Source organism: Gordonia araii NBRC 100433 (assembly GCF_000241265.1).
Lineage (GTDB): Bacteria > Actinomycetota > Actinomycetes > Mycobacteriales > Mycobacteriaceae > Gordonia > Gordonia araii.
This window is the reverse complement of record NZ_BAEE01000006.1, coordinates 1-57671: the sequence shown is the minus strand read 5'-3', so window position 1 is coordinate 57671 and position 57671 is coordinate 1. Positions and strand designations below refer to the sequence as shown.

The window sequence follows — 57671 nt, the reverse complement described above, 5'->3', positions numbered from 1 at the left end:
CGACTGCCGCAGCGTGCGGAGTTGCCGCCGGCTGTGTTGCCGCGACCATGCTGACCGCCCCGACCGCATCGGCGACGGTCGTGTCGCGGGTGGGTCTGCCCTCCCCCGGTTCGTTCTCGAACTTCACCATCGGGTGCCGCTATGAGGCCCGGGTCAAGGTCAACGACGCCGCTACCGTCGTGCGGCTGGTCGAGAGCCGCGAGGGCAGCGGTCTGAAGACCGTCGTGGCCCGCACCATCCCCGCCGCCGACACCGCCGTTTTCGTGTGGACCCCGACGACCCCTGGTCGCCGGACCCTGCAGGCGGTGCAACCGACCCGCGGCCGTCTGGTCTACAGCCACCCGATCACCGTCACCGTCTCCCGCGGGATCACCGCCGCCGGATTCTGCTTCTCGGTCTGATGGGGGTGCCGATCTCCCAAACGCCATACATCGTCGTCGTCGGCAGCATGGTCTTCGATTTGTCCATTCAACTCGACCGCATGCCGGCGCCACATGAAACCGTGCTGGCCGATTCCGTCGCACTATCGTGTGGCGGCAAGGGGTTGTGCCAAGCACTCGCAATCAGTCGACTCGGCGGGGAATGCGCTGCCGTCGGACGAGTCGGTTCCGACTATTTTGGCGACGAGATACTTTCACTGTTGAGGGCTGACGGCGTGGACACCGCTTTCGTTCTGCGCGACCCGTCGGGAACCCATTTGGGTATCCCGATGATTACCGCCGACGGCGTGAACCAGATCATCGGCATCCCCCGGGCGAGCAACAGTCTGACCCCCGACGACATTGAGAAGGCCGAGGAGTACTTCAAGCGGGCTGACGCGCTCGTGGTGCAGAACGAGACGCCGCTCCCGACGATCGCTGCGGCAATCGATGCAGCGGAGCGACATGGCGCCATCGTTGTCTGGAACACTGCTCCGGCCCGCTACTCGCTGGCCGACACCGCCACCGTTGTCCGTCGCGCAGGACGGGCCTGGCTGACTCCGAATGAGACTGAAGCACACCAGTTGACCGGAATCGAAGTCGTCGACGCCGAGTCTGGCTTCGCCGCGGCCGACGCCATCCGTGCCGCAATTCCGTCGACCGGGGTCATCATCACCATGGGCGCCGAGGGCGCCATCGCCATCGACGAGGACGGGAAGCGCTACCGGCAACCGGCCTTCGCCGTGGAGTCGGTGGACCCCACCGCGGCCGGCGACACGTTCACCGGCGCGTTCACCACCGCGCTAACCCGTGGGGCGCCCCCGCCCCTCGCGCTGGAGTTTGCCGCTGCAGCTGGAGCTTTGTGTGTCACCGCACGAGGTGCCGCACCCAGCATCCCCACCAAAGCAGCGGTCGATGAGCTCTTGGCGCACGGCTAATCCTCGTTGAGTGATCCATGCTCGACGAGTGCGGCATGAGCAGTCGCAATCCTCGGGATCACCGCTCCTTCGGCGCCGCCGACATGGGCGCACGCAGTTCCCAGCGCGAGAGAAACCGAGTCCAACGCAGCGAATCGCGGATCCGATAACCCCACGCAGTAACCGGCCACAAATGCATCACCCGCCCCGACGACGACCACCGGAGAATCGACGGTGCACCACACCCGCTGCGGATCGTGGGGATCGACAGTGTCATATCGGGCCGCGCCACGCTCTCCGAGCGTCACCAGAGGCTCAGCCACCCCGGCAGCTTTCATGGCGCGGAGCGCCCGCAGGGGCACCCCCTCCGGGCCGGTGCCGTACGCCGCAGCGGCTTCGGACAGATTCGGTATTGCCGCGTGGAGGAGCCCCGTCTCCACCGCAGCAGTCAACGCACCACGCTGACTGTCGACGATGACTCGGGCGCCACACTCGTGCGCTCGACGGGCTACGACGGCATAGAGGTCCTGCGGTAGGGGTTCGGGAACGGCTCCGCTGAGAACCACCACATCGCCGTCCGCGATGCCCGCTATCAACGAGTCCACCAGTGCTTGCGCCTCGTGATCACTGGCGGCGATACGCGGGCCGACATTATGGCTTGCTATCCCTGGCCGGTCGGCGACGGTCAACGTGAGGTTGTTGCGGGTCGGCCCGTCGACCGGCACCGTTATCGGCTCGACTCCCGACGCGCGGATAAGGGAGTCGAACCGCACCTGATCGGCGGCGCCGACCAGCGAATATGCCACGCACTCGACCCCGAACGTCGCCGCAGTACGGGCGACGTTGACGCCCTTGCCCGCTGCGTCGGTGCGCCATGAGAGGACCTCCCCCACCTCACCGGCCCGGAGTCCGTCAACTCGCACGACATGGTCGAATCCAGGGCTAAGGGTAAGCGTGCGGATCGTCATTCGCGGACCTCGACGATCGTGCCGGCCAGCACCAGTTCATCCAGTGATTCCAGAGCTGCGGGGGGAAGCACGTTGGTGATGAGTGTGAAGCCCTCATCCCAATCACAAATCTTCACCGACAGGGTGATTCCCGCCTTCGACGAATCCGCCACCACATACGGGGCTTGAGAATTCTCCAGCACGAACCGCTTAAAGCCGAGTTCGCTGTCCGAACCCATCGTGATGCCAGAGTCCAACTCGAAGCCGTTGCCGCCGACGAATCCGATGTCGATCGGCTTGGCGCCCGTCCCCAACTCGTCGAGAAGCTCAGCACTCTCCCGCGCGACGTTGCCTCCCCAGGTCGTCGCATGCGTGTTGGGCCTGACAATCCCTCCGACAAGGTACAGCCGGACCAGTGCGCTTTCGTCTGACCAACCACTTTTGGACATGAACCCGCTCACCGCCTGCGCGCTCGTCAACGAGTTGGTGACGATCTGCACATCCTCTAAGTCGCCGGCCTCGACTCGTGCGAGCAAGTCCTCGATGAGCGGCAGAGTGGTCGACCCACCGTCGACTGCGACGACCATCCCCGATCCGACGAGCTTCGCCGCGTGTCGAGCGATCAACCCCTTGGCGACCTGGTTTCGCTCGCGCTTCACTGCGATGTTCTCTTCGATGACGAAGAGCCCCTCGTCGCTCTCGTTGAGCCCGGGGACGCATCCGGTGTGAATGGCGTCCTTGAGCAACGAGTCGAACTGGCGTTGCGTCAAGCCATCGAAGACACCCGGAGAAACCTCCAGCAGACGCGACAACAACTCCCGCTGCGGGATGGGCTTGGCCGGATTCGGCTGTTGACAGATGTAGTCCAACACCGCCACGCCGAAAGTGGTGAGCATGCGGCGCTGTTGTTCGGCCAATACCGAGAAGCTCACTTCCGAGCTCTGCGTCGGCACCGCTGCCGCCCTGGCGACGGTTGCCGGCTCGGTGCTCACGGTCGGTGCGGCGATGATCGGCCGGAGGACCGAGGCAGGATCGCGCAGCAAGCGATCACGCGGAGCTTCGATCCATTGCACCATGCTCGCGAAGTAGGACAACCCATCCGACAGCTTCACGTCCTCGGTCCGCAAGACGTAGAGGCGCTTCCCGTCGGCTGAAATCCGTTCCACCTCGCGCAGCACATGGGGCGACAGATTCGAATGGCTGCTGAGCACGAGTAATCCGACCTCGCTGTCGCGGAGCGCGCCGATGATCGCCTCCGGGTAGGACAACCCTGGCGGGACGTCACGTGGGGCGATCCACACCGTCTTGCCCTCAGACTCGAGGTAGGAGCAAACAAGATCGGCGATGTCGCGATCACGTGTCGAATACGAGATGAAGATTCGCCCCACCATCAGCACCGTCTCCGTTCCATCCATCGAGCTTAAGCCGGTTCCCCACCGGAACTGGCTCCCCGTGTCGTCGGCGTAGCTCCTCGACCCCCGGGCGGCACCGGGGGCCGACGACTCGGTGAGGTCCTATTTGTATGCGTCGCGGGCGGGTCCCCGTACCATAAATTCACCACCGCTCGCAGCCGGCGGTTCTCACCGAAGTTTCACCCAAACAGCGCATCGGGCATGTATCGTCCCTACACGCGAAGTCCTCGCCGCCGCCCACGCTAGCCTTCTGAGGTCCTCGCCAATCTGTCCCAGGAAAGCGGACCCGACGGGAAGCGGCGCACGGCTTCAGCTATGGGCGGAGCCCACCAAAAGTGACCCTCAGGGTGGTCGGCCACGAGCTCGAGGTACCGGCCGTATCCAATATTCCGGACCACCTCCGCTGCGTCTCCGCCGGTATCGAGGAGCGCTTCGGCGGCATGGAAGTAGACCAGGGGGAACAGCGGCCGGACGTTGCCGTGTCGCGCGATCTCGGTGGCCGCGGCGAAGAGTTCCGCCCGGCGCTGCGGTTCCGATTCATGGATGCCCACCAGATACAGGGCCAGCACGTCATCGCCGGCAGTCGCCCAACCCACCACGTCGGACACCTCCTCCAGATGCAGCTCCGCCAGGCGTACCGCCGCATCGAACTCTCCGACCACCTGCGCCGCCGCCGCGGCCAACGCCAGCACATGGCCGCGCCGGAGGATCAGCTGCTCTTCGGGCGGCACGTCGTTCCCGACCGGCCGCACCCGATCGACGCCGGCCAACAACGCACGCACGGTGTCGTCGTCCTCATAGGCGGCAGCCAGGAGTACGGCGGTCAGCAATCGGCGGCCACACCGATCCCCGGCGGCGAGTTGCTCTCCGGCGATCGCGCGCACCATCGCCGATTCGGACTCGGTGGGCGACGCACCGGGTCGAATGCAGGCGCTTGCCACCTCGATGTTCACCGCGTCCAGGGCACGGCGCATGAGGTCGAGGAACTGTTCCGGCCCGGCTTCGTCGGGCGCCACCCAGGTCGAGACACACAGCAGGGCAAGCTCGTCATCGAGGTCCAGCTCGCCGGATCGGAGTTCGGTCACCATCTGCCGGACCTCGGCGCAGGCCGGCAACGACTGGAGGCACGTTGCCGCCAACCCGTTGGCGCGCACGTCCGCGATCACCGCTTGCCCGACTTGCGGGAAGTCCGCGTCGAGCCATTCCCACATGGTCTGTCGGCTGTTCCCCCGCCGCCACGGCGCCCCCGGCTTGCCGTCGTGCGTCTTACCGTCGCGCGCGTCGTGCACCGCATCCCCGTAGGCCTGTACCGCGCACCGTGCGAGGACCTCGGTGGGCGGAGCCCCCATCAGCTCGTCCACCCGGCCCGCCTCGGCGAAGAGCGCACCGACGAAGCTCCTGGCGACGGCATGCCGCGCGGGGTCGTCGGTCGACAGCCTGACCGATTCACTGATCCACAACTCGGTCAGCGCCGCGTCCAGCTCTGCGGGCAGGTGGGCACCACGGGCCCACCTCTTGTACACGGCGGGGACCTGCGTCCCGAAGCGGGCGATTGCTGCCTCGGCCTCGGGCGACAACTCTGACTCGGTCAACCATCCTCCCGCGGTTCGAGGTACGAATCCCTGAGTCGCCGGACCTGCTCGGCGATCGCGTAACTCCGCAGCACCTGGACCGCGGGCTCGACGTCGACATCGGCCGGGAACACCGTGAACCCGGCCGCGCGCAACTCCCGGTGACGCCGGCGCAGCTCCTCGGCGACCCCCGGCGCCCGCGACGGGGCGATCCCGCGTTCGACGATCCGCTGCAGCCACGCCAGGAAGTCGTCCATCGCGCTCGGCGTCGGCGCAACCGTCTCGACGCGGGGCCCGGCCACGGCCGTGCTCCTTGTCCTCAAGGGCGGCTTGTCGAAGTAGAGGCAGTCCACCGGCGAGTCGGCACACGACAGATGCGGCCGGATCAGGCTGAGCGGCATCAGCGCCAGTCCCTCCTCGGAGCGGTCGACCCGCCCGACGACCAGCAGCTCCGGCTGCCACGCCACCGCCCGCAGCCGCGCCACCGCGTTCGCGGTGTACTCCGAATACCGCAGGCGAACGGCGACGTCGGCGCCGACGGAGTCGATTAACGGCCACTCGACCCGCTGGCGCACCTCGTCGAAGCGGGGTTCGCGCGCCGCGGTCGGGGCCAGCACCACCCAATCCCCCAGTTCGTCTCGGGGCTCGAGCAATCCGACCGGCTCCCCGGCATGGGCAAGGTCGGCCCACCGCCGGATCGGGGACAGCGCCGCGAACAGTTCCGCCGAGCTGGCCGGCTCGTGCTGGGCGAGGGTGTCATCGCCGCCGGAGAGACGCCCGTTCGGATTGCGCCGCGCCCGCGCGAGGTCGATCTCGGCCCCGGCCGCCCGGCTCGCCGACGCCAACCCCGGCCACACCGGCGCCGACGAATAGGCGGCCACCGGGTCGAAGCCCGGTGCGGTCGCGACCGGGCGGGTCAGCGTCGACGAGAGGAACCGGCCGTCCCCGCGCGACCAGAACAGGGTCGTCAGGCCCCGGTATCCCGACGCCGTCTGCCACGGATAGCTGCCCAGCCCGACCAGCGACAGCCGGGCGACCTTCTCGTAGCCGGTGCGCCCCACCCCGATGAGGTCGACCGGCGGCGGCGTCCCCACCGGCACCGCGTCCAGCGCACCGATCAGCGCCAGGGTCGACGCGAGGTCGGCGGCGACATGCGCCTCACCGGCACCGGCCGTGCGCGCGACGATGCGGCGCAGATGATCGGCGATGCGGCGCAACGCGGCCGCCAACCGGTAGTGCTCGGCAACCTGCGCCGAGATGGCCGCCGCCGAGCAGCGCTCCACGGTCGCCGCCGATGCGTGCGCGATACCGACGACGACGATCTCGGCCAACAACTTTGCCACGGCGCTGCGCATCTGTGCCCGCGCCTCGTGGCGGGCCAGTTCGGCGCGGGTCGACCCGGTGTCGTCATCCGCCGTCGGCACCGCCTCGGGCGCCGGTTGGACCCCGGTCCCCAACCAGAGGCAGGCGGCGATGAGGTGGCGGCAGACCCCGACGGCGGGGCAGTCGCACCGGGCCGTCTCCGGGCCACCGTCGTCGAACCGGACGTGCGCGCCGGCCACCGCGACGAGCAGCTCGGCGTCGTCGGCGACCACCACCGGATCGGCGGCCGCCAGATCCTTGCGGGCCCGCCGCACCAGCCCGGCGCTGGCGCGCGCCGCCCACGCCTCGTCGTCGAGGCGGGCACACCTGGCCGCAATCGCGGCTCTGTTGCTCATGACATGACCCCGACGAGCCAGTCGGCCAGGCCCCGCGGGTCGAGTGCGGCGATCTGCATCCCGGCTGCGGCCATCTGCTGGGCGGTCTGGCGGTCGTAGAACGGTTGGGTCTGGCCGGATTTCAATGTCAACGACGCCAGGCCCAGCAGGTGGACGCCGGCGTCGGCGAGTTCGCCGGTCACCTGCAGCAGGCGGTGCGGCGAGCCGCCCTCGCAGAAGTCCGACAGCAGCACCAGCACCGTGTTGCGGGGGTTGGTGACCAGGGTCGAGCAGTAGTGCAGTGCGCCGCCGATGTCGGTGCCGCCACCGAGCTGCGTCGACATCAAGACGTCGACGGGGTCGTCGGCGATCGGCGTGAGGTCGACGACCGCGGTGTCGAAGACCACCAGCTTGACCCGCACCGTCCCGAGCCCGGCGAAGATCCCCGCCATCACCGCACTGTGGATGACCGAGTCGGCCATGCTGCCACTCTGGTCGACGCACAGGATGACGTCCCACGCGATGTGGCGGCGGTGGCGTTCGAAGAAGCGCAACCGTTCGACGACGATCCGACCGGTCTGCGGGTCGTAGTTCTTCAGGTTGGCCGCGATGGTGCCGGCGACGTCGAAGTTCGCGGCGACCGGGATCGGGGAATGGGCGAAGCTGCGCTTGGGCCCGCTCATGGCGCGGCGCACCTCCGGTTCGAGCCGTGCACGCAGGTCGTCGACGACGGCGGCGATGAGCCGCCGCAGGTTCGACTCGAGTTCCGGCGGCATCGAGTGGCGCAGCCCCAGGAGCAGCGCGAGGAGTTCGGTGCTCGGCGAAAGCCGGTCGAGGAGTGCGGGATCGGTGAGCAGGTCGGTGAGGCCAAAGCGATCCAGCGCGTGCCCGGTGACGACGTCGCAGACCGACTGCGGGAACAGGTCGCGCACCTCGCCCAGCCAGACGACGGCGTGTGGTGCCGAGGCGCCGAGTCCGCTCGTCGGTTCGTCGCCGAGTTCGTCGGCATCGGCGTTGCTTTCGTCCTCGCCCGGTGCGACGTCGCGCCCGACGTAGGCGTGCCGGTACACGTAGTCCAAGGCTTCCCCGCGACGCCCTTCGACCGAACCGCCGGGCGCCTGCCCGAGTTGGTCGCGGGCGAAGCCGCCCAGCACGAGGCGCCACCGTTCGAGTTCGCTCACGGCACCCCCAGCCATCCGGAGAGTCCTTGCGCGGCAAGGAGTTCCGCCGCACGATCGGCTACCTCCCGATTTCCGCCGACTGGGCCCTCAATCCCGCCGACTGGGCCCTCATTCTCGCCGACTGGGCCCTCTTTCTCGCCGACTGGGCCCAACCGCCCCGCCACGACGGCCGCGACGCGATCGGTCTCCGCCGGGGTGAGCTCGGCCAGCGCCAATCGCAGGGCGGGAAGCGCCTCGAGGAACTGCGTCTCGGTCCACCCGTCCAGCAGTGCACCGACCACTTCGACGAGATGTGGCTCCTGCCAGGCGAATTCGCGCGCCGTACGCATCAACCCGGACAGGAACGGCAGCGCCTCGACGACCGGCACCGTTCCCGACAACGAGCCGCGCAGCGCGTCGGCGACATCCTCGGCCGTCGACTCCCCGGCGGTGTAGCGGATACCGGCTGCCGCGCCGCGGACCTCCGCGGACTCATGCGCCTGCGCGAACAACCGGACCACGGCGCCGAAGTCGTCCCGGTCGGCCTGTTGGTCGAGAACCCCCGACTCGCCCCCGCTTTCCGCGCTCAGCGCATCCCGCATCGCCAGCAGTGCGGTCACCATCTCGGTCGGCGATTCCGACGGCAGGAGTCGGCCCAGGTAGTCCGCGCGCCGGAACGCGATCCGTGCCAAGTCGTCGAGCCCGGGAAAGTCGCGGGCGTCCAACGGTTCCCGCGCACGGTGCAGCATCGCCAACTGGTGGCAGGCGGCGGCCGCAGCGCAGAACGACGGTTCGTCGGCGATGGCGGTCGTCGCCGCGGCGGCCAGCTCCTCGTCGAGGTCGCGCACCCCGATGACGCAGCTGCGGGCGATCAACGACACCGCCATGGCCGCACCCCGGCCCGCGTGTCCGGTGAAGTCGTCGACCGCTTCGGAAAAACACGCGGCCACCGCTTCGGGCAGCGTGCTCCCGTACCGGGACGCCTCGACCAGACCCGCCTCGGTACCCGGCGACCACCGATACGTCCAGCGCTCGTTGATCAGGTGCAACCCGGTCCCGACGACGAAATCCGGCCCGGCGACCAGCGAGGCGAACGGCACCTCCAACAGGGCCAACCCGTGGAGCAGCCGACTCGTCTGCCGGTGGGCCGGGCGGCGGTAGACGGCGAGCGACAGTTCCCGCGGCGCCGGATCGTCGACGACGAGGCGCGCCGCCGTCAGCCGCGCCAGTGCGTCGGCGACGAGGGGTGGGGTCGCGGTGCCCGGTGGTACCCGACCCACCTTGTCCCCGGTGAGGACGGCTTCGGCAACGGCGAGCGGCACCATGCCCTCGACGGCGATGTCGCCTTTCACAAAGGTCGACGCCACCGCATCGCGCACATCCCAGCGGGTCGGCCCGGGGCGCCCGCGCAGCGCCGCGAGGCGTTCCACGTGTTCGGCGGCGTCGACGACGGTCGGCATCGAGGCCGGCACGCCGCGCGCCCGCAACCGCTGCGCGACGTCGAGCAGGACCTCGCGCGCCGCACGGGACCGGTGGTCGGTGCACTTGCGCCTCCCCTCCTCCCAGGCCCGTTGGCGCCAGCCGGGCGACCGGATTCCCGACGCATAACCGTTCACCGAATCGACCTGCTCGAAGGTGAAGCGGATCAGCGCGGCCCGGCTCGACGGTGCCTTGATCACCGGTCGGGGCGGCGGGTCCTCGAGCAGGTCGGGCAGGGCGACGGCGTGGTACCCGCCGACGACGACCAGCACCGGCCCACGACCATCAGCCTCGGCGACGGCCTCCCGGATATGCCACGCCATCTCCGCTTCGCGGGCGTCGGTGCCGTCGCGCTTGTGCTCGCCGGGAGCGCTGTCGGCCCGCGCCAGCGCACAGTAGGCGGTCATGCGCGCGGAATGCTCGGCGGCATCGACGATGTCGGTCTCGAAGAGGTGGTCCCACAACTCATCGGTGTCGCGGCACCCCAACCGCTGCGCCATCGCGACCAGGGTTTCGCTGAACAGCAGCCGCCGCTCGTCCCACTGCATGTCCGACACGTCGTCGCGCTTGACCACGGCATGCTGTTCGGCGATGTCGAGGTCGATGAACGACGCCGGGATCCCGGCCGCGTGCGCCTCCCGCAGGGCCACGAGTTCGGGTGAGAAATCGCAGAAGGGGTAGTACGCACCCAGCCCTCGAAACCGCGCGGCGCCCCGGCCGGCGGACTCGGTGTAGGCATACACGGCGAGCGGCGCGCGGGTGCGGCTGTCGGTGAGCGCGTCGATCAGCGGGTTGAACGAGCGCGGCCCTTCGACGAGAACCGCTGCGGGACGGTACTTCTCGATCGCGAGATGCACGGCGCGAGCGCAGGCCGGGGAATGGTGGCGCACCCCGATGATGACCCGTTCGGCAGTGACCAGCCGCGCCGCCAATGCGCGGATGTCATTGGCGTTCAACGGCTCTGCCCGGACCGACGTCCCCCTCACCCCCGTGAGGAGCGGTGGCCGTCGAGTGCGGCCGCCCACGTCTTCGACTTCTTCGCCCGTCCGCGGACCACGATGTCGAAGTATTGGTCGAGCTTGGGCCCGTCCTCGGCGTTGTCCTTGAGGACGGTGCCGAGGAGCTGGCGCGCCACATGTGCCCCGGTCGCGACCCCGCCGTCGAAGTAGTGCGCGTCGAGCACGGCGGCATACCCGACCGCGACGGCCTCGGCGGCGGACATGACCGCCGCCGGCGCGGCCACCGCGGTGCCCTCGACCGTCGCCCCCGACCGCAGGTCGCTGAACACGTCGACGAGCAGTTCGACGACGTCGGGCGCGAGGCGCGCCTGCACGCCGGCCTCGTCGAGCAGGCCCGCGGTCTGGTCGGCGATGAGCCGGGCCTGCAGCGTGCGGTCGACCAGCGGGGCCACCGTCTCGAAGTTGAACCGCCGCTTGAGCGCGCTGGACAACTCGTTCACCCCGCGGTCGCGCAGGTTGGCGGTGGCGATGACGTTGAACCCCGGCCGCGCGCCGAGCACCGCATCGGCGTCGTCGCCGAGTTCGGGGATGTGCAGGGATTTGTCCGACAGCACGCCGATGAGTGAATCGGAGATCTCCGGCTGGATGCGCGTGATCTCCTCGATGCGGCAGATGCTCCCGGCCGCCATCGCCTGGTACAGCGGGCCCTGCACCAGGGCGCGCTCGCTTGGCCCCTCAGCGATGAGCAGCGCATAGTTCCAGGTGTAGGCGATCTTGTCCTCGGTGGTTCCGACGCTGCCCTGCACCACCCGCTGCGACGAACCGGAGATGGCCGCCGAAAGCAGTTCGGACAGCATCGATTTCGCGGTTCCCGGCTCCCCGACGAGGAGCAGGCCGCGTTGGCTCATCAGCGTGACGATGGCGCGCTCGACGAGCGGGTCGTCGCCGTAAAACTTGCGGCTGATCCCCAGTGCGGGATCGCCGACGATGAAGCCGCGCACGCTGCGCGGGCTCAGCCGCCAGCCCGACGGGCGGGCAGACCCCGCGTCGGCCTCGGCCAATCGCTTCAGTTCACCGGCGTAGGTCTGTTCGGCCGGGGCGCGCAGCACGCCTTGCGGATCGGTCATGCGTAGTCCACCTTGTCCTCCCAGTCCGGCTCGTAGGCGCCCAGTGCGGCGATGGCCGCGGCGTCGGCCACCGCGGCCGACAGGAGTGCCGACGGTACCGCGCCCAGGCGCATCGAGCCGCGTGAGTCGCGGAAAGTCACCTGTTTGAGCGCGACGGTGACGTCGTCCAACGGCTGTTGGGCGCCGGAGAATCCGATGGTCACGGTGATCCCCAGGATCGGGAAGGTGCGCTGGAAGTCGAAGACGACCCCGCCGTCGCCGGTTTCCCCGCGCTCGTACCCGCGCTTGGTGGCCGCGGACCGCAGGGCGAACATCCCCAGCAGGTGGCCGGTGAAGTCGTCGACGGATCGCGCTTGCGGATTGGGTGGGCGGTAGACCGGCGCGAACTGTCCGAACAACGGCTCGACGTCATAGTCGTCGAAGTGGGTCGCCCACCGCGCCACGGTGTCGCCGTCGAGGACGGCGGCCGACGCGATCTGGACCGTCGCGCCCGCCGACAGGGTGACCTCGTCGTCGTGGACGTCGGTCAGCGTGCCGTCGTCGAGGGGTCGGAATGCCGTGCCGTCGTCGGCGATCCAGACCAGGCGTTGTGCCAGGATCCCGACGATCGGGTGGCCGCGCAGGTAGCGGTTCCAGTCGTCGGCCGACCACGCCCGTTCGGCACACATCGCCTCGTAGAGCCGCTCGGTGGCCTGCTTCACCGCGGTTTTCACGGTTCGACGCGCCGCCGACAGCGCCTTCTTGGCCTCGGCAGCCGCCGTCTCGTCATCTGAAATGCGCGGTGCGGGAAGGGATTTCAGCCGCGCCCCGTTGTCGTCGAAAAGGGCGACCGTCCCGTTGGGGGCGATGCGGGCGTGGAAGCGGCGCGGGCCGAAGTCGAGGAGTAGCTCACCGCCGACGAATCCCGCATCGGGCACGGTGCGGTCGGCGAGTTCGGCCGACGACCATCCGCGGCGTTCGGCGAGTTCGTCGACCCGTTCCCCGGCCGTCTTCTGGATTCCCGCGGTCCGGAACCGGGTGGCGATGGACAGCAGCAGCTGCGCGGCGGACGGGTCGTCGACCCAGCCGAGCATGGCCAACAGCGCTTTGCACTGCGCGGCGCGCCAGCCGTAGTAGGTGCGGATGTAGTGCTCGGCGACGGGTGCCGCGTGGGCGCGGCATGCGGCCGCGCAGATCGCGAGCATCCCCTTGTCGGCGACGCTGTTCTCCTGTGCGCACCACGCGTCGAGGAGCCAGTCGGCGAAGCGCTCGGCATCGGCCGCGTCCAGCAGGCCCAGGTAGTAGCGCAGCGACACCGACGGTTCGGGATTCTTCGCCTTCACCGTCGACGCGACGAGCCAGCGCAGCGTTGCCTCGTCGACGGGCTCGCCGCCACCCGACCACCGCACCGTGGGGGCGGCTGCCCAGTCTAGCCAGGCGGGCCCGGGCGCTGTCGACTTCGCGACCTGGGCCGACAGGGTTTCGCGGTTGAGGTAGTGGTTCGGCGAACGCCCCAGCGCCGCGAGCGCGGTGAGCACCGCATCCTTGCCGCGGTCGGTGCGCTCAGCGTGATAGCGGGCGTCGAGGACCTCGATGTCGTCGGCGGTGCCGAACTCGGCGAGCCACTCCGCTGCGATCACGCGGGTGTCGATCGCCGACGAGCGCAGTGCCGCGACCACCCGTTGATGCCGCCGCGGATCGTTGGCCAACGCCCGACGGGCATTGGCCCGCCGGTCCCGCGGTCCGGCGAAGGCCAACCGGTACACCGCGTCGGCGGCACCGGTCGGCAACGGCGCCGCCAGCGCGAGCAGGGTCAGCGCCGTCGTGCTGCTGTCGCTCCACCAGTCCTGCCCGCCGTTCTCGGCGACGTCGACGTACTTGTCGACGTGGGCGGCGACCAGTGCGGCGACCTCGTCGTCGGGCCACCCGGACAGGCACCCTTCCCACCCGGAGGCGGAGACGACGGCGGCCCCGTCGAATCCGAGGCCGTCGAGCATGGCGATGGTCTGCGCGATGGTGGGCTCCCCGGTGCGGTCCCGAAGATCGGCGAGAGTCGTTGCGGCCAGGCGGTGGAGTTCCTCCCCGCGCCACGTGACCAGTTGGCCGAGCCGGTTCAGCACGGTCACCAGGTTCGCGGCGGTCACCCCCGGCGTCGCCGCGTAGGCCTCGACGAGGTCGCCGGAATCGATGTACCGCGATTCGCCCCGGAACCGCCGAGGCGGTTGCGGCGTCCGCGACTCCCGCACGATGTCGGCCAGGGCGGAATCGTCGAAGTAGGGATGCTTCAGATAACTGGTCGCCTTGTTCACGCCGCGCTGCAGGGTCTGCAGCGCCGCCGTGACTTCCGGCGTCACCGGGAACGACCAGTCGATCACAACCGGTGCGCTCGGTGGGGGCGGCGGTGTCGGGTCGGGGATCGACGCGGTGGCCGCCCACGACGCGGTGAGGTCGCGGGCCGGATCCGAGTCGATCCCGGCGACGATGTCGGCCGCCCAGTCCCGATCGCCATCGGCCGCATCGAGCTGCCACAGCGCATCGAGGGCGCGTAGTTGGCGGCCGCGTTTGGCCGTGGCGGCGATCTCGCGCAGCGCCGCCGACAGGGGCCCGACCGGGCAGCGGCGGGCTGTCGCCGTCGCCGCGGTGAGGATCGTCGACGACCCGTCGACGAGGTAACGGGCCACGGCGGGCGCGAAATCGGCGAGCGCCGCGTCGGCAACGGCTGCGAGGTTGTCCAGGATGTCTGCGCGCAACCCGCCCGGGGCGTCGAGGGCGAGCAACCCCAGCGCCACGCCGCGATCAGCGACCGCCGCCGGATAGTCGGGCAGCGTGCGCACCAGGGTGCGCGTGGTCGAGTAGGTGGTGGCGCCGCGCCCGGGACGGAACACCGCGGTCACCACATCGCCGCGCTGCCCGCCGCCGGCCTCGACGATGGCCTCCAGCGTCGCCAAGTGCACGGGTACCGACTCTCGCCGCTTCGCGTCCACCACTGCGAAGTGATACGAGCGGGTCAGGTCGTCGACGAGGCACTCGACCCGGTCGCCGCCGGCCATCGGCTCGAGCGACGGCGTGAAGTGCCGGGTCGTCGCGCCGGTGACCCGGGCCCAGCGCCAGCCCTGCTCGGCCGGGGCCTGGTCGAGTTGGGCATACAACCGCTGGCGCGCCCGGCGCTCGTCATCCATCCACTGCGACGTCCAGTAGCCCGGTTGGGCCGCGGCGATCTCCGCCAACACCGACGATTCCCCCGCGCCGGTCTCGATGTATTCGGCCACCCGGTCCGGCAGCGATCGGTCGCCGTTGTGCCCCACGTTCTGCTTGATCACCGCCGCCGCGGCCTGCGCGAACGACCCACCGCGCTTGCGGTTGAACAACCCCATGGCTCAAACCTAGGCCACCGCGCCGACAGGCGAATGACGGCGGACGACGTCTACGCCTCCGGTGCGGCGGCCCCCAGCAGCAGTCGGGCGCGTTCGTCGCCGGTGAGCGTGCGGGTGGTGCGTTGGGCGATCTGCCACCGCCCGTCGACGCGGGCCAGGTCGAATCGGTTCGCGCTGGCCCGGGCGACGAGGAACCGGGCGTCGCGGTGGACGACGAAGAGGGATTCGCACACCGCGACCGCGGTGTCACCGTCGACGCGGATGCGCGCCGGGCCCAGGAAGTGCGAGGACCCCCGCGCGATCAAACCTTGATGGGCCTCGGAGGTGACCATGTCCCGGACCTCCTCGCGGCTGCCCATCGACCAGTCCTCGACGTCGTACCCGCCGTCGACGGTCCACATCGCGGCGACGGCGTCGGCGTCACCCGCGTCGACGAGCGGCCCGTAGCCCGCGATCAGCTGCCCGATCTCGACCTGGTCGCGCAAGGCCGCGACCGTGCGTTCCAGCCGGTCGAGCCGTTCGGTCACCGGATCGGTCACAGTGCCTCCGCAATCTCGTGCAGCGCGGCCAACTGGTCGCAGTAGTGCGCCACGTCGTCGCCGGCGACCTTGCACACCGCGACGGTGGCACCCAGGTCGCGCAGGCGGGCCAACCGGGAGCGCACCCCGTCGGCGTCGCCGGCCGGGTCCAGCAGCGGCCCCGGCGACAACAGCACCTCGAATCCCGGTGGCGCCTCGGCGGCGGCAAGGAACTCGCGCAGCTGCGCCCCGCCCAACCCGAACGGCACCCAGCCCGCGCCGAACTCGACCGCACGCCGCAGCGACCGCCGGGTCCGGCCGCCGACCCAGATCGTGGGAGTCGTGGACGTCGCATGCGGTTCGACGGTGAACCCGTCCACCGATCCGCGTCCCCACCAGGCGCGCAGCTGCACCAGCCGCTCGTCGGCGACGGCGCCGCGCCCCGCCCAGTCCGCGCCGAGCAGGTCGAACTCCGGCGCCAACGAGCCCACGCCGACACCCAGCACCAGACGCCCGCCGCTGAGCACGTCGAGCGTCCCGTAGCGCTTGGCGATCGCCAGCGGCTGGTGATAGCCCAGGACCAACACCGAGGTCGCCAGCCGGATCCGGCGGGTGTGGGCGGCAAGGAAGGACAGCGTCGCGAGCGGGTCCCAATAGACCCCGCCGCGCTCGGCGGCATCGGCGGCGGGCACCCCGACGTGCTCGGAGCAGGTGAGGTGGTCGTAGCCCAGGTCGTCGGCGGCCTGCGCGACGCGGACCAGTTCGTCGGGTCCGGCCGTCAACTCCCACTCGTTGACCAGCCCGGGTTGGGCGGTGACGATCGGTGTCGACAGTCCCAGTCTCATCGGCGGTGCGCTTCAGTCCGGGCCATCAGCTTGCGCATCGCCTGGTCGTTGCGCAGGGCCGTCGCGGCCCGGTCGGGGTTGCTGTGCGCCTCCGCGAGCCGCCAGTGGGCCTCGATGACGTGGATCGGCCCGGAACCCAGCGCGTCGAGGCCCTCGCGCGCCACGTCGTCGGGTTCGGAGACCGTCATCCCCGGCACGTCGAAGTTCAGTCCGACGCGGGCCATCGCCGGGGTGCGGGTGACGCCGAGGACCAGTTCGACGACGTCGACGTCGTAGTCGCGCAGCTCCAACCAGAGGCTCTCGGCGAACATCCGGCCGAAGGCCTTCACCCCCGAGTACACGGTGTGGCGGGTCGAGCCGAGGTATCCCGACAACGAGCCGACGAGGAGGATGCCGCCGCGGCGGCGTTCGCGCATGCCCGCGCCGAAATGGTGCACCAGCGCCATCGGCGTCGTGATGTTGAGGTCGACGACCGTACCGAAGGCTTCGAGATCACCGTCGAGGAACTCCGCGCTGTGCGAGTTGGCGCCGGCGTTGTGGATGAGCAGGCCCACCTCGACGTCGTCGACGAGCGCCGCGACCTGGTCGGCGGCCGACGGGTCGGCCAGGTCGGTGGCCAGCACGCGGACCCCCACCCCGTACTCCCGGCACAGCTGCGCGGCCTCCTCGAGCGGTTCGGGTTTGCGCGCCACCAGCGCCAGGTTGATCCCGGCCTGCGCCAGCCGCAGCGCGAAGCAGCGCCCGACCCCTTCCGAACCGCCGGTGATCACGGCCCACGGCCCGTACTTCGCTGCGTCGAAAGGCATTGTTCGGTTCTAACACAGTCGCCCGCACCCCTGGCCGGGACTGGAAACGACGAGACCCCCGGCCGCACTGGCCGGGGGTCTCGGGTGGGCGTGAAGCCCGGGGTTCGTACTCGGCGTTCTTACTCGGCGCCGATGATGAACGCCTCGAGCTGAGCGCGCGCGACGTCGTCGGCGATCTGCTCCGGCGGGCTCTTCATCAGGTAGGCCGAGGCCGGCAGGATCGGGCCGCCGAGGCCGCGGTCCTTGGCGATCTTCGCGGCGCGGACGGCGTCGATGATGATGCCGGCCGAGTTCGGCGAATCCCACACCTCGAGCTTGTACTCCAGGTTCAGCGGGGCGTCACCGAAGGCGCGACCCTCCAGGCGGACGTAGGCCCACTTGCGGTCGTCGAGCCACGCGACGTAGTCCGACGGGCCGATGTGCACGTTCTTGTCGTACACCTTGCCGGCCAGCGAACCGTTCAGGTTGCTCGTGACGGCCTGCGTCTTCGACACCTTCTTGGACTCCAGGCGCTCGCGCTCGAGCATGTTCTTGAAGTCCATGTTGCCGCCGACGTTGAGCTGGTAGGTGCGGTCGAGGGCGACGCCGCGGTCCTCGAACAGCTTGGCCATCACGCGGTGGGTGATGGTCGCGCCGACCTGGCTCTTGATGTCGTCGCCGACGATGGGCACACCGGCGTCGGCGAACTTCTTCGCCCAGACCGGGTCGGAGGCGATGAACACCGGGAGGGCGTTGACGAACGCGACACCCGCGTCGATGGCGCACTGCGCGTAGAACTTGTCGGCCTCTTCCGAGCCGACCGGCAGGTAGGAGACCAGCACGTCGACGTCGGCGTCCTTGAGCGCGGCGACGACGTCCACACCGTTGCCGTCAGCCTCGGTGATGGTCTCCTTGTAGTACTTGCCGAGACCGTCGAGGGTGTGGCCGCGCTGCACGGGCACGTTCAGCGGCGGCACGTCGCAGATCTTGATGGTGTTGTTCTCGCTGGCGTTGATCGCCTCGGAGAGGTCGAAGCCGACCTTCTTGGCGTCGACGTCGAACGCGGCGACGAAGTCGACGTCGCGCACGTGGTAGGGGCCGAACTTGACGTGCATCAGACCGGGAACGGTCGAGTTCTCGTCGGCGTCCTTGTAGTACTCGACTCCCTGGACCAAGGATGAAGCGCAGTTTCCCACGCCAACAATGGCCACACGAACCTTATTGGGCTCACCCATGGTCGGGTTCTCCTTTTCTCTTCGACGACGCAGCTGTCTCCGCCGTCGTTGTCCTACTTGTCGTGTCATCGGCGTCAGATGCCTCTGCCGCGATGAGCTCGTTGAGCCAGCGCACTTCGCGCTCGCTGGATTCCAGGCTCAGCTCGTGGAGCTGTCGGCTGTAGCGGTCGTCGCTGCGGGCCGATCCGCCGAGCAACTCGCGCAGTCGTTCCCGCCGTTCCTCGACCTGCCGTCGTCGACCCTCCAGGATGCGCATCCGGGCCACAGCCGGTGTCCGGCTGAAGAACGCCAAGTGCACACCGAAGCCGTCGTCGGTGTAGTTCTGCGGACCGGTGTCGGCGACGAGTTCGTTGAAACGAACGCGGCCGGCCTCGGTCAGCACGTAGACGCGGCGCCCGCGACGCACCTTCGTGCCGTCGGGACTCGTGTCTTCGACGATCAATCCGTCGGCCTGCATCCGGCGCAGCGTCGGGTAGAGCGAACCGTACGAGAACGCACGGAACGCACCCAGCAGGCCGGTGAGCCGCTTGCGCAGCTCGTAGCCGTGCATCGGCGATTCGAGGAGGAGTCCGAGGATTGCCAGTTCGAGCACACCCTCCTCCTTCCTCTAGACCGCACAGGGGTCGTGCGGTCGGGCCTATCACGTTTAGCCATCAGATCGATGCTGCGGATTAATGTATCGCACCGATATATAGCGCCGCCAGTCCAGTGTTGGAGATCACTGACCTCCCCGCCCCGCAGAGGCGCGCGAGTACTCTCAACCACATGGCAGCGCCCAGCCCAGACTCCGCGCCGTGGGACGAGACCGCCCCCAGGCAGGTCGTCGACTACGCGCTGCGCCGTCGTGCCCGGCTGGCAGAGGTCAATTCCGGCCGCGTCGGCGTCGGCGAGGTCTGCGACGCCAACCCCTACCTCCTCAACGCCGCCGCCTTCCACGGGGCGGCGTCGGACATCACCTGCCCGATCTGCCGCAAAGAACAGCTGACGCTGGTGTCCTGGGTGTTCGGCGACCGTCTGGGCCAGGTGTCCGGGTCGGCCCGCTCGGCGGCCGAGATCGAGCAATTGGCCCGCAAGCACGCGGAGTTCTCGGTCCACGTCGTCGAGGTGTGCCGCACCTGCCATTGGAACCATTTGGTCCGGTCCTACGTTTCCGGGCTGAAATCCCAGCCTGCGCGAACGCGTAAAATGGCTAAGTGATTCTTGCGCCGACCGCAGACCGTCGGAACGTGACAGTGCGCGGCGCGGCACACGGAAAGGCATTACATGAGCAGCGCTAACGGTGCACCGAAGCGTGATACTTCCAGCTCAACCGGCACGAGCGGCGCCTCGACGAGCAAGTCGCTGGCTGCTGCGCGCCGCAAGGGAACGACCACCAAGCAGAAGCGGATCGCGTGGACGGTCGGCCTGGTCGGCGGCTTCGTGCCCTTCGTCGCCGTGATCGGAATCCTGGCGTTTCTGATCACCTACATCTTCGCGCACGTGCCCGCGTCGGGTGAGATCAAGCACAACCAGGTCGCCAACATTCTGTACAAGGACGGCTCGGTGATGACCAAGGTCATCCCGCCGGAGGGCAACCGCACCGACGTCAAGATCACAGACATCCCCAAGTCGCTGCAAGACGCGGTCATCGCCGCCGAGGACCGTGAGTTCCGCAGCAACTCGGGCTTCTCCATCCGCGGACTCGGCCGCGCCGTCGTCGGGCGGCTGACCAACCGCGAGGACGCCGGCGGTGGTTCGACGATCACGCAGCAGTACGTCAAGAACGCCCTCGTCGGCGACGAGCACTCGTACAAGCGCAAGTTCATCGAGCTGGCCATCGCCACCAAGATGAGCAACGAGTGGACCAAAGACGACATCATGGCCGCCTACCTGAACACGATCTACTTCGGTCGTGGCGCGTACGGCGTCTCCGCGGCGTCGCAGGCCTACTTCCGCAAGGACGTCCGCAAGCTGACCACCGAGGAGTCGGCGGTGCTGGCCGCGTCGATCCGGTCGCCGTCCAACTACGACCCGGACACCAATCCGGAGTCCGCAGAGATGCGGTGGAACTACGTGCTCAACGGCATGGTGGCCATCGGCGCGCTCGACAAGTCGGCGCGCGAGGCGATGGAGTACCCGAAGGTCGCGAAGTACCGCGAGGGCGGGAACCAGCAGGACGACGGTCCGATGGGCCTGGTCAAGCGGCAGGTGCTCGCCGAACTCAGCGAACTGAACATCACCGAGCAGCAGGTGCGCACCGAGGGTCTGAAGATCACGACGACCATCGACAAGAAGACGCAGAAGTCGCTCACCGAAGCTGCCAACAGCAAGCTGGCCGAATACCCGAAGACCACGCGCACCGGCATCGTGTCGGTCGATCCGCGCACCGGCGGCGTCGCCGGCTATTACGGCGGCAAGGACGGCAACGGCTGGGATTACGCCAGCGCCGCCCTGCAGACCGGGTCGTCGTTCAAGGTGTTCGCGCTGATCGCCGCGCTCGAGCAGGACATTCCGCTGTCGAAGGTGTACAGCTCGGCGCCGTACGAGGGTTCCGGCGGCCTCGTCGTCACGAACTCCGAGGGTCTCTCCTGCGGTTCGTGCAACCTCGCGACGGCGATGAAGATGTCGCTCAACACCGTCTACTACCGCCTGATGATGGACCTCAACGGCGGGGCGCAGGCGGTCGCCGACGCGGCGCACAAGGCGGGTGTGGCCGAGAGCTTCGGCGACATCCCGCACACGCTGCAGGAGAAGAACGGCGGCACCGAGGGCGGCGTCGTGCTCGGCCAGTACGTGTCGCGCGTCCTCGACATGGCGTCGGCGTACGCGACGCTCGCCGCGTCGGGCATCTACCGCAAGGCGCACTTCGTGACGAAGGTCGAGAACAACGACGGCGTCGTCCTGTTCGACCGCAAGCCGGACCCGGGCAAGCGCGTCTTCGAAGCGAAGGTCGCCGACAACGTGACGGCCGCGCTGCAGCCGATCGCGGCGTACTCCAACGGCAACAGCCTCTACGACCCGACGTACGGCACCCGGCCGTCGGCCGCCAAGACCGGTACCGCCCAGCTCGGCGACACCGGCCAGAACAAGGACGCGTGGATGGTCGGCTACACGCCGCAGCTGTCGACAGCCGTCTGGGTCGGCACCGACAAGGGCACCGCGCTGAAGACGCAGTGGGGCGGCCAGGTGTTCGGTTCGGGTCTGCCCGCCCAGATCTGGAAGTCCGCGATGGACGGCGCGCTCGAAGGCCAGGAGATCAAGCAGTTCCCGACGCCCGAGGCGGTCGGCGGCCAGGCAGGCGTGCCCTACGAGGCTCCGCCACCGCCGAAGTACACGCCGCGCAGCCGAGACCGCGACGGTGATCGGCCGCGTCTGCCCGGCGAGGGCGACGACGGCAACATCACTCTCGCCCCGGGTGTCACCATCCCAGCTCCGCCTGGTGGTCCGCGTCAGCGGCCGCGCCAGCAGCAGCGTCAGCAACAGCAACAGCGGCGTCAGCAACAGCAACGTCGTCAGCAACAGCGTCGCGGCGACTACTACTGATCGCGGGTCGGGGGCGTGCAGTCACCGGTGCCGCTGGCACCAGATCATGATCGGCTGGTCCGACGGTGGGCACCGTCGCATGACGACCCGCTGGTAGCCACGGTCGCCGGTCGGATCGGCGGACCGCTCGGCCGGCACGCCGCGGTGGGCCGCGCGCGCTTCTCCGCGCTGCGCGTGCTGTTCGCCCTCGCATTGCTCGGGTTGGCGATCGGCTGGTCGGGCAAAGCGGCCTGCCTGCAGGAAACGCCGCTGTCCCCGTCGCCCGGGATTCCGACGATCGGCTCGGGCGAGACCGGTGCCCGCCCATCGCCGGACGAGACCGCCCGCCTCAATTGGGACAGGCAGCGCGAGCTGTTCTCCCTCTGCTACACCGACATCCCGCCCACCTACACCCGTCAGCACCTCGCCGACGGCGTCCCGTTCTGGACGTCGTGGAAGGGCACGTCCGCCGACGGGCGCCAGATCACCCATCGGTGGGCCGCACCGGTCGGAACCGGCATGGTCGCGTACCTGGCGGCGCGGTCGACGGCGGGCTGGCAGTGGATGCACGTCCACTGGGGCGTGCCGTCGGCGATCAGCCCCGTGGTGTTCTTCAACATGATCGCGGTGCTACTGGCACTGTGCTGGCTGGCGACCATCTGGGCGCTGGTGAAGCTGGCGGGTGAGCGCCGCTGGGCGGTGTGGGTCGCCGCACTGTCCCCGGTGATCTTCGTGCACGCGTTCACCGCGTTCGAGCTGCTCACCGTCGCACTGGTGATGGTCGGGCTGCTGGCGTGGGACCGTCGGCGCCGGTGGTTGACCGGGGTGTTGTTGGGCCTTGCCACGACGACGGCGATCTGGCCGCTGCTCGTCCTGCTGGCGTTGCTGCTCGCCAGCGTCGGGCGCACCCGGCCAGACAGCGTCACCCCGCGCGACGCGCTTCTCCGGACCGTCGTCGCCGCCCTCGCGACCTGGATCGCCGTCAACCTCCCGGTGATGATCGGTGCGAGTTCCGGGTGGCTGCAGTACTGGAGTTACTGGGCGGCGCGAGCACCCGAGCCCGACAGCGTCTACGGCGCCATTGCCAACCTGACGAAGCTCCACCTCAACGTCACGGTCGTGAACGTGATCTCGCTCGTCCTGGCGTTCGCGGTGATCACCTCGATCTCGGCGACCGTGCTGCGCGCGCCCCGGCGGTTCGACGTCTACTCGATCGCCTTCCTGCTGATCGCGGGCGTGCTGATGGTCTCCAAGGTGTGGTCGCCGCAGAGCACGCTGTGGCTGGTGCCGCTGGCCGTACTGGCGGTGAAGTCGAGCAGGATCCTGATGGCCTGGATGGTGATCGAGGCGCTGACCTGGGTGCCGCGGATGGGCGTCTACCTGGCGCCGGAGCACGACTGGCTGCCGCCGCAGTTCTACACGCTGGCGGTCACCGTGCGACTGGTCGCGCTGATGGGCGTGTGCCTGTACATCGTGTGGGAGCACTACGAGGAAGAACCCAGTCCGCTCTCGCCGAATCTGAACCGCTCGCCGGTCCCCGTGCGCTAGGGCTGCGTCAAATTCGTCCGCTGTGAGACCTGACGTGGACATATCGTCCTCGGCGGGCGCTACAGCCGACGAAATTGGTCGAGCCGCGCGAGTAACCGCGCTTTGGCGGCGGGCCAGTCCTCGTCGGTCATCGCGTACTGCGCGGTCGTGCGCCAGCCGTCGCCGAACCGGCGGTGTTTGCGCAACAGCCCTTCGAACTGCGCGCCCAGCTTGGCGATCGCCGCCCGAGACTGCGCGTTGTTCTCATGCGTGTGCCAGACGATGCGGACGGCGCCGCACTCTTCGAAGGCGTGGCGCAGCAGGAGGAACTTGGCGGTCGGGTTGATCGCCGTCCCCTGCGCGGATTCGGTGTAGAAGGTATAGCCGATCGCGGCGCTCAGCGACCCCGGATCGATCTCGTAGTAGCTCGTCGACCCGACCACGGTCTCGCCATCCACCACCGCGAACGCGGTCCGGATACCTGTTTCGCGCGCCGTCAGCGCGGCGTCGATGAATTCACGCGCGCCCTCGACGTCCAGCGGGACACCGGGCGACCACCGGAATGCCTCGGGATCGCCGACCAATTCCCCGAGGGAATCGGCGTCGTCGACGTCGAGCGGTCGCAACCGCACGTCTTCGTATTCGAGGGTCGGCGCCCCCAGCCACTGATCGGTCACGTCGGTAAAGCTACGGGCCGAACCCTCGCGCGGGCGAGCGCATTTCGCGTCAGCCGAGCAGCAGGCCGACGACGACACCGACGACCGCGATCAACGGCAGAGCACCCTGCTTCGCGGCCGCACCGCGATGCGAGGGCGACGAGAGGCCGAGGACCAACGCTGCCGCCAGCATGGCGCCACTGCCGGCGAGAACCAGCGCAAGACCGACGCCGCGGTGGTCGCTGGTCACGACGATGAGTGCTCCGACGACCACCATCACCGCGAGGAAAAGGTTGTAGAACCCCTGGTTGTAGGCCAGTTCGCGGGTCGCTTCGGCTTCCTCCCTGCTGGTGCCGAAGACCGCGCGGGCCCGCGGCGTCGTCCAGGCCAGTGATTCCAGATAGAAGATGAAGACGTGCAGCGCGGCGGCGAGCAGGGCGACGACGAGTCCAGCGGTCAGCATGCCGTCAGTATGCACCCCTGAGCGCCGCGAACTGTGGATGTCGCCACGGAGCGACTCCATCGCGGGCTCAGCGACGCGCGGGTTCCGGGGCGGCGGCGGGGAGCCGGAACCCGAACGACGCCAGCGGCTCTCGCGGCGTGGCCTTGACGAAGGCGAAGATCAGATAGATGAGCAGTGCCGCGTGCACCCACACACCGAAGTTCACGCCGCCGACGACCCACCACTTCATCGGCGGATTCGACGGGTTGTTGATGATCCCGAACAACCGGAAGATCGTGAGGTCGAGTGCGAGGTCGGCGGCGAGGTAGGCGACGATCACCTGCCAACGGATGTTGAGCAGCACGAAGAACGGCAGGATCCACAGCGTGTACTGCGGCGAATGCACCTTGTGGAACACCATGAATCCGGCGAGCATCGCGCCGCACACTCCGATCCACGGATAGACGCCGAGCGTCACCTTGTCCGGCGAGTACACCCGCCAGCCCAGCCAGACCGCCAGCACGAACGAGGCAACGATCAGCACCGGCGACGCGACGCCGACGAACGAGTTCAGACCGTCTGACGTACCCCATTTGCCCGGCACGCCGCCGGTCAGGTGGCGCCAGCCCCAGTACCAGATGGAGTTGGTGTCGACGTCGGCCTTGCGCTTGCCCTGGAACGACAGCGACCCTCGCCATCCCTGCCAGCCGAGGATCATGAACGGCGCCTGGGTCAGGGTGACCGTGGCCGTCGCGGCGCCCGCAACAGTCCAGAACCCGCGCCAGTCCAGGTCGAGCGGCACGTCTTTGGGAGCCCGGACGCGGCTGATGAACCCACCGCCGCGCGTGAGTACGTACAGCGCCAGCGGGAGGACGAAGAAGCCCGGATACAGCTTCAGGCTGAAGCCGATGCCGAACAGGACGGCCGCGAGCACGGCCGCGGTCCGCAGCGACAGCCGCGGCTTGCCGTCGGCGTCGAGGGACGCGCCCCACGCGACGACGGCGATGCCGCCGACGCACGTCGCGACGACGGGCAGTTCCCAGTTGTGGAAGGCGTAGAGGACCAGCGGCGGGGTCGCGGCCCACAGCAGCGCCCACCAGCGGACCAGGTACACCAGCAGCAGGGTGACGATGATGCCGAACGGCGCGAGGATGATCGCCGAGTGGTTGAAGAAGGCGAGGTCGGTGTGGGCGCCGATCGCGCCGAGCCACATCAGCATTCCTGAGAGAACGGGATACTCGACGGCGCCGTTGACGAGGTGGCCGCTCTCGGTGATACCGCCGTGGATGTAGGGGAAGACGTGGTCGTTGATGCCGCGCCCGACCCAGAGGTTCATCATGTCCGAGTAGCACGGGATGACGGCGTCGGGGTCGCCGACGGGCCAGCGCCTCGACCGCCCCTGCGAGTTGAACGGCGGCCCACCGCATTTCACCTTCGCCGAGTAGCTCCAGGCCATCGCGAGACAGGTGAACAGGACGGAGACGACGGCAGCGAGGACCGCTTCCCCCCGTCGGGTGCGATCCAGCGGGCCCAGCTCAAGGGCCTTGTCGCCGTTAGACATGCGCTAAAGATTAAGCGGAACCGGACATCGGACCTAATCGGCGTCGACGATTTCGCAGGTCAACCGCTCCTCATGTATCTTGGAGCGGTTGCCGACGCAGGCGACCCTCCTGCTGCGGACAGTCCGTGGCCGATTAGCCCATAGGAGGTGATGTGGTCTTATGCGTCACTACGAATTGATGGTGATCCTCGATCCGAGTCTGGACGAGCGCACCGTCGCACCCTCACTGGATACCTTCCTCAATGTCGTCCGCTCTGATGGCGGTTCGGTGGATGGTGTCGACATCTGGGGCAAGCGCCGTCTTGCTTACGAGATCGAGAAGAACAGCGAAGGCATCTACGCCGTTATCGATCTGAACGCGAAGCCGGAGACGGTGAGCGAGCTCGACCGTCAGCTGAAGCTGAACGAGTCGGTGCTGCGCACCAAGGTCCTGCGCAAGTGAGCTTGCGCGAGTTCGCGTAAAGCTCGCGCATGTCGGTGCCGCTCCTTAGGCTGGGCCCATAAACCCAGGCTGGGACGGCACGTCGAGCACGCGCCCCACCTTCCGACACACCACGATCCTCGAGGGGAAGCACATGGCTGGAGAAACGGTTATCACCGTCATCGGGAACTTGACGGCCGACCCGGAGTTGCGGTTCACGCCGTCCGGCGCCGCGGTCGCTAATTTCACGGTGGCCTCGACGCCGCGCACTTTCGACCGTCAGACCAACGAATGGAAAGACGGCGAAGCGCTGTTCCTGCGGTGCAATATCTGGCGCGAGGCAGCCGAGAACGTGACGGAGTCCCTGACCAAGGGCACCCGCGTCATCGTCTCCGGTCGTCTCAAGCAGCGCTCTTTCGAGACTCGCGAAGGTGAGAAGCGGACGGTGTACGAGCTCGACGTCGACGAGATCGGCCCGTCGCTGCGGTATGCGACCGCCAAGGTCACGCGCGCTTCGCGCGGTGGCGGCGGTGGCGGCTTCGGTTCTGGCGGCGGCGGCAGCAGCCGTCCCGCGTCGAACCAGCCCGTGGCGAACGAAGACCCGTGGGGCAGTGCGCCCGCGGCGGGTTCGGGCGGTGCCTCGGATGAACCACCTTTCTGAGATCTATCTGGAGTAACACATGGCAAAGCAAAAGGGTCGGAAGCCCCGCGTCGAGAAGGTCGTCAAGGCCAAGGCGTGCAGCTTCTGCAAGGACAAGAGTCAGGTCATCGACTACAAGGACACCGCGCTCCTGCGTCGTTACCTGTCGGACCGCGGCAAGATTCGTTCGCGTCGAGTGACTGGTAACTGCGTGCAGCACCAGCGCGACGTCGCGATCGCCGTCAAGAACTCGCGCGAGGTGGCGCTGTTGCCGTTCACCTCGTCGGGCCGATAAGCGAGAGGGATAAGACTATGAAGCTCATCCTGACTGCTGCTGTCGAGAACCTGGGTGTCGCCGGCGACATCGTCGAGGTCAAGGACGGCTACGGACGCAACTACCTGCTGCCGCGCGGCCTGGCGATCGTCGCCACCAAGGGCGCCGAGAAGCAGGTCGAGGGCATCAAGCGCGCCCAGAAGGACCGCGAGGTCCGCGACGTGGAGCACGCCAACGAGCTGAAGCAGGCCCTGGAGGGTCTGGATTCGGTGTCGCTGGGTGTGAAGACCCACGACTCGGGCAAGCTGTTCGGCTCGGTGACCGTCAACGACGTCGTCGGTGCCATCAAGAGCGCTGGCGGCCCGGCCGTCGACAAGCGCGCCGTGGAGCTGCCGAAGGGCCACATCAAGGCCACCGGCACCTACCCGGTGATCGTGAAGCTGCACCCGAACGTCGCCGCCAACTTCGACTTGGCCGTCGTCGCGGAGTAACTCGCGCGCATACGAGAAGCCGCCGCCCGGAGATCCGGGCGGCGGCTTTCGTTTTGGCTGAGTAGACGACACCGGCTTGCGATGGTCTCGATACGAATCTCTCGCTTCGCTCGCGATTCACTCGACCACCGACAATGGGTGGCCGAGCGCCGCCCCTATAGGTGGTCGAGTGCCGCCCTTATGGGTGGTCGAGTACCGCCCCGATGGGTGGTCGAGTGCCGACGGAGCCTGCGACGTCGGCGTATCGAGACCACCGCAGCCGACGTCGAACCGCTACCGCCTCGATGGGTAGTCGAGTGCCACCCAATGGGTGGTCGAGTACCACCCCGATGGGTGGTCGAGTGCCGACGGAGCCTGCGACGTCGGTGTATCGAGACCACCGCAACCGGCGTCGAAAGCTACCGCCCCGATGGGTGGTCGAGTGCCGCCCTTATGGGTGGTCGAGTGCCGACGGAGCCTGCGACGTCGGCGTATCGAGACCACCGCAACCGACGTCGAAAAGCTACCGCAGGCTCTTCGGCAGCTTGTACGACGGCGGGTTCGCGTTGCGGTAGCCGCCGGGGCCGACGAACTTGTGCCACTTGGGACTGATGGCGAAAGCGCGACCGCGCGTGGTGCACGAGACGACGTGGGCGCGCGGACGGGCACAGGTGACGTCGTAGATGCTGATGCTGCGCTTCACGGGCAGGATCGGAGCGCGGAAGTGCGCCTTGGGCAACAACTGCATGTTCGGCGCGGCGAAGCCTGTCGGCGTGATCCACCACGGCCCCTGATGGTTATTGAGCAGCACGCCCTGGGTGCCGGCCGGCGCGGTCCCGACGAACCCCTTGCAGGCGACGCGGCCGGGGTACTGGCCGATCTGGCAGTAGTAGTCGCCGGCGCGGAAGAAGGCTCGGCCGTTGTTGTCGTAGTTGTAGGAGACGTACCGTTTGGCGTTGACGGCCGGGTACCTGGCGAAGTCCAGTTCGGGCGGAGTCGCGCCCGCCGCCAAGCCGGGTGCGAGGGCCAGGGCGGCGGCGACGGCGGTGAGTGCCGTCAGGCCGCGCAGGATTGCTCGTTTCATCGGTGGTTCTCCCCTTGGTTTGCTGGGTGCTATTTCATCACGAGACGACGTATCGCGGGTGGCCTGGGGATAATTCCCAGGTTCACGCCGACACAGACACCCGAAGTTGTGACCCCGTTCACAAACCGTACGCCTGGACGGAGTTGAAGGTTTCATTGAGGGTTGCTTCGGCGCGTTGCGTACGACACGCCGAGAGCGTGACAACTCACCGAATGTGGACAAGATTCACATGCCCTGACCTGCGCAAACAATGTGACTTCTAACGTTTTCAACGAGTTTTCCCCCGCGTTTCCCACAGCCCTTCTCGCATAACCCACCACTGTCCACAGGTTGTCCACAAGGCAGTCCACAGCACCGTTTGAGCGATTCACCGTCGCGCCATAATCTTCACTCCGGTAGATCGCAGCGCCGCACGGCACGCGACGGTCGGGACATCGAAGTAGCGCTTGCTGCTGTCGCGCCGCCGTTTCTGTCGGAGGCGAGGCGTATCAAGGAGCAAAGGCAGAGCCAGGCGCGGCTCAGAACGAGTGGGGCTGTTCAGTTCCGAAAGGGGGTGTGCGTGTGTCTGTGACCGAAGATCAGGGTCACGAACCGATGCCCGACGATTTGCCCAGCGAAGAATTCGGCAGACAGCCCCCGCAGGATCAAGCGGCAGAACAGTCGGTGCTCGGCGGCATGATGCTGTCCAAGGACGCGATCGCCGACGTGCTGGAGAAGATCCGGCCCGGCGATTTCTACCTTCCGTCGCACCAGGCGGTGTACGAGGCCGTCCTGGAGCTGTACGGCAAGGGCGAACCCGCGGACGCCGTCACCGTCGCGGCCGAGTTGGAGCGCCGAGGCGACCTGAAGCGCGTCGGCGGTGCACCGTATCTGCACACGCTGATCTCGACGGTGCCGACGGCGGCCAACGCCGGGTTCTACGCGGAGATCGTCGCGGAGAAGGCGATCCTGCGGCGCCTCGTCGAGGCGGGGACGCGGATCGTGCAGTTCGGCTACGCCGGTGGCGAGGGCCAGGACGTCGCCGAGGTTGTCGATCGCGCCCAGGCCGAGGTGTACGACGTCACCGAGCGGCGGACCGCCGAGGACTACATCCCGCTCGAAGAGCTGCTGCAGCCGACGATGGACGAGCTCGACTCCATCGCGTCGCGCGGCGGCATTTCTCTCGGCGTCCCAACGGGATTCGCCGATTTGGACAAGCTCACCAACGGGCTGCACCCGGGTCAGATGATCATCGTCGCGGCGCGTCCCGGCGTCGGGAAAGCGCTCGCGCTCGACACTCCCCTGCCCACGCCCGACGGCTGGACGACCATGGGCAACGTCGCCGTCGGAGATGAACTCCTCGATGCCGACGGGAAGCCGACGAAGGTCGTCGCGAGCACCGATGTGCTCACCGATCGCCCGTGCTACGCCGTGCGGTTCAACGACGGCGCCGTCCTCGTCGCCGATGCGAACCACCAGTGGGAGGCGCAGCTGGGCGAACGAACCGTCGTCGCGACCACCGAGGAGCTGCGACCGCACGTCGGCTGCGCGTCGGTGCGCAACGGTGCGCCGCTGGAACTGCCGAACCGGAGTTTCGCCTACGGTCCGTACACGGTGGGCGCGTTGGCGGGGATGGCGTTCGACGATCCCGAGATCGGCATGCGCATCGACGCCGAGGGGCCCGTCGACGTCTTGACTCTCATGGCCGACCTCGGCGGTCAGGTACCCATCGAGTACCTGCGCGGTTCGATCGCGCAGCGGCGCGCCCTGCTGGCCGGGATTCTCGACGCGCGCGCCGTCGTCGAGGACGATGGCCGCATCACGGTCGCCGCCGCGACGCGACACATGACGTTCATCGTCGCCGATCTCGTTGCGGGCCTGGGCTATTCGTACCGGCGGCTCGCATCGGGCTGGCTGAGCGTCGAAGCCGACGACGACGTGTTCACCGTGCACCACAAGGCGATTCGGCACAAGGAGCTGCGGCAGCCGGCGCGATCACGGCGGATCGTGGCGATCACGCCGGTGCCCAGCGTGCCGGTGCGCTGCGTGCAGGTCGACAATCCGCAGCAGCTGTATCTGGCGGGCGAGGCGATGGTGCCGACGCACAACTCGACGCTGGCGATGGACTTCTTGCGGTCGTGCTCGGTGCAGCACGGGCTGACCGGCGCCATGTTCTCGTTGGAAATGAGCAAGACCGAGATCGTCATGCGTCTGCTCTCGGCCGAGGCGAAGGTGAAGCTCTCCGACATGCGCGCCGGCTCGATGAGCGACGACGACTGGACGCGTCTGGCGCGACGGATGGGCGAGATCTCCGAAGCGCCGCTGTTCATCGACGATTCGCCGAACCTGACGATGATGGAGATCCGCGCGAAGGCCCGACGGCTCAAGCAGCGCCACGACCTGAAGATGATCGTCGTGGACTACATGCAGCTGATGACCTCGGGCAAGAAAGTCGAGTCGCGGCAGCAAGAAGTGTCGGAGTTCTCGAGGTCGTTGAAGCTGCTGGCCAAGGAACTCGAGGTCCCGGTAATCGCGATCTCGCAGCTCAACCGCGGCCCGGAGCAACGGACGGATAAGCGCCCGCAGGTCGCCGACCTGCGTGAATCAGGGTCTCTGGAACAGGATGCCGACATGGTCATCCTGCTCCACCGCCCCGACTCGATCGAGCGCGACGATCCTCGTGCCGGCGAGGCCGACATCATCGTGGGCAAGCACCGCAATGGCCCGACGGCAACGATCACCGTCGCTCACCAACTGCATCTCAGCCGGTTTGTGGACATGGCGCGGGGTTAGGCGTCCGCCGGAGGGAACCCGCCGCAGGAACGCCGCGTCCAGAATTTCAGCCATGTCCCCGGGTAAGAATTCGACGGCGTCCCGCTCAGGTTCGGGAAGCAGCCCCAGCGCTGCGTCAAGGTGCGTCAAGGTCAAGTGACGGTGTAACCGCCTGGCGTCGAACAACAAAAACGCAGTCGTCAGGTCAACTCGAACATCCAGCGCGGGCGTTCTAGCAGCCCGCGCGGAAGGTAATCAGATTCGACCTCGATGGCCATGCCTGCGTCAGCGGCTTTCGCGGCTAACGCGAGGATCGCGAAGGAGGCGAATCCGCGCGGATCCGCGCGCCGTTCTCGGGTGGCGGTCCAGTATGTCTTGTGGCTTTCGAGAGCCTTTCGGAGCTGTTGTGTGAACTCGTCCTGATCACCGATCGCCGCCAGCAGCCCGAACAGGTCCAGCGCCAAGAACATTGACTCCTCGCGCGTGCTCACCGTCGGGCCGTCGATGGATTCCATCGCCGCACTGATCGCTCCGGGCCAGGTCTCGCTGTCGCTGTCGAAGCCGCGCAGAGCCTCAAACATCCGGCACCAGTAGGGATCGAATCGGCCATCCTTCGTCAGGTCGTCCAGGGTGAAGCGCTCAAGCGCTGCACGCGAATCCTCGCTGCGCGAGATTTGCGACCACCAATAGGCAGCCAGCCAGTTGGTCAGGTTGGCGATGGGCACCGGTCCCGTCCCGGTGGCGTCGGCCTTGTCATCGCCGATATCGATGCGAACCCTGGTGCCGGCGCCGGTACCGGCCAAGACGAACAGGTCGGCGCTGAGTTGGGCGGCGAGCCGTGCGGCTCGGCGTGTGTCCGATAGCTCGGCCTGAGGGTCGTCTGCGAGACAATACGATGTCCACACCTGCGCCAAACCCGCGGTGAAGTCGATCGTGTTCTCCGGATGAGACAGGACCTCCGGCATCATCAACCCGACGGCTTCCTCTGATTCGCCCACGAGCCGCGCAATGTCAGAGCGGCCGTGCTCGTGACGTTCGACCACATGCACCACGGCGCCTTGTCCTTTCATGGGCCGAAATCTAACTGGCGAACCGAGTATCGCGCCAAGTTTCCGGATCCCCACCGATGCACGCTGGCACAACCGAGGCTAACGCTTGCCCGAAACCGGAAGCCCAAACCACACCAATGGTCCAGGTGACAATGGGCATACTGACTCAACCCGGTGCGCGTACCACGGAGGAGAGCCGCAGTGACGATGACCTTCCCCACGAAAACGACCACGTCGCAGGACATCACCGCCAAGCTGCCACCGTCGCGCGGACTCCGGATCGTCTGGATCGCGGCCTTCGGTTCCCTGGCTCTGAGCTTCCCGGTCTACAGCTACCTGGCGTTCAACAGTGGGATCGGCCGCGGCACCATCGCGAACGCGATGGTCATCCACGTGACGATCGCCTATTTCGTCGGAATCTTTGCGGCCTTTCTGCCGATTCCTTCGCTCCGGCGATGGACCTGGTTCCAGCGCCTACAGGGCGTCGTGCTGGCGTTCACGATCGTCTCCTACACCACGCATCTGACGTGGGAACTGGGCTGGCTGGTCGTGCACAAAGCCCTTCCCGCCGCCCGCGACGCTGCCTGGGCTTACCCGTGGTGGAACTACATCGACGGCGGCGACACCCGCTACCTGCACGCCGAACCGAATTTCATGATGATCGAAGTGCTCTCGGTGATCAACGCGTGCATCGGCGTGACGGGGTTGATCCTGTTGTACCGATCGAAGTTCCGCGATGCCCTGGGCACGCTGCTGGTGATGTCGACGGCGGTCACCCACACTGTCCTCACGTGGTACTACTACGGCACCGAAATCCTCGCCGGCTTCCCGTCGACGGACACGTCCAGCGTCATGGGCCTGTGGATCCGGTTCATTCTCCTCAACGCGCCGTGGCTGATCGCGCCGTGGCTGGTGTTGTTCTGGGGCTATCAGATGCTGAAACGTCAGCTGAGTGCTGCCGGGTCCGGCGGCTAGCTCAGGGCCAGTTCACCAACTCGTCAGGAATCAGCGCGACATCAAACGGTTCGGTGAGGATGAGTTTCTCGTCGCCGACGGCACGACCGATCGTCTCGTACTCGCCGCGACGCAACGCCCACGCGGTGACCGAAGGCTCATCCGGGTCAACCACCCAGTAGTTCGCGCACCCCGCGCGTCGTAGCCGATCCTTCTTCAGTAACAGATCGACGCCTCGCGTCGACGGCGAAAGCACCTCGATGGCCAACACCGGCGCAGTCGGCAACTCCCGCTCGGTGAACGCATTTCGGCGCGCAACGAGAAGGTCCGGCTGGACGACAGTGTCGCTCCCGAGCACGACGTCGAACGGCGCGAACAGCGGCATCAGGTCAGGCGGACATGCGTCGAAGAGGACGTGAGAAATCAGATAGACCGCCTGCTGATGCAACAGTCGAGGCGACGGGCTCACGATGAGAATCCCGTCGATGAGCTCGTATCGGTGCCCGTCATCGGGCATGGCGTCCAGATCTGCGCGCGTGAGTGCGCGGCCCCGCGGCAGCCCCAGCACTTCGGTGGTCACGACTGTCATCGTATGCCTCCCCGATCCCCATAGCGAGGGAATCTATCGCCCTGACCGGCGATGACGCCGATCCAGCACGGTCGCCGACGATCCGCCTGTGGACGGCGGCGAACTGCGGAAAACGACGGCGACAAGCCCGTGGGAATCAGCAGCCGCCCGTAGGCTGACCCGATGAGATCGGAAGCGCTGGAGGCCTACTACCGGGAGGACCGCCGACGTTCGGAATGCGCGGAGGCCCTATTCGCCGAGCGGGACTGGGTCTTCCGGGTCGATCCCGCCCTCGACCGCTGGTCGGCTGACCTGTTCGGGAGCGGCGTAGACGGACATGCGTTCGATGACACCTCAAGACCCGCGTGGGCGGCGGCTCTGGGTCTTCCCGCCGACACTCTGCGCTGGGGAGTGTGGGATGAACTCGTCGAGCGCGCCGTCGCGGCACAGATGATCGTGCTGCCCTGTCCGGGGCGGATCGCTGGTGCGTTCAGCACGCGAGATCATCTGACCGAACAGACGACAGGCAGCGGCTACGCCTTCTATCCCGCTTTCAGCGACGAGTTCTTCGTCAAAGCTGGCGCCGCGATCTCCTATGCCGAGCAAAATGCTTGTCCCGCAACCGGTCCGGCCGCCGCATCCGCATGGATTCGCACGCTTGTCGGCACCTTCGACTCGCCGCGACCCGGCTGCGCACAGGCCGGCCGCGAGTGGTGGGAGGCGAACTTTCCCGACGACAGTCCCTATCGTCGGCAGTAACTGACTTCGGGCCGTCTCGTCATTCCCAGGACGAACGACGCACTGGGATCGCACGTCCAAGCCCTATGCTGATGCGGCAAGCGCCGCACATGACCAGGGGGACCAACAACAATGACGAATCCGACATCCAGCCCGGGACTCATCCCACCGCCCCCACCGCCGAAGCAGCCGAACCCGCTCCGCTGGGCGGTCATCGCCGCGTCCGCCCTGCTGGTGCTGTCGCTGCTCGGCAACGTGGTGCTCGGTGCACTCTGGCTGCAGCAGCGCGGCTCGACCAACGACGCCCGCGCTCAATCCGCAGCGACGCAGAACGAGCAGCGCGCGGAGAAGACCGCCCTCGACTACGCGGTCGGCGCAGCGACCATCGACTACCAGGACATGGCGGCCTGGAAAGCACGGCTCGTGGCCAACACCTCGCCCGCTTTGTCCAAGAAGCTCGAAGGCACGTCGTCGTCCATGGAGCAGATCGTCACGCCCATGAAGATGGTCGCCACCGCCACGCCCGTCGCGGCCTCGGTGCGATCCGAAAGGAACGGCGTCTACGTCGTGGCCGCCGTCGTCAGCGTCACCACCAAGAGCACACAGCAACCCGACGGCGGCAAAACCGACGCCACCTACACGGTGACCATCGACAAGAACGACAGCTGGCTCATCACCGACGTCGGCGGAACCCGCTGATCAGCTACGGGTTTTCACAACTTCTACCGTTGCAACGGTAGAAGTTGCGAAAGGGCGTAGCGGTTGTAGTTCCACTAGGCACCCTGAGGCGTGTTCGCCAGATAATCCTCAATCAGGCGCCGCGTGTACTTGGAGATCGACATCTGCGCGGCCCGCGCACGACGGTCCAGCTCGTCGCGAGTCTCCTGGGCAACGACTACCTGGACACGGGGAGAATGACGCCCATCCTTGCTCAGCGACTTGCCGCCGGGCACGAGGTGCCGTACCCGCTCAAAGTGAGCCGCGGCCTCGGCGGCATCACGCTCAGCGTCAGACTCGGTGTAGCGCTTCGGCTGGCCATTCGGCCCAATGACCTCGATGTTCTCGTCGTCGAGATCGACATCCTCGATGACGACGTCACCGACCTGGATACGGCTATCACTCATCGTTTTCGCCTTCCTTGCGGTCCTTCTCGTCGTAAACAGGCTGGCAGTGGTAAATGATCCGCAGATACTCGTCTTCGGCCGCGACCCTGTACGCGATCTCCAGGATCACGCCGCGGTCGTCGGGCGCCTTGACGAGCGCGCCGCCACTACCCCGGTCTTCGAGCACTTCCACCGCCGTACTTGTGAGCGCGGCAATCATGTGCGCGTTGCCGATGCGGTGTTTGCGCGCGCTGCGGGCCACCTTGTATCTCATGCTACCAGCATGGAGTAGATACCCGTGCGATGAAGGCGATGATTCGCAGATTGGCAGCTCTGTGGATATCTCCTCCGCGTCGACTGCGGCGAAGGCACGTTTTCCACAGTTTCGTCGGTCAGTGCCCCAACGCCACCGGGCCGGACAGACATACGTCCATCCGGCCCGGCCACGCGAGGCGACGGTCACACGGTCCGGCGGACCTGCCGGACGCCGATCGCCAGTCCGATCGCGGCGGTGATGATCGCGGCGATCAACCCGTTCAGGACCGTCTGGTTCCACAGCTCACCGGCGAACAGAGCGCGCTCGGCGTCGACGATGTAGGTGAGCGGGTTGCCCTTGGATACGATCTGCATCCAGCGGGGTCCGGTGTCGAGCGGCAGCATCATCCCGGACAGCAGCAGGAGCGGGAAGATCACCGACTGCTGCACGGCCCAGAACAGCCACTCGCGGTCCTTCGCCAGCAGGCCCAGCGTGTACGACAGCGAGCCCAGCCCGATGCCGAAGATGCCGAGGATCAGCAGGCCGACGACCACTCCGACCGGATAGAACTTCAGCCCGAAGGGCACGGCGACGAGGGTGATGAGCAACGCCTGCACGACCAGCGGAGCGAACTCCTTGAGAGCGCGGCCCACCAGGATCGACGCCCGGCCGACCGGGGCGGCGAGGATCCGTTCGTAGGCGCCGGTCATCAACTCGAACTGCAGGTTGCCGCCGACCATGCCGGTACCGAAGATCGCGATCATCACCAGCACGCCGGGCAGGAACCACTGCAGCACCGATTCGCCGCCGAGGTCCGCGCCGCCGACCAGACCGTTGAGCAGCGGGCCGAACAAGCCGAGGAAGACCAACGGCTGCAGTAGCGAGAAGATCAGCGAGAACGGGTCGCGCAGGACCAGCATCATCTCCCTGGTGAACACCGCGTACGTGTCGTAGACGAACTTGCCGAGCGGCCCGCGCTTCGGCAACGGGTTCGCGGCGAGGGGGGTGGGTCGAATCGCCGTGGTGGTCATGCTGCTTCCTCCCGAAGGCTGCGGCCGGTGAGATTGAGAAAGACGTCGTCCAGGCTGGCCTGTTTGACGTCGACGGACGTGGCCGACAATCCGGCATCGGTGAACGCCTGCAACAGCGGCGGCACCAGCTCCGGACCGTTCGCCGTGTGGAGATTCAGTTCGACGAGGCCGTCGGCGACGGAGTCGTCCACCGTGGTCACCGTCGACGGAATCAGCGTGCGCGCACGCTGCGCGGCCCCGTCGGCGGACGCGAGTCGCAGCGTCACCCGGTCATCGGCATGGTCGCGTTTGAGGACGTCCGGGGTGGCGTCAGCGATCACCTCGCCGTGATCGATGAGGACCACGCGCTCGGCCATCGAGTCGGCCTCGTCGAGGTAGTGGGTCGTCAGCAGCATGGTCATCCCGGTCTGCTCGCGCAGGTTGAGGATGTGCTCCCACAGGTTGGCCCGGGCATGCGGATCCAGACCCGTGGTCGGCTCGTCCAGAAAGAGCAGCGACGGCTGGTTCATCAGCCCCATGGCGACGTCGAGCCGCCGCCGCTGGCCGCCCGACAACGAGGCGACCGTGCGCTTCTCCAGCCCGGTCAGCTCCAGCGCTTCGATCAACTCGACCGCCCGACGCCGGGTCACGTCCTTGGGTACCGAGTAGAAGCGCCCCTGGTTGTGGAGTTCGTCGATCACCCGGTACGAGTGCCCGGCCGCGTTGCCCTGACCGATGTATCCGATTCGGGACCGGACCTGGTCGGGCTGGTCGACCACGTCGTAGCCGGCGACGGTGGCGGAGCCGCTGGTGGGTGTCAGCAACGAGGTGAGCATCCGCATGGTGGTCGACTTCCCGGCGCCGTTCGGACCGAGGAAGGCGACTAGTTCGCCCTCGTCGACGTGCAGGTCGATGCCTTTGACGGCTTCGACGACATCCTTCTTGCGAGTGAACGTTTTGGCGAGGCCACGGGCCTCGACCATCTTTTTCGTACGGCGTATTGTTTGAGTCACGCGGTTCACAGTACGCCGTACGATAAACTTGCGCAAGGCCTTTGTACTACGCTGTACGAAAATCCCTGGAAGGGGCCATGATGACCGACACGAACGACCCCGCGACCGAGGCGAAGCGCCGCATCGCCGCGCTCTGGGACCCCCCGTCGCCCTCGCCCGGCACCCGCGGCCGGCCCGCGAAGGTGAGCCGCGCCGAGGTCGTCGACGCGGCCATCAAGCTCGCCGACGCCGGCGGCCTCGACGCCGCCTCCATGCGTTCGACCGCCCGTGCACTCGGCGTCGGTGCGATGACCCTGTACACACACGTCGGCAGTCAGCCCGAACTCGTCGACGCGATGGTCGACCGCGCCTATGCCGATTTCGAGTTCGCCCCCGAGGACGCGCCCTGGCGCGAAGCCGTCGAGCAGCACGCCCGCAGCCTCTGGAAGCTCCACCGCGCACACCCCTGGCTGGCCGACGTGAACCCGCACCGCCTGCCACTCGGCCCGCACGTCCTCGACGTCGAGGAGGCCGGCTACCGGACGATCATCGACACGGGCCTCACCGCTCGCCAAGTGGCCGAACTGATCGGCATCATCCAGAACATCGTGGTCGGCCACGCGCGCTCGGTCGCCGCGGAAGAGGCCGAATCCCGCGCCGGGGGAATCGACTACAACTCCTACTGGAAGTCGACGACGGATTTCTGGGAGAACTACTTCGACACGACCCGGTACTCCTCGATGACGCGCCTGTGGAGTTGCGGAGCCTTCGACACCGATCCCGGTCCGTTCGACGTGCCCTTGGCGGGACTGCTACAGACCCTGGACCTTCTCGTCGAACAGGCGAATGCGCAGGGCAGCACACCCGTGCCGACCTTCGACGAGTGCATGGCGCGCTACGACGAGAACGTCGCCCGGCAGGTCGAGGAGTTCAAACAGGCCTGACCACGCCTCACGCCGGCGCGAAGAGCACTCGGCGTTCGGCCGGATTCGCCTGCGCGAGACGCACCCGCAACCGATGGCCGGGCCGCAGATCGCCGTCGCAGGGCGCCACGACCGGTGGCTCGGCGACGAAGACCTCGGCGGCGCGGCGATCTCGCGGTGGGCGGGTCACCACGGCGTCGAATACCTCACCCAACGCCGGCTCCAGCACGACCGCCTCGGCGAGATCCACCGACTCGCGGTCGGCCTTCGCGGCCAGGCGCGAGGTTTCACGCAGTTGGCCGGGCAAGTCGGGCAAGGCGTCGACCACCCACTCCGGGATCGGCTCGTCAGCCGCGACAGCGAGGCAGACCTCGGTGGCGAAGCGGTCGGGAAGCCGCCGCAGCGGCGCGGTGACGTGGGCGTACACCGAGGCGAGTCCGGCATGTTCGACAACCGGATCCTCGTCGCCGTCGGTCACCGGCAGCGCCAGGTAATCCGCCCCGGCCAGCAGCCCGGTCGCAGCGGACATCAGGGCCAGCGTCGTCGGGCTGTCGGCGGGCTGGGCATCGAGGAACTGTCCGACGGTGAGATCGTCGGGCCATGCGACGCCCAGCGTGCCGGCCAGCTCGCGCAGTACGACGGTCGCCTCCTCCCGCGGTGGCGGTACCGTGCGCAGCAGGCCGACATGCGCGTCGCGCATGATCGCGCCCGCGACCATCCCGGCGAGCAAGGACAGACGCGAGTTCCAGTCTTCGCTGTCGTAGCGCGTCGCGAGCCGGATGGTCCAGCCGCCATTCTCCGAAATCACCTCCTGCGCAGGGAGATCCAGTGACATGGCGCCCCGGGCGAGAGATACCCGTCGCTGCTGTTCCCCGAACGCGGGCAGGGCGGCGATCGACGGATGCAGCGTGCCGCGCGCCGCATCGGCCGAGACCTGTTCGTAGTCGAGTCTGGCGACCGACCGCACCAGGGCGCGCCTCACGAGAACGCCCCCGTCGGCCAGCGTGCCGGGCAGCCCGTCGGCACCGACCTTGATCGTCCACACGACAGCGGGCCGATCGACGTCGGGCAGCAGCGACCCCCGTCCCTCCGACAGCACCCGCGGATGCAGCGGCACCGATCCGTCGGGGAAGTAGTACGTCGTTCCCCGTCGTCGCGCCTCGGCGTCCAGCGCTCCGCCGGGCACGACGAGCGCGGCGACGTCGGCGATGGCGTAGTGGACGAGGAATCCGCCGTCGCCGTCGGCTTGTACGACAACGGCTTGGTCCAAGTCGCACGACGACGGCGGGTCGATCGTGACGAACGGAAGCTGCCGCAGGTCTTCGCGCCGCGCCGCGAACGCGTCGACCGCCGCCTCGGCCTCGGCGAGCGCGGCGGCGCCGTAGTCCTCCGAGATGCCCAGCTCGGCGCGGATTCCCGCGAAATCGATCGAGGGAGCGGAGAAGAAGCGCACGGAACCGACCCTAACGGAGTACCGCCTCCCCTTCCCGTCTCAGTAGGCGACGGTGAAGCGCCGGCGACGGTGCTCGGGCTTCTCGATCTCCGCGACGACGGCCAGCGCGAGGTCGGCTCCGGAGATGTTCGAGTTGCCGTCGCCATCGGCGAGCAGCACGTCGTCGCCCACCCGGTAGGTGCCCGTCGCCTCGCCGGCCGCCCACGCGCCGAAGCCCGCGGCCGGGCTCACGTAGAACCAGTCCAGACCATCATCGGAGGCACGGAGGTCGGTCAGCACACCCTCCATCTCGGTCGCCTCGGGCTTGACTTCGTCGGGGAAGCCGTCGGTCTCCGCGAGCTTCGGCCCGTCGGGCGAGACCAGAAGCGAGCCGGCACCGCCGATCACTCCGAGCCGTGTGCCCGCGGCCTCGGCCCGGCGGGCGATCTCCGCCAGCGCCTCACGGGTCTTGCCGGCCATGTCGCCGCGCGGCGAGATCGCGGATACGACCACGTCGGCGTCGCTGACCGCTCGCTCTTGAAGTTGCGGGTCGAGGACGCTGCCGGTGACGTACTCGACGCCGTCGATCCGCTGTTCAGGTACCGACCGGCTGAACGAGGTCACCTGATGTCCGGCAGCGGCGGCCCGTTCGACCAAATTGCTCCCGGCGTAGCCCGTACCGCCGATGACGTTGATTCGTGCCATTTCTGAGTTCTCCTTCGCTTAACTATCCAACAGGATGTAAGTAACCGTAGGAGACTATTGACCGATGCGGAAGAGGGCACTTTCTTCTCACCCTGTTACCGCGAGGTGCCTATTGGCCAGCAAAGGTACCCTCTAGGTACTAGGTGTGCAGCAGTAACTCAAAGGAGCGCGCCATGAGCGACCTCGCATGGAACCCGTATGAGCGGAACTGCCCTTCGCGCCGGCTCCTCGACCGGATCGGCGATCGGTGGACGGTCCTCGTGATCGGCGCGCTCGACGACGGTCCACGACGATTCTCCGAACTGCAGGCCGCCGTCGACGGCGTTTCCCAGAAGATGCTCACCCAGACGCTGCGCGCCCTGGAGCGCGACGGACTGGTGACCCGCACCGTGTATCCGGAAGTGCCGCCGCGCGTGGAGTACGAGCTGACCCCGAACGGCCGCAGCCTCCAAACCCCCTTGCGGGCGCTGACCGAGTGGGCCACCGAGCACATGACCGCGGTGCAGGCGTCACAGGAGGCCTACGACCACAGCCACGGCTAACACCGCCCTATCGTTCCCGACCGCATAGCGGACCGCCCGAACGACGGCCGATGGCGCGCTTCTATTTAACGGTGTTAAATAGAAGCGATGAAGGCGCTACCAAGACTGGTCCGGAATCTCGCACTGGTCGTGTGCGCCGCCTCGGTGGCGGCATGCGCACCGGAAGAACAGCGGACAGGACACGTCGACGGACGGCCCGGTGCCCTGGTGTCGGTCACCCCGATCGAGGAGAGCGACACCGAGTTTTCCATCTACAAGATTCGCTACCGAACCGAAAGCGGTGCCGACGACAGCACCGTCACGGCCAGCGCGTTGTTGATGGTTCCGAATCGGCGCGACAGTACGGCGGTCGTGAGCTATCAGCACAGCAGCGCCGTCGCACGCGAGGACGTCCCGTCCGTGCCGGGGACGCCGCACTGGGAAGCTGCCGCGACGATCGCAACATCCGGTCGCATCGTCGTGGCCCGCCGACTACCTCGGACTCGGCGACGCACCGGGCAATCACCCGTGGCTCGATGCCGCGCGGCGACACCTCCGCCTCACCGCGCAACACCGCCTTGTGCGCGGAATCGCTTCGACGCGCGGGTAGCCAAGTGTCGACCGAGGACCTCGGCAACCTCGACCACATTCCCTCCGGGCGCGCGGGCACTCGGCGCGCCGTTCAGATCCTGACCGCCGACTGACAGCTCGTACGTTCTCAGCGCCCGAAGGCCTCCTCATCCGCACCAAGCTCTCCAGTTTGTTGACAGTGCTCACATCAACGTCCAGCCTCATGTAAACGCCGCATACATAGCCAGCGGGGAGCCAGGGGCGAGGAGCCACGAATGACGAAGACAGCAACAGACACCGCGTCACGGTCGACCTGGGCGGCCGAGCCGTCGAGGTTCCCAAGGGCGGCATGTTCGACCGCTACCGGATGGACACACCGCTCGACGAGATCGCCGCCGACCCGCGGGTGCCCGGCGTCGACTTCTTCCGCACCCTCCCCAAGACGGAGGTCGAGTCGCCCATCGGCCCCACCCGGACGCCGAACTTCTACTACTCGATCTCCACGGCGCGGCTGATCATGCTCGCCCGCAGCAGCCGGATACGCGAGCGCATCCCCAGCGAACTCGATCCGCTGGAAATCGTTCCCGGCCTCGGCATCGTCTCGCTGATGTTCTTCCGATACGACGTGTGCGACATCGACTTCTACACCGAGGCCGCCGTCGGCGTCGCCGTGCGCCCAGCCCGCCACGGCGGACTCGGCCTCGCCGATCTCGTTTCAGGTCTCGGCGGCGCGAAGGTCAGCACGCTGACCTCCTACACCCAGCGCGACGGCGCCTGGCTCGCCACGCTCAACCAGACGAACATCCTGGCCAGCGGCACGTCGATACTCCCCCGGGGACTCGACCTGACCGTCGGGGAAGGACGCATGGCCGACGACCTGCGCGCCCTCAAGCCCATCCGGACCATCCAGTTCGACGTCAACACGTCGGCCCAGGCCGCGCTGCACATGCCGGTCCCGTTCTCGGTCCGCTGAATCCCACGAACACCTCGGAGCACACATGACTGCCGTCCCCGCCACCATGAAAGCGATCGTCGTCGATGACGACAAGAACCTGCTCGTCGACGACGTTGCCACGCCGACCCCGGCCCCGGGCGAAGTGCTCGTTCGCGTCGCCGCGGCCGGCGTCAACCGCGCCGACCTGATGCAGCGTCAGGGCCTGTACCCACCGCCGCCCGCATCACCGACATCATGGGACTGGAGATCTCCGGCACCGTGGCAGCCCTCGGCCCGGGCGTCGAAGGCGTATCGGTCGGCGACGAGGTCTGCGCTCTGATCGCCGGTGGCGGCTACGCCCAGTACACCGTGGTGCCGGCCGGACAACTGCTGCCGGTGCCGTCGGGCATTCCCGTCGTCGACGCCGCCGCGCTCCCCGAGGTCGCGAGCACCGTGTGGTCGACGGTCATCATGGACGCCGGTCTCAAGGAAGGCGAACTGTTCCTGGTGCACGGCGGCGGCGGAGGCATCGGCACCCACGCCATCCAGGTAGCGAAGGCGATCGGCGCGCGTGTGGCGGTGACCGTGGGATCTGAGTACAAAGCACAGCGCTGCCGCGACCTCGGCGCCGACATCGTCATCAACTACCGCGAGCAGGATTTCGCCGCCGAGCTCGCCGGGCAGGTCGACGTCATCCTCGACCACATGGGCGGCAGCTACCTCTCGCGCAACATCGACGCCCTCGGCGTCGGCGGACGCCTCGTCATCATCGCCATGCAGGGCGGCTTCACCGGCAAGGCCAATGTCGGCGCGTTGATCGGCAAGCGCGCCAGGGTCATCGGACTCAACGTGCGCAACCGCCCGCTGACCGGTCCCGGTTCGAAGGCCGAGATCGTCGCCGCGGTCGCCGCCGACGAATGGCCCCTCGTCGAGAAGGGACTCATCGCGCCGGTGATCTCCGCGCGATTGCCGCTCGCCGACGCCGAGCAGGGACCAGCGCTGCTCGAATCCAAGGACTCCGTGGGCAAGGTGTTACTTCTGCCGCCCACCGGGGAATAACGAAGACGAAAACACCCGAGTGAAGGAGCGCGACATGACCGAGATCAAGCCAGTCCTGGAGACCGAGGCAGCCCAGTTCGCGAAGGACACCGACTCGCCTCCGTTCCTGTTCCAGCTCTCGCCCGAGGAGGGACGTAAGACCGTCGACGAGGTGCAGTCCGGCGACGTCGCGAAGCCGGAGGTCGACGAGGAGTGGATCACCGTCGAAGGCGGGCCGACCGGGTCGGTCCGGGTGCGCATCGTCAAGCCGGCCGGCGCGAGCGGCCCGCTGCCGGTGTTGTTCTTCATCCACGGCGCGGGATGGGTGTTCGGCAACGCCCACACGCACGACCGACTCGTCCGCGAACTCGCGGTCGGCGCCGGCGCGGCCGCGGTCTTCCCCGAATACGATCTCTCGCCGGAGGCGAAGTACCCGACGGCGATCGAGCAGAACTACGCCGCGGCCAAGTGGGTCTTCGACCACGGAGCCGAAAAGGGTCTGGACGCAACGCGTTTCGCGGTCGCGGGCGACTCGGTCGGCGGCAACATGAGCGCGGTACTCACGCTGATGGCCAAGGATCGCGGCGGCGACGTCGACATCAAGCAGCAGGTGTTGCTGTACCCGGTGACCAACGCGGCGTTCGACACCCCGTCGTACGAGCAGTTCGCCGAGCACTACTTCCTCGCCCGCGAGGGCATGAAATGGTTCTGGGACCAGTACACGACCGACGAGGCCCAGCGAGCCGAGATCTACGCCTCGCCGTTGCGCGCGTCGCTCGAGCAATTGTCGGGGCTGCCACCGGCTCTCGTCATCACCGCCGAGGCCGATGTGCTCCGCGACGAGGGCGAGGCCTACGCAGCCAAGCTGCGCGAGGCGGGCGTCCCCGTCACCCACATTCGCGTCGGCGGCGTCATCCACGACTTCATGATGCTCAACGCACTGCGGTCCACACGGGGCGCCGACCTTGCCATCAAGGTCGCACAGGACACCTTGCGCGACGCGCTGAGCTGAGCAGTTGCCCAACCCCGCTCCTGCCTGAAAGGCCGTCGGGCACGGTACGTTTGCTCCGATGACCACACTTGAGATCTCCCTGGCCGTGGTCGCGACGGTGCTCGTCGCACTGTCGACGATCACCTCCGTCCTGTGGCTGGTCGCACGCCGCCGGGCCAAGTCGCTCCAGCGCAGGCTCGACCAGCTGAACCAGCCGCCGCGCCGGCGTCGGCTCCGAGTGCCGACACCGACGGAGCTGGCACGCGGCGCGGTCGGGACGGCGATCAAAGTGGCGGATCAGGGATTAGGCCGAGTGGTCCGCAGTTCCGTCGACGAACTCGCCGGGTGGGCCAACGTCCAGCGCCCCGACCTCGTGCGCATCGCCGACGCCGACGGGCTGGTGACCATCCTGTTCTCCGACATCGAGGACTCGACGACGCTGAACCATCGCCTCGGCGACAACGCCTGGGTACAACTGCTCGGCAAGCACGACCGCATCATCAACCGGGCAGTCGAAGACCATGGCGGCCTCGTCGTCAAGACTCAGGGCGACGGCTTCATGGTGGCGTTTCGCTCGCCCGCCGATGCAGTCGGTGCGGCCGTCGACGTACAGCGGGCAATATCGGGAGTCCGGCGCGGTTCCCGGCTGGATCCGGTGCGAGTGCGCATCGGCATTCACCGCGGTCCCGCCGTGCACCGCGACAACGACCTGTTCGGCCAGAACGTCGCGATGGCCGCACGCGTGGCCGGGCAGGCCGAGGGCGAGGAGATTCTCGTCAGCGATGCCGTGCTCGACGAACTCGGCGACTCCTACCGAGTGCCGGAAACCCGCGAAGTCACATTGAAGGGCATCCCCGGAACCCACGCCGTACACGCCGTCGACTGGGCGGAGGATTCGGATCGGTGAGCGCGGCGACGATCTCGGCGTCGCGCATCTTCGCCAGCCACTCCGGCTTCTCGCGGAGTTCGGCGCTGTACCGGATCATTTTCAGCTCATGCAGCGTTCGAGACTCGGCGCCCGGCGACGCGTAGGCGGCTTGGTGGAGGACATCGCGAAAGCAGGTACACAAGTGATCGTAAGCGAGTGATCGCCACCGTTTCGACCGAGTCGAATGCCGTGCTGGTCGCCTCGTAGTTGTCGAGAGCCTTGAGTCTTACGCCACGAGGTCGAGTAGATGGACATCAGCAGGAGACGAGTCAGCCCTATCGTGGCGTAGCGTCCAGGTCCCATTTCATCGTCACGGTGTAGCGATCATCCCCCGGCCTCGGCGACTCGTCGCTAGGCGCTTCGGCGGAAACTGTGCACTGGTTCATCCCAGTCACGACTGATTGGACGTTCGGAGCTAGCTTCTTCTCCCAGACGTGATTTCGAAGCATGAATACGTGTGCTTGGAACTCTTCTACGAAGTCCTGGCTAGCTCCGGCATCGATACCGACTCCGACGCGCAGTTCGGTCGGAACACCATCCCGCAGGACGATCTCGGTGCACACTTCTTCGAACTCATCGTCGCGGCGATGTGCGACGTGACCGTGCCGCCAGTCCATGATTCTCTCGTGTGTCGCTATCTGCCCGGGGGTGAGCGTCTCGGTCACGAAAGTCTGAAAACCCACCTTGCGTCCGCGCTCACTTTGAGTGGCGCGACCGTACGCGATGACTGCAGACTCCCACAACGCCCTGCGCTGGAAGATCGTTGCAGGGATGGGCTCCATCTGGGCGCGCTCATAGAGAGCAATATCCGCGTGCTGCAGGTCTGCCCAGAGCGATGCCCAACGTTCTAATTGGGTCACGGCGGTACCAGTAAGGATCAAGCTCGCCTCACTTCTCACGATGACGACAGTGCCAGCTCGGCGGCATGCCGGAACGTCTCCACGACGTGCTCACGATCGTCCGTCCATCAGAGCGATTGACCTTCGGATACACAAGTGGACTCGGATGCGCATTCTCCTTGGTTCCCTTTGAATCTCGGCGACGGTGAGTCGCGCCGTGAGCGGCCTTGATGTGGCAGACCGACCGTCGCCCGCGCCCGAGTCTCGAAGGTCGCATCCCGGATCGACTGCGCGTACATCTCGTCGGCTACCCCCTGCGAACGGCTGTCGAGGTCCCCAATGGCCTCGACCCCTTCCAGCCACCGGTCCCGGTCGGTCTGACGCTGAATACCAAGGACCAGCTCGCGGTGACAATCGAGAGCTTCGAGCCGAGCGAGCAAGGCGTCAATCCGGTCGTCCAATGCGCGCGCCTTCTCGATGTAGGTGCCGACCACATCGAGATCGCGAGCCGAGGCGCCCACTGGTGGCGGCCCCAAAAGTCGGTCGTACTCGGCGAGCGCCTTGGCCGCGTCGACGAGATAGGTCACCTCGCCGACAAGATCCATCGTCGCGAGGAGTTCTCCGAGAACGGGTTCCTGTGCTACCGGAACCCGGTGCAAACGATCAGCGAGGCGTGCAGCAGCGAAGGCGATGCGGCCGCCTTGCTTGCGCGACATGATCTTCAGCGCCTGCCTCTCGTCTTCGCGAGTACCGCGATGATGCCGAGGAGGGTCATGCGAGGAGTAGACCATGGCCCTCTGACAGCGCTGTGGACGTGGACTACGCGGTGACCCGAGCGGGAAACACAACAATCGACCCATCGGCCGACTTTGCGATCTCGATCTCAACGTCCTTGGCTACGGCGCTCGAAGGGACGAGCGCAGGCAGTTCACGCAGTCGGCTGGAAGTGTCGAGAAGCTTGTCGACCTCGTCCGCGCCGATCCTGAAGTCCATCAGCCCGTGAGATCGGTCCAGTCGCATCGCGGCGAGGCCGGTCAGGAACTCGATGTAGTCTCGCTCAAGCTGATCGACCGCCTTCTGGTCGTGGTCGAGTGCCTCTGTGAACTTCTTGAACGGGTTGGCCTCGTCGAGCTGGATGTGCTCAACAGCTTGCAACACGAGGACGCGCTTCTTGAGCGAGATCGCAAGACGTGCAAGCTCGAGGTGCGCGTAGAACTCGCTCTCCGGATCGTCGATCCCCGGGATTGCCTCACGCAGCTTGTTCAGCTCGACCTTGCCGTCGTTCGGGAGTGTCGCAGTACCGCGCTTCCACACCTTGAGTCGGCGCTCAGCCGCGTGCAGGCCCTTGTCGATGACGTGCACCGAAGTGTCCAGGCCCAGCGAGTGCCCAACGCGGCCACCGTCGAGCAGCAGTGCCGTCGCCTTTTCGATTGCCGGTCGGCATGCGCTGAGTTCGTCGCGCTCCTTGTCAAGGTTGCCCTGGTCGAGCTTCTCCAGCAGTTCGGTGAGCTTCTCGATCGCTTGTTGGCGCTTCTGTTCAGCGTGCGCGCTGACTCCGACGACTAGCGCCATGAGCACGAGCGGCGCAGCAACCGTGACGGCGCCGCCGGCCGCAGCTGCCGTAGCAGCGGAACCGCCGACGGCCCCGGTCGCAGCGGCCTTGCCGGCGACCGGAACGAAAGACGCCTGCGCAGCGATTCCCGACGACCGCACAAGAGCACCGTGAACGCCACCCGATGCGGCCTTCATCGGGGTCACGAGTCCGCGGCCCACTTCCGCGGCGACCTTGGCCGGCACAACCATGCGGTACAAGGTTTCCGACGACGAGGAGAGGCCCGCTGCCGGCGTTCGGGAGATCAGATCGGCGAGTTCCTTCGCGAGCGGCGTTGCACTACCGAGCGGAATGCCGCGGGACTTGTCGAGCGCCGACGGGATCGGGTGCGCCTCAAGCGTCACGATGGGAGATGACGCAAAGGCGGCCAGAGCGGAGCGAAGGTCGTCCAGGCGGTTCGGCTCGACTTCTTGCCCCTCCGAGATCAGGTCCGGCACTGTTGTCTCGGTGGTGGCCAGCGTCCAAAACGGGACCAACTTGTTGTTCGTGGGATCAGGCACTCGCACCCCTAAAGTCGTGAGGCCGATCGCCTCGGGATCTGACCGATCGTAGCGCTAGGCGCGGACGCGCGAACGCCGCACAGCGGAAGCCAGTCGGGCCGTGTTCGTTCTTCGGTGTCTATTCAGTTGTCGGGTCACCGCTAGTCGGACCGACGGTGTACCAATCGGTGCAATGCGTCCCGCGTCTCGGCATCGGTGGCGTAGATGACCGTCCCCACCATCCCGCGCGTCAACAACACTTTGTAGACATGCCGGACGAGCCGGTCGAAACGCGGATCGGACACTTTCGCAGGATTCTTGAAATCCGGATCCTTGTTCGCGCTGCGAACCGTCGTAAACCCGCCACCGCGCCAGACCAAGTCAGGTCCGATGATCACGCCGTTCCAGTCGTACTCGAAGCCTTGTGCGGTGTAGATGCACCCCACCTGATCGAAGCCGCCGTCGTCCGTTGCCCACAGCGCCGACGGGGGCGCGTCACCCACACGGCGGTCACCTTTGACGTTCCATGGTCTGGCCCAGTCGCCAATCGCGACGTCGTCGACGAGCAGGCCGTCCTTCGACGCGTCCGACCATGGCCAGCAGTAGCCGGCCGTCATCCGAGCCGAGTAGCCGTCGTCCCGCTTCTTCTCGAGTCGACGCTCCAATTCCCATGGGCTGTCGACGATCTCGACGCTGAATGCGGGGTCTGGAATCCACGGCACCGGCGAACTCGACTCATCGAGCCCTAATAGCCGCTGCACCCACAACAGGTACTCCTCGCTACCGCCGCAACGGAACTGGGCATCGATCGGTACGTGGATAACCTCCAGCCCTCGCGCCTTCGACATGGTGGTGATCTGCTCGAGGGAACCCATTTCACCGGGGCGCACGACCTGATGCTCATCGAGCAGGAACACCGGGACACGTGCCGCGTCTATCAGCTCGTCAATCTGCGGGCGATCGGTGCGTAGTTCGGCGCGCGTATAGCGGTCGACTGAGGTCTCCCGAATGCGGTGGGCTTCGTCCATGATCAAGACATCGAGGCCGTTGACTTCGGCAGTCATGAACTGATTGAAGTACTTGAAGAGCTTTTGGACCCGAGGTGCACGGTGGCCGGCGACTTTGCGAAGCGTTTGGGTGAAGGACCGCGAACCCGTGGCGTGAAGCACGGCGCGCCCCTCTCGCGCCATCTCGCCGAGCAACTCGAGCGCGATGACGCTCTTACCGCTACCTGGGCCACCCGATACGACGACCACGCGCTTCGAATTGGCCCGCCGCGCCTGCTCAACCTGATGGAGCACCAAGTCGACGGCCAACCGTTGATTCCCCAGCAAATGAAACTGCGCGCGGTGCTTCACCTCGTCAGCGGCGACCTTGAGTAACTGTCTCGATGGCGCGATGCGTGACTTCAACAGCAAGTCGGCCGATGTCCGCCCGCCTGTCGATGACAGTCGGGCACGCAGAAACTCCTGAAACCGGCCTTGTTCGGCGGCGGTGAAAAGTTGGCCGGTCGTCGTGATCGGCACCGCACGCAGATCAGCGATGGCGGCCGGATCGGTGGCGTTGTGTAGATAGGCGACGCCTGCGAGGGCGTCCGGCTGGTCCTCGAGGACGCGCGCAAAATCAGTCAGGTAGTCGCAGTAGCCACGGACTTGGAGAATCGGGTTCAGTTTCGGCGCGCCGGGCATCCCGGGGACGTCGACGATCGCCGGGTCGCCCTCGAATGCACGAGCCGCGGTCCATTGCTTGAGTTCGACGACGACGTACGACGGTGCCCCCGTGCGCGGGTTGGTACCGGCGAGAATGACATCGGCGCGCTGCGACGTGAGTGGGAGCCGGTATTCGATCAGCATCTCGACGTCGTCAAGACCAGCGGCGCGAAGCTCCGCGGCAAGAGCCGGCAGACTGCGTGCCCAGGACACCTGCTCCGATTTGCTCGCTCGACGACCAGTAGTGAAGAGCATTTGCTCCAGCAGCTTTTCCACCAACGACTCTGGTTGATCCAGACGCGGATCGGCGGCAGTGGTGCGAAGCAACGTCAAGACGAGTCCCCAGGGCAGCACGAAACGATTCGTGCGGGTGGGGACATGTCATGGCGCTAGACACCGGAAGTCCGTCGGGCCGCAGGGACAGACTAGCCGACCGGTGGCCAGCCTGAGTCTCGCCAACAAGCAGGGCCCGAGGTGCGCCACAGGAGACTCGCCAAGGGCGATCGTCGCGGCGGCGATCACGAACTATGGACGGAGCGTCGGCCCCTGATATGGAAGGCTTCCCAGTCATGGGACACGGACTGTTCGGCACGGTAGGTCTTCCGCTCTCGAACCAGGCCGACGTCAGCACCTTCATCGACAAGCACAACGATCACATCGAGTGGCATGCGGCACTGCACGACGAGTGGGTCGACGGGCAGTGGGTAGACCCGTCGGGAGTCATGCTCGCGGCGAGCAGGCACACGGACGGCACCGTCCTTGCCGTGCCAGGATTCCTGGGCACACCGCGTACCTCGGCCGCTCGCTTCAGCGGCGTCGAGGACGACAACGCCGTCGTCGCGGAAATCGTCGATGTCGACGGCCGGCCGGCCGAGCGCTTCTGCGCCGACAGCGCACAGTTCCGCGACCTCCACATTCTCGATGCCGACACCCCGACGCCCGTCGTCATCACCGGACTGGTTCGGCACGTCAACGTCTACGCCGATGCTGAGGCATTCAACGCCTCACCCGACGGCGAAACGATCCACGAGAAGCACGTCGCCCTGCCCGGCTACTACCCGATCGGCATGATGCTGGGCGGCTCGATCAACCCGACGACGATGATCAACGCCGTCGTCGATGAATCGCGAACCGTGACCGTCGAGGCAATAGGCGAACGGGTGGTCGTCGCGACCGTTGAGCCGGTGCGCGGGTTCGGCATGTCGCTGTGCTGGCCGACTGACCTCGCGCCACAGCCCGAGGTCGGCAATGTCATCCACGTGATCGCGCATCTGACCGTCTTCATCCCGGAGATCTGGCGGCAGATCGTCGAACGGCCTACCCACTCGCAGTGATGGAGCCGCCGCCCCACTACCGCCGGCTGTGATCAGCTGATGTCGAGGTCCTCGAAATCGTCTTCGTCGCCCAGTTCGGCCTCGATCTCCTCTTTCTTCTCCGAATCATCGTCGAGCGAGTTGAGCCGCGCCCGTTCATCCAGGCAGTCCTGGCTCGCCGAAATGACGCCCTCGTCGTCGACGGTGAAGCTGGCCCCAACCCAATCCGGAGAGTGACGATAGGCATCGACGACGGCCAATACGTCTTCGGCACTGACCGCCGGATACTCACCATCCACGAGGTGGACCGCGTCGATCGTCTCCACGAGAATCTTGCTCGCCGGCGTGGGGTCCGACGTGGCTCGGTACAGCGCGAACACCGGATAGCCCTGCCCGTTCCACACGCCCTTCAGCAGGTGGGTGCCCATGAAATGCAGGCTGGCGACCGCTTCCCTCGTCTGGGAGTGCTCGGCGAGCAGGGAGGCGACCTCGGCGGTCAGGACGAAATAGCGGCGCTCGGCGAGCGTCAGAACCCGAAACCCGGTGTCGATGCTCGGGCCGACGAAATCCAGCAAGCACTCACTCTCCGATGCCGGACGGTTGAGATCGTCTTCATTGAGCTTCTCCGGATCGATCGACGACGCCGCGAGCGAGCGCACAACCTGCGGTATCGCGACCCGACGGTCCGGGTACGGAACGGTGGCGAGAAAGGCGCCACCCTTCAACGTCATAGACGTCTTGCCCAGCAAATGCTCGACCTCGAACTGAGTCATCGCGCGCAGCCACGCACTCACCGCGTCGCCGCACTCCGACGCCGACTCGATGCGGTACGAGAAGATCAACTCGTCCCCGACCGCCTTCCACAGCGACAATCGGCTGGCCAGGTCCGGATAGTCGGCGCCGACGATCTCGCCGAGCACACGCGGGAATTGACGGTAGAACGCCAGAAAGGGAGCGAGCCAGTCGTCGTCGGCCAGCTGCCGCGACGACACGCTCTGCTTGAACCGCGTCGAATTCTGAAGATCGCACGACAAGAACAACACCGATCCGTCAGCGTTGGTCACCGGCGAATCCACCGCTACTCGAGCAGACCGAGGTAGCTCGCCCGCACCTTCGCCGCTGGTACCGACACCTCGAATATCTTCGCAACCTCGCGCATATCGCCGTCCGCGTCCTCGAAGGCCGCGCGAAACTGCTCCGCCGGCATAAGCAGATTCGACGCGAACACGTTGGCCTGGGTCTCGGCTACGTTGCTGCCCGTTCGGTTCGCGCGCTTGATCACGGGTCCGCGCCGGCGATCGTCAGGAGCACGGAAATGGAGGAAGTAGTGACCCAGCTCGTGGGCAATCGTAAACCGGTCGCGCAGCTTCGACGTGTGCCGGGGAATGTGGACCGTGAAGTCGTGAACGTCTCGGATCGTCAGCGACTCCTGACCGTTGTCGATCTGGATCTCGCCCCCGAGTTGCTGAAGCAACGCCCGCACGTCGACGTGACCGTTCTCGGCAACCACGCCATTGCGTTCGGCGATCTTCTCCGCGTAGCCGGCGATCGCGCGATAGGTCAACCGTGATCGGGTCGTCTCGTCAGCCGTCTCGACGTGTGCCGTCATCGCGCACCTCCTCGCCTGCCGCCGGTCGGTATGGCCCGAAGTCTACTCAGCGCGCCGACAATTCGGCGGAGCCACAGATCTTGACGACCCGTTGCGCTTGTCAGAGGTCGGGCGTAACGTGAACATCAGTTCGAATAACTAGTTGTTATTGCAGGTTGAGGGGGTGAACCGGTGACCTGGTCAGCGATATCTGAGGCAGCATGCGGCGCGCAGTCGGCACCTGAGACGAGCGCCGACATGGAGTTCGAGTTGCCGGACGCACCCCTCGAGTTGCTGCGGCTGGCTGATGCGGCGCTGGCCAAGGCGGCCTCGTCGCCATTGGCGGCGGCGACCGCAGACGAGTTACTGGAGACGGCCCGGAGCAGCGAGCGGTTGCGTCGACGCCAGGTCGGGTTCGACGCACAGCTACTCGTCGAGATCAACGATCGCGGCGCCCACGAACGCGAAGGCTTCATGCGCGTGATGACGTGGTTGGCGCAAGGCTTACGGCTGGGCCACTCGGAGGCCAAGCGCCGGTACGGACAGGCGCAGAAGATCGGCCGGCTTACCGGGATGACCGGTCAGACCATGCCGCCAGCACTGCCCGCGACCGCCGGCGCGGTCGCCGCCGGTGATATCGGGCATCAGCACGTTGCGGTGATCATGGGCGTGATGCGCGGGTTACCGCATTCGCTGCCCACGGACGTGCGCGAGACCGCGGAGGCCGATCTGGCGGGAATGGCCGCGACGTTGGCGCCCACCGAGTTGAAGCGGGCCGGGCAGCGGCTCATCGAGTTACTCGATCCCGACGGCCGGCTGTCCGACGAGGTCGACAGGCAGCGCAACCGCTCGTTGTGGCTGGGACATCAGGATCGGCGAACGATGACCGAGGTAGCCGGAAGACTGACACCCGTGGTGCGGGCGAAGCTCGAGCTGCTGCTGGCCAACTGGGCCGCGCCCGGCATGAACAATCCGGATGATCCCGCCGCCGAGCGGCTGGTCGGATCGGTGGAAGATCTGCCCGATAGCGAGGCGGCGCGTGAGCGACTTGCGCAGGCCCGCCGCCGGGATCACCGCAGTGTCGGACAACGCAACCACGATGCACTGGAAACCCTGCTCGACTACGTGATCGGCCACGGCGGACTGGGCAAACCCAAGCGCATTCCCGGACAGCTGGTGATCACCGCGAGCCTGGCCGAGATCAAAGCCCGCTGCGGCAATGCGTTGACATCCACCGGGTCGCTGGTGCCGATCGGCGACCTGGTTGACCTGGCAGCGCACCTCGACCCGTCACTGGTGGTGTTCCAGAACCATTCCCGCGAGATCCTGTACCTGGGACGGACGAAACGATCGGCCACCTTCGCCCAGCGGCTGGCACTGTTCGCTCGCGATCGTGGCTGCACCGCCCCCGACTGTGACAGCGAGTTCCACCGGAGCGAAGCACATCACCTGCCCGACTGGGCCAAGGGCGGTGCCACCGACATCGACAAGCTCACCGCCAGCGACGGACGCCACAACCGGGCGGTCGGCGAACGGGCCGGTCAGTGGGAAACCATCTACCAGCGCAGCGGCCCGCGCGCCGGACGTGTCGCCTGGCGGCTGCGCTGCCGCGACGGGGAACTCGGACAGCCCCGCATCAACCAGACACACCACCCCGACGACCTCGCAAGAGACGCCGCGTCCGTCAAACAACTCCAGCAACATCGGCAACAGGGAACCAACACCGACCCACCGAGTGCGCCCCAAACCGACGACCAATCCGCCGTCGAAGCGAGACTGTGCAGCCGATTGGGCTACACGATCCTCTAACCCACTCATGCGACACGGCCGGACTAGCTGCTGCGATCCGACCGTTCCCCGTCGACCACGACCTGCACTCCGTCAGCGAACCGGTACGGTTCGGCGGCCAACAGACCACCGAACCGCTTGCGCAGCCGGGAAATCTCGGCGCGCACGGTGACGGTCCGCTCGGCGTCGCCGAAGAGTGCGACGGCGATGTCGGCGGCGGTGAGTCCGGCGGGCCGCGCGGCCAGCAGCCGAAGAATCTGCGCGTGCCGCGGCGACGGCCGGTGCACCCAGGCACCGTCGGCACCGGAGACGCGCACCGATTGGTCGACGGCATCCGGCGATGGCAGGTGGATTCCAACCGCACGCTCGGCAGTGCCGGCGTCGCGGACCCGCACGAGCCAGCCGCCGGGCATCGGGGTGAGGTCGCAATCGCCCAACCCGTGCAAGTGAACACGACCGGGCGCGCACGAGGCAGGCAGCAGCATCCGGTCCCGCGGAGCGACGCCGTCGACGGCAGCCACCCAGCCGTATCCGTCGACGGCCAGCGCCGGCCCGTCGGCGCGGGCGAGGATCGGCGCGGCCACGGTGCGCAGGGCGTCGAGCCGGGCGCGATGCTGGTCGCGCAACTGAGCCTCGGCCAGCTTGGCGACGGTGTCCACCAGGGCGAGCGTGGTCGGATGGATCGTCGCCGCGGGACCGCTCACGTCGACGACCCCGAGTACCGAACCCGAGCGCGGGTCGCGGATCGGCGCACCGGCACACGTCCACGTGTGATGGCTGCGCACGAAATGCTCGGCGGAGAAGACCTGCACGGCACGGCCGGAGGCCAGCGCGGTGCCGATCGCGTTGGTGCCGACCGCGGACTCGGCCCACGACGCGCCCTCCGTGAAACCCAGCCGATCGGCCCGGTCGAGCACGCGGGGACGGCCGTTGCGCCACAGCACCTGCCCGTCGGCGTCGGCGACGACCAGCACGTTGTCACCGTCGGCGATCAACGTGTCCAGATGGTGCATGACGGGTTCGAGTACCTCGCCCAGCCGGGATTCGCTGCGCCGCGTCTGCAGTTGCTCGACACCCAGGGTCGGCTCCGTGCCGCCGCTCTCCGGATCCACCCCGGCCCGCTTGACGCGTTTCCACGAATCGCTGATCACCTCGCGTGGACGCGCCGGCGGTCGCGACCCCGACATCTCCGCGTCGTAGACGGCGTGCAGCACCGCGGCGAAGGCACGGGGATCGTCCCCGGCGGCCATCGCCGGCTCCGGTGCGGAATTCACCGTCAACGCATCCCTCCGATCCTGTGGCGGGCGTCACATCGAGCGTGCTGCCGTCGCCGATGCAAGTCAAGCCGCAACCTCCCCGACGGGGCTGCAACCCCCTGCAACCCTTGCCGCGGCACGACCCTCAGGAATGTGCTGTGGGTCACACACATAAGCCCGACGACGGAGACCGCCATGACACAGACCCTCGAACCCCGCACCGCCACCCGCACGCCCGCGCAGCGCATCGATGACTGGCTGGCCCGCTTCGACGAGGCGTTGTCCGCCGGTGATGCCACCGCGGCAGCGGATCTGTTCGCCGTCGACGGCTTCTGGCGCGACCTGGTCGCGTTCACCTGGAACCTCAAGACCCTCGAGGGCCGCGAGCAGATCACCGACATGCTCGCCGCCCGCCTGGCCGACACCTCCCCGTCGGGGTGGGCCGCCTCCGAACCGGCAACCGAAACCGCCGACGGTATTGCCGAGGCCTTCGTGGAATTCGAGACCGCCGCCGGTCGCGGCAACGCCCACCTGCGTTTGCGACCCGACGACGACGGTCAGGACCAGGCCTGGACATTGCTCACCGCGCTGCAGGAACTCACCGGCCACGAGGAGCCGCAGGGG

At 67.3% G+C, this 57671-nt stretch carries 54 protein-coding genes and 1 pseudogene (1 of these 55 running past the window's edge); 22 read left to right on the top strand and 33 right to left on the bottom strand.

What is annotated here, in order from left to right:
• Both GOARA_RS00820 and GOARA_RS00815 read left to right on the top strand, forming a co-directional pair.
• A protein-coding gene (locus GOARA_RS00820; protein ID WP_170265456.1) for a hypothetical protein crosses the window boundary here: on the top strand, positions 1-401 show its 3' portion. The gene continues 10 nt to the left of window position 1, outside the view; only the last 401 of its 411 coding nucleotides appear in the window; its start codon lies off the left edge, out of view; its stop codon occupies positions 399-401.
• Positions 401-1357, top strand: a complete 957-nt coding sequence (locus tag GOARA_RS00815) for a ribokinase (protein ID WP_007320375.1) — start codon at positions 401-403, stop codon at positions 1355-1357. The genes GOARA_RS00820 and GOARA_RS00815 overlap by 1 nt, the downstream gene beginning before the upstream one ends.
• Here GOARA_RS00815 and GOARA_RS00810 read toward each other — a convergent pair.
• The 13 genes from GOARA_RS00810 to GOARA_RS00750 form a co-directional block, all read right to left on the bottom strand.
• A complete protein-coding gene (locus GOARA_RS00810) occupies positions 1354-2304 on the bottom strand; it encodes a 1-phosphofructokinase family hexose kinase (protein WP_007320374.1) in 951 nt (316 codons plus the stop codon). The genes GOARA_RS00815 and GOARA_RS00810 overlap by 4 nt on opposite strands.
• Positions 2301-3698 (bottom strand): TIR domain-containing protein, encoded by a 1398-nt coding sequence (locus GOARA_RS00805; RefSeq protein ID WP_040521315.1) that lies wholly within the window; start codon positions 3696-3698, stop codon positions 2301-2303. The genes GOARA_RS00810 and GOARA_RS00805 overlap by 4 nt, the downstream gene beginning before the upstream one ends.
• A 239-nt stretch (positions 3699-3937) precedes the next feature.
• Positions 3938-5287 (bottom strand): hypothetical protein, encoded by a 1350-nt coding sequence (locus GOARA_RS00800; RefSeq protein ID WP_007320372.1) that lies wholly within the window; start codon positions 5285-5287, stop codon positions 3938-3940.
• Complete coding sequence (locus tag GOARA_RS00795; protein WP_007320371.1) at positions 5284-6984, bottom strand: SWIM zinc finger family protein; 1701 nt, start codon at positions 6982-6984, stop codon at positions 5284-5286. The genes GOARA_RS00800 and GOARA_RS00795 overlap by 4 nt, the downstream gene beginning before the upstream one ends.
• Positions 6981-8159, bottom strand: coding sequence for a VWA domain-containing protein (locus GOARA_RS00790; protein ID WP_007320370.1), 1179 nt, complete (start codon positions 8157-8159; stop codon positions 6981-6983). Before GOARA_RS00790 ends, GOARA_RS00795 begins: the two co-directional genes overlap by 4 nt.
• Complete coding sequence (locus tag GOARA_RS00785; RefSeq protein WP_040521313.1) at positions 8141-10558, bottom strand: DUF5682 family protein; 2418 nt, start codon at positions 10556-10558, stop codon at positions 8141-8143. Before GOARA_RS00785 ends, GOARA_RS00790 begins: the two co-directional genes overlap by 19 nt.
• Before the next feature lie 26 nt (positions 10559-10584).
• Positions 10585-11688 (bottom strand): ATP-binding protein, encoded by a 1104-nt coding sequence (locus GOARA_RS00780; protein WP_007320368.1) that lies wholly within the window; start codon positions 11686-11688, stop codon positions 10585-10587.
• Entirely contained in the window at positions 11685-15041 is a 3357-nt protein-coding gene (locus tag GOARA_RS00775; protein ID WP_007320367.1) for a DUF4132 domain-containing protein, read from the bottom strand. Before GOARA_RS00775 ends, GOARA_RS00780 begins: the two co-directional genes overlap by 4 nt.
• A gap of 50 nt (positions 15042-15091) precedes the next feature.
• Positions 15092-15580: a nuclear transport factor 2 family protein gene (locus GOARA_RS00770; protein WP_007320366.1), complete on the bottom strand. Its 489-nt coding sequence runs from the start codon at positions 15578-15580 to the stop codon at positions 15092-15094.
• Complete coding sequence (locus GOARA_RS00765) at positions 15577-16404, bottom strand: TIGR03619 family F420-dependent LLM class oxidoreductase (protein ID WP_007320365.1); 828 nt, start codon at positions 16402-16404, stop codon at positions 15577-15579. The genes GOARA_RS00770 and GOARA_RS00765 overlap by 4 nt, the downstream gene beginning before the upstream one ends.
• Positions 16401-17210 (bottom strand): SDR family NAD(P)-dependent oxidoreductase, encoded by an 810-nt coding sequence (locus tag GOARA_RS00760; protein WP_007320364.1) that lies wholly within the window; start codon positions 17208-17210, stop codon positions 16401-16403. Before GOARA_RS00760 ends, GOARA_RS00765 begins: the two co-directional genes overlap by 4 nt.
• A gap of 119 nt (positions 17211-17329) precedes the next feature.
• Positions 17330-18424, bottom strand: coding sequence for an inositol-3-phosphate synthase (locus GOARA_RS00755; RefSeq protein WP_007320363.1), 1095 nt, complete (start codon positions 18422-18424; stop codon positions 17330-17332).
• Positions 18417-19016, bottom strand: coding sequence for a PadR family transcriptional regulator (locus GOARA_RS00750; RefSeq protein ID WP_007320362.1), 600 nt, complete (start codon positions 19014-19016; stop codon positions 18417-18419). The genes GOARA_RS00755 and GOARA_RS00750 overlap by 8 nt, the downstream gene beginning before the upstream one ends.
• A gap of 173 nt (positions 19017-19189) precedes the next feature.
• On the opposite strand from GOARA_RS00750, the gene GOARA_RS00745 reads away from it, so the two are divergent.
• From GOARA_RS00745 to GOARA_RS00735, 3 genes are all read left to right on the top strand, one after another.
• Positions 19190-19621 carry a DUF5318 family protein gene (locus tag GOARA_RS00745; RefSeq protein WP_050947110.1) on the top strand — a complete coding sequence of 144 codons (432 nt, stop codon included), beginning with the start codon at positions 19190-19192 and terminating at the stop codon, positions 19619-19621.
• Positions 19622-19687: 66 nt separating this feature from the next.
• Complete coding sequence (locus GOARA_RS00740; RefSeq protein ID WP_007320360.1) at positions 19688-21946, top strand: transglycosylase domain-containing protein; 2259 nt, start codon at positions 19688-19690, stop codon at positions 21944-21946.
• A gap of 15 nt (positions 21947-21961) precedes the next feature.
• Complete coding sequence (locus GOARA_RS00735; RefSeq protein WP_050947109.1) at positions 21962-23473, top strand: glycosyltransferase family 87 protein; 1512 nt, start codon at positions 21962-21964, stop codon at positions 23471-23473.
• A 59-nt stretch (positions 23474-23532) separates the two neighbouring features.
• Here GOARA_RS00735 and GOARA_RS00730 read toward each other — a convergent pair whose 3' ends face one another.
• The 3 genes from GOARA_RS00730 to GOARA_RS00720 all read right to left on the bottom strand — a co-directional run bounded on the left by GOARA_RS00730 (position 23533) and on the right by GOARA_RS00720 (position 26111).
• Positions 23533-24129, bottom strand: a complete 597-nt coding sequence (locus tag GOARA_RS00730; RefSeq protein WP_007320358.1) for a GNAT family N-acetyltransferase — start codon at positions 24127-24129, stop codon at positions 23533-23535.
• 49 nt (positions 24130-24178) lie between these two features.
• Positions 24179-24571: a DUF1304 domain-containing protein gene (locus GOARA_RS00725; RefSeq protein WP_040521311.1), complete on the bottom strand. Its 393-nt coding sequence runs from the start codon at positions 24569-24571 to the stop codon at positions 24179-24181.
• Positions 24572-24638: 67 nt separating this feature from the next.
• Positions 24639-26111, bottom strand: coding sequence for a glycosyltransferase family protein (locus GOARA_RS00720; RefSeq protein WP_007320356.1), 1473 nt, complete (start codon positions 26109-26111; stop codon positions 24639-24641).
• 160 nt (positions 26112-26271) lie between these two features.
• On the opposite strand from GOARA_RS00720, the gene rpsF reads away from it, so the two are divergent.
• The 4 genes from rpsF to rplI all read left to right on the top strand — a co-directional run bounded on the left by rpsF (position 26272) and on the right by rplI (position 27937).
• Positions 26272-26553, top strand: a complete 282-nt coding sequence (rpsF, locus tag GOARA_RS00715; protein ID WP_007320355.1) for a 30S ribosomal protein S6 — start codon at positions 26272-26274, stop codon at positions 26551-26553.
• Positions 26554-26686: 133 nt separating this feature from the next.
• Positions 26687-27193 carry a single-stranded DNA-binding protein gene (locus GOARA_RS00710; protein WP_007320354.1) on the top strand — a complete coding sequence of 169 codons (507 nt, stop codon included), beginning with the start codon at positions 26687-26689 and terminating at the stop codon, positions 27191-27193.
• A 19-nt stretch (positions 27194-27212) separates the two neighbouring features.
• On the top strand, positions 27213-27467 hold the full coding sequence (rpsR, locus tag GOARA_RS00705; protein ID WP_007320353.1) for a 30S ribosomal protein S18: 255 nt from the start codon (positions 27213-27215) through the stop codon (positions 27465-27467).
• 17 nt (positions 27468-27484) lie between these two features.
• On the top strand, positions 27485-27937 hold the full coding sequence (rplI, locus tag GOARA_RS00700; protein ID WP_007320352.1) for a 50S ribosomal protein L9: 453 nt from the start codon (positions 27485-27487) through the stop codon (positions 27935-27937).
• A 502-nt stretch (positions 27938-28439) separates the two neighbouring features.
• Here the strand turns inward: rplI and GOARA_RS00695 are convergent.
• Entirely contained in the window at positions 28440-29000 is a 561-nt protein-coding gene (locus tag GOARA_RS00695) for a hypothetical protein (protein WP_007320351.1), read from the bottom strand.
• Between the two features lie 594 nt (positions 29001-29594).
• Between GOARA_RS00695 and dnaB the strand changes: the two genes are divergently transcribed.
• The gene (dnaB, locus tag GOARA_RS00690; RefSeq protein ID WP_138947473.1) at positions 29595-31772 is read left to right on the top strand and encodes a replicative DNA helicase; all 2178 of its coding nucleotides are present in this window, start codon (positions 29595-29597) and stop codon (positions 31770-31772) included.
• A gap of 179 nt (positions 31773-31951) precedes the next feature.
• Here the strand turns inward: dnaB and GOARA_RS00685 are convergent, their stop codons facing one another.
• On the bottom strand, positions 31952-32821 hold the full coding sequence (locus GOARA_RS00685) for an immunity 49 family protein (RefSeq protein ID WP_212763087.1): 870 nt from the start codon (positions 32819-32821) through the stop codon (positions 31952-31954).
• A gap of 186 nt (positions 32822-33007) precedes the next feature.
• Here GOARA_RS00685 and GOARA_RS00680 point away from each other — a divergent pair, with 186 nt between their 5' ends.
• Positions 33008-33775 (top strand): hypothetical protein, encoded by a 768-nt coding sequence (locus tag GOARA_RS00680; RefSeq protein ID WP_040521323.1) that lies wholly within the window; start codon positions 33008-33010, stop codon positions 33773-33775.
• Between the two features lies 1 nt (position 33776).
• On the opposite strand, the gene GOARA_RS00675 is transcribed toward GOARA_RS00680, so the two are convergent.
• Complete coding sequence (locus GOARA_RS00675; protein WP_007320347.1) at positions 33777-34343, bottom strand: Uma2 family endonuclease; 567 nt, start codon at positions 34341-34343, stop codon at positions 33777-33779.
• A 162-nt stretch (positions 34344-34505) separates the two neighbouring features.
• Between GOARA_RS00675 and GOARA_RS00670 the strand changes: the two genes are divergently transcribed.
• The gene (locus GOARA_RS00670) at positions 34506-35081 is read left to right on the top strand and encodes a hypothetical protein (RefSeq protein WP_007320346.1); all 576 of its coding nucleotides are present in this window, start codon (positions 34506-34508) and stop codon (positions 35079-35081) included.
• Positions 35082-35192: 111 nt separating this feature from the next.
• A complete protein-coding gene (locus GOARA_RS00665; RefSeq protein WP_007320345.1) occupies positions 35193-35759 on the top strand; it encodes a hypothetical protein in 567 nt (188 codons plus the stop codon).
• Positions 35760-35833: 74 nt separating this feature from the next.
• Here GOARA_RS00665 and GOARA_RS00660 read toward each other — a convergent pair whose 3' ends face one another.
• The 4 genes from GOARA_RS00660 to GOARA_RS00645 all read right to left on the bottom strand — a co-directional run bounded on the left by GOARA_RS00660 (position 35834) and on the right by GOARA_RS00645 (position 38412).
• Positions 35834-36184, bottom strand: coding sequence for a hypothetical protein (locus GOARA_RS00660; RefSeq protein ID WP_007320344.1), 351 nt, complete (start codon positions 36182-36184; stop codon positions 35834-35836).
• A complete protein-coding gene (locus GOARA_RS00655; protein WP_040521309.1) occupies positions 36177-36437 on the bottom strand; it encodes a hypothetical protein in 261 nt (86 codons plus the stop codon). Before GOARA_RS00655 ends, GOARA_RS00660 begins: the two co-directional genes overlap by 8 nt.
• 185 nt (positions 36438-36622) lie before the next feature.
• Positions 36623-37450, bottom strand: coding sequence for an ABC transporter permease (locus GOARA_RS00650; RefSeq protein ID WP_007320342.1), 828 nt, complete (start codon positions 37448-37450; stop codon positions 36623-36625).
• Positions 37447-38412, bottom strand: a complete 966-nt coding sequence (locus GOARA_RS00645; protein WP_007320341.1) for an ABC transporter ATP-binding protein — start codon at positions 38410-38412, stop codon at positions 37447-37449. Before GOARA_RS00645 ends, GOARA_RS00650 begins: the two co-directional genes overlap by 4 nt.
• 110 nt (positions 38413-38522) lie before the next feature.
• On the opposite strand from GOARA_RS00645, the gene GOARA_RS00640 reads away from it, so the two are divergent.
• Positions 38523-39365 (top strand): TetR/AcrR family transcriptional regulator, encoded by an 843-nt coding sequence (locus GOARA_RS00640; RefSeq protein ID WP_007320340.1) that lies wholly within the window; start codon positions 38523-38525, stop codon positions 39363-39365.
• A 7-nt stretch (positions 39366-39372) separates the two neighbouring features.
• Here the strand turns inward: GOARA_RS00640 and GOARA_RS00635 are convergent, their stop codons facing one another.
• Both GOARA_RS00635 and GOARA_RS00630 read right to left on the bottom strand, forming a co-directional pair.
• On the bottom strand, positions 39373-40797 hold the full coding sequence (locus GOARA_RS00635; protein ID WP_007320339.1) for an RNB domain-containing ribonuclease: 1425 nt from the start codon (positions 40795-40797) through the stop codon (positions 39373-39375).
• Between the two features lie 39 nt (positions 40798-40836).
• Positions 40837-41481, bottom strand: coding sequence for an NAD(P)-dependent oxidoreductase (locus GOARA_RS00630; protein ID WP_007320338.1), 645 nt, complete (start codon positions 41479-41481; stop codon positions 40837-40839).
• Between the two features lie 173 nt (positions 41482-41654).
• Here GOARA_RS00630 and GOARA_RS00625 point away from each other — a divergent pair, with 173 nt between their 5' ends.
• The 5 genes and pseudogenes from GOARA_RS00625 (at position 41655) to GOARA_RS00605 (ending at position 46442) form a co-directional block, all read left to right on the top strand.
• On the top strand, positions 41655-42023 hold the full coding sequence (locus GOARA_RS00625; protein ID WP_007320337.1) for a winged helix-turn-helix transcriptional regulator: 369 nt from the start codon (positions 41655-41657) through the stop codon (positions 42021-42023).
• A gap of 898 nt (positions 42024-42921) precedes the next feature.
• Positions 42922-43545, top strand: a complete 624-nt coding sequence (locus tag GOARA_RS00620) for a hypothetical protein (RefSeq protein ID WP_007320336.1) — start codon at positions 42922-42924, stop codon at positions 43543-43545.
• Positions 43546-43591: 46 nt separating this feature from the next.
• A pseudogene (locus GOARA_RS00615) lies at positions 43592-44565 on the top strand (NAD(P)H-quinone oxidoreductase).
• Positions 44566-44599: 34 nt separating this feature from the next.
• On the top strand, positions 44600-45556 hold the full coding sequence (locus GOARA_RS00610; RefSeq protein WP_007320333.1) for an alpha/beta hydrolase: 957 nt from the start codon (positions 44600-44602) through the stop codon (positions 45554-45556).
• A 58-nt stretch (positions 45557-45614) separates the two neighbouring features.
• Positions 45615-46442 carry an adenylate/guanylate cyclase domain-containing protein gene (locus GOARA_RS00605; RefSeq protein WP_007320332.1) on the top strand — a complete coding sequence of 276 codons (828 nt, stop codon included), beginning with the start codon at positions 45615-45617 and terminating at the stop codon, positions 46440-46442.
• On the opposite strand, the gene GOARA_RS20795 is transcribed toward GOARA_RS00605, so the two are convergent.
• The 5 genes from GOARA_RS20795 to GOARA_RS00585 form a co-directional block, all read right to left on the bottom strand.
• On the bottom strand, positions 46372-46605 hold the full coding sequence (locus GOARA_RS20795) for a DUF4246 domain-containing protein (RefSeq protein WP_373277713.1): 234 nt from the start codon (positions 46603-46605) through the stop codon (positions 46372-46374). The two genes, GOARA_RS00605 and GOARA_RS20795, sit on opposite strands and share 71 nt — an antisense overlap.
• 133 nt (positions 46606-46738) lie before the next feature.
• Positions 46739-47362: a hypothetical protein gene (locus GOARA_RS18715; protein ID WP_050947108.1), complete on the bottom strand. Its 624-nt coding sequence runs from the start codon at positions 47360-47362 to the stop codon at positions 46739-46741.
• Positions 47363-47430: 68 nt separating this feature from the next.
• Positions 47431-48093: a hypothetical protein gene (locus GOARA_RS19595; RefSeq protein ID WP_007320330.1), complete on the bottom strand. Its 663-nt coding sequence runs from the start codon at positions 48091-48093 to the stop codon at positions 47431-47433.
• A 28-nt stretch (positions 48094-48121) separates the two neighbouring features.
• Positions 48122-49414, bottom strand: coding sequence for a hypothetical protein (locus GOARA_RS00590; protein ID WP_007320329.1), 1293 nt, complete (start codon positions 49412-49414; stop codon positions 48122-48124).
• A gap of 140 nt (positions 49415-49554) precedes the next feature.
• On the bottom strand, positions 49555-51435 hold the full coding sequence (locus tag GOARA_RS00585) for a DUF2075 domain-containing protein (RefSeq protein ID WP_040521319.1): 1881 nt from the start codon (positions 51433-51435) through the stop codon (positions 49555-49557).
• 236 nt (positions 51436-51671) lie between these two features.
• Between GOARA_RS00585 and GOARA_RS00580 the strand changes: the two genes are divergently transcribed.
• Complete coding sequence (locus GOARA_RS00580; RefSeq protein WP_007320327.1) at positions 51672-52436, top strand: hypothetical protein; 765 nt, start codon at positions 51672-51674, stop codon at positions 52434-52436.
• Between the two features lie 32 nt (positions 52437-52468).
• Here the strand turns inward: GOARA_RS00580 and GOARA_RS00575 are convergent, their stop codons facing one another.
• Positions 52469-53479, bottom strand: coding sequence for a hypothetical protein (locus GOARA_RS00575; protein ID WP_040521318.1), 1011 nt, complete (start codon positions 53477-53479; stop codon positions 52469-52471).
• A 14-nt stretch (positions 53480-53493) separates the two neighbouring features.
• Positions 53494-54024 (bottom strand): ImmA/IrrE family metallo-endopeptidase, encoded by a 531-nt coding sequence (locus GOARA_RS00570; RefSeq protein ID WP_007320325.1) that lies wholly within the window; start codon positions 54022-54024, stop codon positions 53494-53496.
• Between the two features lie 237 nt (positions 54025-54261).
• On the opposite strand from GOARA_RS00570, the gene GOARA_RS00565 reads away from it, so the two are divergent.
• Positions 54262-55812 carry a DUF222 domain-containing protein gene (locus GOARA_RS00565; RefSeq protein ID WP_007320324.1) on the top strand — a complete coding sequence of 517 codons (1551 nt, stop codon included), beginning with the start codon at positions 54262-54264 and terminating at the stop codon, positions 55810-55812.
• A gap of 23 nt (positions 55813-55835) precedes the next feature.
• On the opposite strand, the gene GOARA_RS00560 is transcribed toward GOARA_RS00565, so the two are convergent.
• A complete protein-coding gene (locus tag GOARA_RS00560; RefSeq protein ID WP_007320323.1) occupies positions 55836-57071 on the bottom strand; it encodes a helix-turn-helix domain-containing protein in 1236 nt (411 codons plus the stop codon).
• A gap of 171 nt (positions 57072-57242) precedes the next feature.
• Between GOARA_RS00560 and GOARA_RS00555 the strand changes: the two genes are divergently transcribed.
• On the top strand, positions 57243-57671 hold a 429-nt coding region (locus GOARA_RS00555; RefSeq protein WP_007320322.1), incomplete at its 3' end, for a Cif family virulence factor.

Coding starts and splice junctions, on each gene's coding strand:
- GOARA_RS00815 (WP_007320375.1), top strand. CDS start 401: ATGGGGGTGCCGATCTCCCAAACGCCATACATCGTCGTCGTCGGCAGC.
- GOARA_RS00810 (WP_007320374.1), bottom strand. CDS start 2,304: ATGACGATCCGCACGCTTACCCTTAGCCCTGGATTCGACCATGTCGTG.
- GOARA_RS00805 (WP_040521315.1), bottom strand. CDS start 3,698: ATGGATGGAACGGAGACGGTGCTGATGGTGGGGCGAATCTTCATCTCG.
- GOARA_RS00795 (WP_007320371.1), bottom strand. CDS start 6,984: ATGAGCAACAGAGCCGCGATTGCGGCCAGGTGTGCCCGCCTCGACGAC.
- GOARA_RS00790 (WP_007320370.1), bottom strand. CDS start 8,159: ATGGCTGGGGGTGCCGTGAGCGAACTCGAACGGTGGCGCCTCGTGCTG.
- GOARA_RS00780 (WP_007320368.1), bottom strand. CDS start 11,688: ATGACCGATCCGCAAGGCGTGCTGCGCGCCCCGGCCGAACAGACCTAC.
- GOARA_RS00775 (WP_007320367.1), bottom strand. CDS start 15,041: ATGGGGTTGTTCAACCGCAAGCGCGGTGGGTCGTTCGCGCAGGCCGCG.
- GOARA_RS00765 (WP_007320365.1), bottom strand. CDS start 16,404: ATGAGACTGGGACTGTCGACACCGATCGTCACCGCCCAACCCGGGCTG.
- GOARA_RS00760 (WP_007320364.1), bottom strand. CDS start 17,210: ATGCCTTTCGACGCAGCGAAGTACGGGCCGTGGGCCGTGATCACCGGC.
- GOARA_RS00755 (WP_007320363.1), bottom strand. CDS start 18,424: ATGGGTGAGCCCAATAAGGTTCGTGTGGCCATTGTTGGCGTGGGAAAC.
- GOARA_RS00745 (WP_050947110.1), top strand. CDS start 19,190: ATGGCAGCGCCCAGCCCAGACTCCGCGCCGTGGGACGAGACCGCCCCC.
- GOARA_RS00740 (WP_007320360.1), top strand. CDS start 19,688: ATGAGCAGCGCTAACGGTGCACCGAAGCGTGATACTTCCAGCTCAACC.
- GOARA_RS00725 (WP_040521311.1), bottom strand. CDS start 24,571: ATGCTGACCGCTGGACTCGTCGTCGCCCTGCTCGCCGCCGCGCTGCAC.
- GOARA_RS00720 (WP_007320356.1), bottom strand. CDS start 26,111: ATGTCTAACGGCGACAAGGCCCTTGAGCTGGGCCCGCTGGATCGCACC.
- rpsF (WP_007320355.1), top strand. CDS start 26,272: ATGCGTCACTACGAATTGATGGTGATCCTCGATCCGAGTCTGGACGAG.
- GOARA_RS00710 (WP_007320354.1), top strand. CDS start 26,687: ATGGCTGGAGAAACGGTTATCACCGTCATCGGGAACTTGACGGCCGAC.
- rpsR (WP_007320353.1), top strand. CDS start 27,213: ATGGCAAAGCAAAAGGGTCGGAAGCCCCGCGTCGAGAAGGTCGTCAAG.
- rplI (WP_007320352.1), top strand. CDS start 27,485: ATGAAGCTCATCCTGACTGCTGCTGTCGAGAACCTGGGTGTCGCCGGC.
- GOARA_RS00695 (WP_007320351.1), bottom strand. CDS start 29,000: ATGAAACGAGCAATCCTGCGCGGCCTGACGGCACTCACCGCCGTCGCC.
- dnaB (WP_138947473.1), top strand. CDS start 29,595: ATGCCCGACGATTTGCCCAGCGAAGAATTCGGCAGACAGCCCCCGCAG.
- GOARA_RS00685 (WP_212763087.1), bottom strand. CDS start 32,821: ATGAAAGGACAAGGCGCCGTGGTGCATGTGGTCGAACGTCACGAGCAC.
- GOARA_RS00680 (WP_040521323.1), top strand. CDS start 33,008: ATGACCTTCCCCACGAAAACGACCACGTCGCAGGACATCACCGCCAAG.
- GOARA_RS00675 (WP_007320347.1), bottom strand. CDS start 34,343: ATGACAGTCGTGACCACCGAAGTGCTGGGGCTGCCGCGGGGCCGCGCA.
- GOARA_RS00670 (WP_007320346.1), top strand. CDS start 34,506: ATGAGATCGGAAGCGCTGGAGGCCTACTACCGGGAGGACCGCCGACGT.
- GOARA_RS00665 (WP_007320345.1), top strand. CDS start 35,193: ATGACGAATCCGACATCCAGCCCGGGACTCATCCCACCGCCCCCACCG.
- GOARA_RS00660 (WP_007320344.1), bottom strand. CDS start 36,184: ATGAGTGATAGCCGTATCCAGGTCGGTGACGTCGTCATCGAGGATGTC.
- GOARA_RS00655 (WP_040521309.1), bottom strand. CDS start 36,437: ATGAGATACAAGGTGGCCCGCAGCGCGCGCAAACACCGCATCGGCAAC.
- GOARA_RS00650 (WP_007320342.1), bottom strand. CDS start 37,450: ATGACCACCACGGCGATTCGACCCACCCCCCTCGCCGCGAACCCGTTG.
- GOARA_RS00645 (WP_007320341.1), bottom strand. CDS start 38,412: ATGGTCGAGGCCCGTGGCCTCGCCAAAACGTTCACTCGCAAGAAGGAT.
- GOARA_RS00640 (WP_007320340.1), top strand. CDS start 38,523: ATGACCGACACGAACGACCCCGCGACCGAGGCGAAGCGCCGCATCGCC.
- GOARA_RS00630 (WP_007320338.1), bottom strand. CDS start 41,481: ATGGCACGAATCAACGTCATCGGCGGTACGGGCTACGCCGGGAGCAAT.
- GOARA_RS00625 (WP_007320337.1), top strand. CDS start 41,655: ATGAGCGACCTCGCATGGAACCCGTATGAGCGGAACTGCCCTTCGCGC.
- GOARA_RS00620 (WP_007320336.1), top strand. CDS start 42,922: ATGTTCGACCGCTACCGGATGGACACACCGCTCGACGAGATCGCCGCC.
- GOARA_RS00610 (WP_007320333.1), top strand. CDS start 44,600: ATGACCGAGATCAAGCCAGTCCTGGAGACCGAGGCAGCCCAGTTCGCG.
- GOARA_RS00605 (WP_007320332.1), top strand. CDS start 45,615: ATGACCACACTTGAGATCTCCCTGGCCGTGGTCGCGACGGTGCTCGTC.
- GOARA_RS19595 (WP_007320330.1), bottom strand. CDS start 48,093: ATGGTCTACTCCTCGCATGACCCTCCTCGGCATCATCGCGGTACTCGC.
- GOARA_RS00580 (WP_007320327.1), top strand. CDS start 51,672: ATGGGACACGGACTGTTCGGCACGGTAGGTCTTCCGCTCTCGAACCAG.
- GOARA_RS00570 (WP_007320325.1), bottom strand. CDS start 54,024: ATGACGGCACACGTCGAGACGGCTGACGAGACGACCCGATCACGGTTG.
- GOARA_RS00565 (WP_007320324.1), top strand. CDS start 54,262: ATGGAGTTCGAGTTGCCGGACGCACCCCTCGAGTTGCTGCGGCTGGCT.